Below are 54,385 nucleotides of genomic sequence, written 5' to 3' on the forward strand. Positions count from 1 at the left end.
GTCGAGCTGCCCTGGCGCACCCGCACCGCCCGCCGCTAGGGCCTGTCCGGCGCCGCAGCGGCAAAGGGCGCCGGGGGCCCGCCCCGGGCCTGGTCGGGGGCCCGCGCCGGGCCCCGGCGCCCCCCCGGCCCCCCCCCCCCACGGCCCTGTCCTGCGCAAGGGACTACCGCTCGTACGTCATCTCCGGGAAGCGCGCCGAGGGGCCGTCCAGCAGGTGGTCGTCGTGGCCGCGCAGCCAGCGGTCGAAGAAGGACGCCACGTAGGAGCGGGTGGCGAGTTCGGCGCGGTCCGGGCGGACGGTGCCGACCTCCGAGGCCAGCCCGTCGGGGTCGATCGCGCCCTGTCGGGCGAGTCGGGGCAGCAGGGACTCCGCGTCGGTGTAGGAGCCGTGCCGGGAGCCGTCCAGGGTGAGGTCGGCGTGCCAGCCGGTGCTGTGCTGCCAGAGGGCGTCCCAGCCGGGCTGCCGGTGGTAGCTGCCGGAGTCCGGGCTCCCGGTGCCCATCAGCAGGAACGGGCGGTCCAGGCCGTCCTGGGCGACGCTCGGCAGATAAACGCCGGTCCGCCCGTCCGGGCCGGGGAAGTGCATCTGGCCGTCCATGTTGATCCCGGCCGCGATCCGTGGGTCGTCGTGCATGGTCTGCAGGGCGGTGAAGCCGCCCGCCGAGTGGCCGACCATGCCGATCCGGTCGAGGTCGAGCGAGGCGGCGAGGCCGGCCGGCAGGCCCGGGAAGCGGCGCAGCCCGGCGAGTTCGTCCAGCACGAAGCGTGTGTCGTCGACCCGGGTGGCCATGGACTTGCGCAGTACGGCGCCGATGTCCAGGCCGGGCTGCCCCATCATGGCGGGGAACACCGAGGTGGCCAGGTCCCTGCCGGGGAAGGCGACTTCGGAGGCCTCGTAGGTGTGGTCGATGGTGACGACGACGTAGCCTCGCGAGGCGAGGTCCTCGACCAGGGCCGTGCCCCAGGTGCGCGGGTCGCCGAGCCCGGGCGAGTAGAGCACCACCGGGCGCGGTCCGCCGGGGCGGGCCGGGGCGTCCTGCCGGGCGTGGGTGAGGATGCCCGACCAGTCGGTGCTGCCGGGCCGCACACCGTAGTTGATCCGCCCCACGCCGGTGTCGCTGCCGAAGTGCTCCCCGGCGGCGGGCGCCATGTAGCGGGCCCGCTCCTGCCCGGCGGCCGGGCGGGCGGTCGGGTACCAGAAGCTGATCATCAGCTCGCGCTTGCGCCCGGGCTGCCAGGGGTCCTCCCGCCCGGCGTCGGTCAGGTGCAGCGAGGTGGTCGCGATCGGGTACGGCCCGGTCGGCTGCGGCAGCCACGCCGTGGCCTGCCCTCCGCCGCCGTCCACCGGCGCCGCCACCGCCCCGGGCGCGCCCGCCACCCCGAGCGCCGCCGATGCCACCAGCAGTGCCGCCGCCACGGCCCGTCCCCGCCTGCCCATTCGTCGTCTCCTCGTCGTGTTCCGTTGACGAGGGAGACGCTACGGGCGGGGCGGGGCCGAATCCGTCATACCGGGGAGCCAAGTCCCCCTGAGTACTTCGGTATGACATCCGTACGGGCGCAGGCGCGCCCTATCGCCCGAGGTGGTCGGCCAGGGCCTCGATGGTGCGCCGCCGCATCGTGTACATCGACACCGCGGAGCCGTCCGCGAAGCGCAGCCGGAACCGCGCCATGGCCTGCAGGCGCGGGCGCCGCTCCACCCCCGCCACCAGGGTGCGCGGGACGTGCCACAGCAGTCGGCCGACCTTGCGGACGTCCGGGCCCACCGTGACGAACGCGGTCCGGCGGTCGGTGACCACCAGCAGCTTGGTCGTCACCCCGCCCTCCGCCTTCGGGAAACTGCGCGCGATGGTGCCCGACTCCCCCGTCACCGCGCCGATCCGCGCCAGCGCGTTGCCGATCGCCGCCCCGGCCCCGTCCCCGATCCCCTCCGCCCCGGCGGCCGGGACCACCTTCGCGACGTCCACCAGGCGCTCGCCCGGTTCCAGCAGCGGTTGTACGGCCTGTCGGTAGCGGTTCACCAGGGTCTCGGTCATCCCGTCAGACTAGTGGCCAGGGCGGTCCGGGCCCTACCGGTACCGCTTGAGCTCCCGGCGGGCCAGCGAGCGCTTGTGGACCTCGTCCGGCCCGTCGGCGAGGCGCAGGGTGCGGTTGCCCGCCCAGAGCTGGGCCAGCGGGGTGTCCTGGCTGACTCCGGCGGCGCCGTGCGCCTGGACGGCCTTGTCGAGGATCCACTCGACGGTGCGCGGGGTGGCGATCTTGATGGCCTGGATCTCGGTGTGGGCGCCGCGGTTGCCGACGGTGTCCATCAGCCAGGCGGTCTTGAGGACGAGCAGCCGCAACTGTTCGATCCGCACCCGGGATTCGGCGATCCAGTCCTGCACCACGCCCTGCTCGGCCAGCGGACGGCCGAAGGCGACGCGCTCGTTCGCCCGGCGGCACATCAGCTCCAGGGCGCGTTCGGCGATGCCGATGGCCCGCATGCAGTGGTGGATCCGGCCGGGGCCGAGCCGGGCCTGGGCGATGGCGAAGCCGGCGCCCTCCTCGCCGATCAGGTTCCCGGCCGGGACGCGGACGTCGTCGAACAGCACCTCGGCGTGGCCGCCGTGGTCGGCGTCGTCGTAGCCGAAGACGGTCATGCCCCGCTTGACGGTCAGGCCCGGGGTGTCGCGCGGGACGATCACCATGCTCTGCTGGCGGTGCGGGTCGGCGTTCGGGTCGGTCTTGCCCATCACGATGAAGAGCTTGCAGTTCGGGTTCATCGCGCCGGTGATGTACCACTTGCGGCCGTTGATGACGTACTCGTCGCCGTCGCGCTCGATCCGGGTGGCGATGTTGGTGGCGTCCGAGGAGGCGACCTCGGGCTCGGTCATCGCGAACGCGGAGCGGATCTCGGCGTCGAGGAGGGGGCGCAGCCAGCGCTCCTTCTGCTCGGCGCTGCCGAACTGGGCGAGCAGCTCCATGTTGCCGGTGTCGGGGGCCGCGCAGTTGAGCGCGGGCGGGGCCAGCTGGATGCTGCGGCCGGTGATCTCGGCGAGCGGGGCGTACTGGAGGTTGGTGAGGCCGGCGCCGTGCTCGCCCGGGATGCTGTGCTTGTCCACGAAGAACAGGTTCCACAGGCCCTGCTTGCGGGCCTCCGCCTGGAGGTCGGCGACGACGGGCGGGACGGCCCAGGGCTCGCGGGCCGAGTCGGCGAGCTGGGCGGCCAGGACGGGCTCGGCGGGGTGGACGTGCTCGTCCATGAACGCGAGCAGCTGCTCGCGGAGCTCTTCGGTGCGGGCGTCGTAGGCGAAGTCCATCAGTTCTCCTTGAGGGTGCCGAGGCCGTGCCGGGCGAGAATCGGGGCCATCTCGCCGGCGCGCTCGAAACCGGCGCCCAGGGTGCGGCCCTGCTGGAAGCGGTAGTGGATGCCCTCGGCGACGGCGGCGAGCTTGAAGGAGGCGAAGGCCACGTACCAGTCGAGGTCGGCGGCCTGGCGGCCGGTCAACTCGGCGTAGTACGAGACGATCTCGTCGGGCTTCGGAAAGCCGGGGGCGGTCATGGCGGACGGGATGATGCCGCCGCCGACGCCGGCCAGCTCGGTGTACATCACCAGGAGGCCGATGTCGGTGAGCGGGTCGCCGAGGGTGGACATCTCCCAGTCGAGGACGGCGGTGATCGTGTCGGAGTCGTCGACCAGGACGTTGTCGAGGCGGTAGTCACCGTGGACCAGGGCGGGGGCGGGGGAGGCGGGGAGGCGCTCGGAGAGCAGGGCGTGCAGCCGGTCGAGGTCGGGGAGGTCACGGCTGCGGGACTTCTCCAGCTGCGTGGACCACCGCCGCAGCTGGCGCTCCAGGTAGCCCTCGGGCCGCCCGAAGTCGGCGAGGCCGACGGCGGCCGGGTCGATCCTGTGCAGGGCGGCGAGGGTCTCGACCAGGTGGCGCCCGAGCGCCTCGACCCGCTTCTCCCCGAGGGCGGCCAGCGTCTCCCGGTCCCGGTGGGCCAGGCCCGAGACGTGCTCCATGAGGTACCAGGGGGCGCCGAGCGCGTCGGTGCCGTGGTCGATCAGCAGCATGCGCGGCACGGGAACGTCCGTGTCACGGAGGGCGGACATGACGCGGTACTCGCGCCCCATGTCGTGCGCGGTCGCGAGCACGTGCCCCAGCGGCGGCCGGCGCAGCACCCAGCGGCGGGAATCGTCGCTGAGGATGTACGTGAGGTTGGACCGGCCCCCCTCGATGAGCGCGGCCCGAAGCGGCCCCTGGAGGGTGTCGGGCAGCTCCCGATCCAGGTGGGAACGCAGGCGTCCCAGGTCCAGGCCGGGCGGATCGGCGGGAGTCTCGGACATCGGGCGGCTCCTCGGGACTGCAGCGGCGGATTCGATGACTAAGCGCTTGCTTAGCATTCAGCGCGAGAACGCCCCTGTCAATGCCGCGAGCCCCCGGACAGTCCGGGGGCTCGCGGGGAAGGCGGGCGGGATCAGATGTCGCCGAACTCGCCGGAGACGGTCGCAGCGACGAAGGACTTCCACGCCGCGGCAGGAAAGACGAGCACGGGCCCCTCCGGATCTTTCGAGTCACGCACCGGCATCACCCCTCGGAAGCCGGGAGCCACCTCGACACAGTTGCCACCTTGCTGGCTAAAGCTCGACTTCACCCACCGGGCGACCGTCAAGTTGATGTCGGTCATTCGATCCCCTTCCGAGTAGCGCGCATCCATGCGAGAGTCGCCGCCTCGGCCAGCGCTCCCACCTGGAGCCGATCGTAGTGTTTCCTCCAGGTGGCAAGCCTTTCAATATCCCGTTCGAGGTGGCTCCGCCCCTCGGACTCCGAGTACCCAAGGAAGGACTCATCAGGGAGCGTGAGGAGAACCATCGGCAAGGCGAACGGCCTCTCCTCCCCCAGCTCGAAGGGTGCAACTTGAAGGATGACGTTCTTCACGGCATACATCGCCTCCAGGGCGGCAAGTTGCGCTCGCATCACATCCGCGCCCCCAATAGGACGCCGTAGGCAGCTCTCATCAAGGACAGCGTGGATGAGCGGCGGCCGCTTGCGCCGAACCAGGTCCTGCCTGGCCAGGAGAAACGCCACTCGCTCATCCGCTTGCGCCTGGGTGATCGTGCCCCTTCGAACATCACCCGCCGCCAACGCCCTTGCGTAGGCCTCGGTCTGGAACAAGCCCGGAACGACGCCTGCTTCGTAGATCCTTATCTCCGTGGCGTTCTGCTCCTGGCTCGCGAACTCAGGGAAGCCCTCAAGCAGAGCCGAGTGCTTTGCCTGGAGCCACATGAGCAGCAACGTCCCGCCCGTCCCAAGGACTCGGTCCGCGTCACGGGCGAACTTCTCGCTCGGCGGAGTCCGTCCAGGCGGGGCAAGTTCGGCATAGGAGACATAGGACGGGTCGACCCCCACAAGCCTCGCCAGTTGGGCCTGAGTCAGCCCAGTAGCTCGCCGCGACCTGCGAAGCTGCACGCCGAACGGCGCCCACGGACTTGATGTTGGATCAAGCTCCTTGAGGTTCACCACGCCCACCAACTTGCCGAGTGTCCGCTTCAAGTTTCAGATCGAGTTCCGATGGTAGGTGGCAACAGGCCACCATGACTACACCAAGTGAGACATCCATCGCGATGCGCTACACCGGAGACAGCCATGCCCCCCACCAAGTCCTGCACCCCCGCCCCGAAGTTCCGGGTCGTCGCCTACCTCGCCAAGAACAACTCCGCCTTCCCCGAGCGCGAGTTGCGCATGTGCGAGTCCTACGCCGCCACCTTCAACTGGGACATCTCCCTCATCGTCGTCGACGACGAAGCCGACGCGAAGGGGCCCGAGCACCGGCCGATGCTCCAAGCCGCCCTACAGCGCCTCCTCGACCGCCGGGCCGGCGCGATCCTGATCCCCACCAAGGCGACCATCTCCCCCATCGACGGCGAGTTCAACGAGTTCGCCGAACGCGTCGAGAAGGCCTCCGGCTTCATCCAGATCGCGACCCGGCGATGAGCGACCGCTACGCCATCGTCCCCGCAGACCCCCCGCCCGGCGCCTCCTACCAGGTCTGGGTCGTCCGCGACCGCACCTCCAACCTCCTCGTGAAGGCCCTCCCCCCGGCCGACGAACCGCTCCGCTTCTACTCCTACGCCCAGGCCCGCGCCTGGACCCGCGCCAACTCCCCCGCCCCTCCCACCCCCTACGAGATCCGCCTGATCCCCTCCAGCAGCCCCCACTTCCTCCAACTGGACAGCTGGGGCCTCTGGGACCCGGCGAACCACACCTACCTCCGCGCCCCCGGCTCCGCCTCCCGCGTCAGGCGCTTCTACACCCGCGCCGCCGCCGAGGACTTCCGACGAGCCCTCAGCGGTCAGGCGCCCTGACCACGGAGGCCGGCGTCCAGGGCGCCCTGGCACCGCAACGATGCCTTCCGTGACGGGCGTTGCACCCCGAAGTCCCCTACCATCCCCCAATGGAACCCCTCAGATTCGCGCTCAGCCGCGCCCAGCGCCGCCGCACCGAAATACCCGCCGCGATCCTGACCGTCCTGCTCTGCGTCCTGCCCTGGCTGGCCGACTGGCGGCTCGGTACGTTCCTCTCCGCGATCTGGCTGCCTGCGCTCCTGTGCAGCGTGCCGCAGGACCTCTACGGCTCGACCGAGTTGACCCCGCACGGGATGTGCCTCCGCACCCCCTGGCGCCGCCGCGTCCTGCCCTGGTCGGAGGTCACCGACGTCACGCTGCGCGAGAGCGACGGCAAGGGCGGGCCGCGCAGGCACGTTCTGGCCCACCGCGCCGCCGGCCGTCCGATCGTCCTGCCCGGCCTGCGCGCCTACCGACGCGAGGAGGTCGAATGGCAGGACGTCCAGACCCGCTTCCACATGATCGTCGACTACCGCCGCCGGCACGGCCCCACGACCTGACCTCCGCCCTCGGCGCTCCGGTGCCAGGCCCCCTCTGCGGCGATCCGATGATCAGAAAGAGCCCGATCGGACGGTTCGCAACGCTTCCGGCTCGTGCGAGTGGCGTGACGATGCCCTGCCCGAAGCGACAGGTAGCCTACGAAGCATCAATCCTCCGCCGAGCGTGGCAAGTTTCCTCTCGTGCCGGCAATTCCTGCCCGATGAGCTGTCATGCCACCGCCCGGCACATCGACTCCGAGAGGAGATGGAAATGGCTGCGAAAAACGGTGAGGTGGCCCCCATGCACGGGCGGCTGACGAACCCTCGCTCTCGCGCCGACATCCACTTCAACGGCGGCTGGCCGTCCAACGGACTGGAAGCCGGCAAGTTCTTCCCGGCGACGCAGGTGGGGCTGTCGGACCCGGACGTGCCGACGGACGTCGTGAGCGGTCCCAAGCCGGTGCCGCCGGACGGGAAGATCGCCAGCGGCGGAAGCGAGCCGGCCGGTGCGGTGCTCGACGAGGTGCGCGACTGGCAGAAGGTCGACCTCCGCGCGGGCGTCGAGATGCCCTTCCAGTGGGGCTTCTCGGCCAAGCACCGGACGCGTCGCTACAACTACTTCGTGACCAAGGAGGATTGGGACCCGACCGCCCCGCTGACCCGCGCCCAGTTCGAGCGTGAGCCCTTCGCGACCTACAAGCCGTACGGCGACATGCCGTACGACAAGATGCCGGAGGCCCACAGCGACCCGCACCTCGACAAGCCGCACCCGGTCAAGCTGCCGAACCGCTCCGGCTACCACGTGATCCTCGGCGTGTGGGAGGTGGCCGACACGGGGCACGCCTTCTACCAGGTCATCGACGTGAACTTCACCCAGTAGCGCCGGGGAGGAGGCTGCCCGCCCGAGGGCGGGCAGCCTCCTCAGGACTTTCTCCGCGAAGCGTGCAACCTTTTCCGCCTCCCGATGCATCGATCAAACGAGTGTTCTGTTTGATCGAACTGCAGACCGGGAGAAAGGGAATCCGTGCGGACTGCTCGCGGTGCGGTCGTCCTGTTGGCCGTGGGGGTCGTCGCGTCCCTCACGCTCACCACGGGGGACTCCTTCTCCGAGGGCAGACCGAACGCCGCCGCCCCCGATCCCACCGCCCCGGAAGCGGAACCGGAGCCGGAACCCGCCGGCACCGCCGCTCCCACCCCCACCCCGACGCCGACCTGGGACGGCAAGGTCCACGTCATCGGAGACGGCTCCACCTCCTACACCGGCCCGCAGCCCAAGCAGCCCAAGCCCGAGAAGCTCAAACCGGGCGAGAAGCCCCCGCAGTTCGTCGTCTTCTCCTGGGACGGCGGCCTGGAGGGCGACGACCACCTGTTCTCCCGCTTCCGCAAGCTGGGTGCGGAGAACAACGCGCAGATGACGTACTTCCTGAGCGGCATCTACGTCCTCCCCAAGTCCAAGCGCACCCTCTACCACCCGCCCCAGCACGACCCTGGCGCCGCCTCGATCGACTACGCCACCGACGCCCACATCAAGGACACCCTGGAACAGCTGCGCCTGGCCTGGCTGGACGGCAACGAGATCGGCACCCACTTCAACGGGCACTTCTGCGGGAAGAAGGGCGGTCTCGACTGGAGCGCCGAGGAGTGGAAGAGCGAGCTGGACCAGGCCGTCTCCTTCGTCACCAACTGGAAGACCAACACCGGTGACAAGGACCTTCCGCCGCTCCCCTTCGACTACACCAAGGAACTGGTCGGCGGCCGCGCCCCCTGCCTGGAGGGGCAGAAGAACCTCCTCCCGGCCGAGAAGGCGGCGGGCTTCCGCTACGACGCCAGCTCCCCCGGCGAGTTCCAGGTCTGGCCGAGCAAGAAGGACGGCATCTGGAACTTTCCGCTCCAGATGCTGCCCTTCCCGGCGAAGGGCTCCCAGGGACTCTCGATGGACTTCAACTTCCTCGCCGGCCAGTCCGGGAACACCTCCAAGGGCGATCCGAAGAAGTTCTCCGAGTGGGAGAAGGAGACCAAGGAGAGCTACCTCGCCGGCTTCGAACGGGTCTACAACGGCAGCCGTGCCCCGCTGTTCATCGGGAACCACTTCGAGGACTGGAACGGCGGCATCTACATGCAGGCCGTCGAGGACGTGGTGAAGGACGTCTGCCACCGGGACGGCGTCCGCTGCGTCACCTTCCGCCAGGTCGCCGACTGGCTGGACGCCCAGGACCCGAAGGTCCTCGACAAGCTGCGCCAGCTCGACCCCGGCCAACCGGCCGACTGGTCCCGCCTCGTGAAGTGACGGCGGGACGGCCCGGCGGCGCGCTCCCCCTCAACCGGTGCGCCGCGCCAGGGCAAGGACGCTGAGCCCGAACATCAGCACCCCCAGCGGGAGGTGGACCGCCGGGACGTGCGCGATGCCGAGCACCACCTGCACCGAGGCCAGCACCAGGAACCCGGATGCCTGCCACACCGGCCGCAGCGGGCCGCCGCCCGGCTTCCACGCCAGCACCGCCGCCAGCACGTGGAGCATCGACGCCCCGTACATCACGCGCGCTCCGGCGCTGTGCAGCGTCTCGCCGTAGGACGAGGTCAGCAGCAGTCCGGCGGAGACCGCCTGGAGGAAGACCGTCAGGGTCTGCAGGGCGATCGCCATCCGCAGGAGCGGGAAGCTGCGCTGTGCCGTCGTCGCCTGGGTGGCCATGTCACGGTCCTCTTTTCCGCCCGCGGGCAGTGGATCGATAGGGTCTCACCAAGCCGACGACGCAGGCCCGCAAAAGGTCAGGCGCGAGGTCAGGGGAAAGGCGGTCAGCGGAAAGGCGGTCAGGGCATGGCGGCGGCTGGGGCGGAGGTCGACGGCGCGGTCGGCGAACGGCGTCAACTGATCAATGTGGCCTACCGGTTGCTCGGCTCGCTGACCGAGGCCGAGGACGCCGTCCAGGAGGCCTACGCGCGCTGGTACGCCCTGCCGCCGAGCAGGCGGCGGGCGGTCCTGTCTCCCGGCGCCTGGCTGACCACCGTCACCGGCCGCGTCTGCCTGGACCTGCTCGGCTCGGCCCGGGCCCGGCGGGAGCGCTACGTCGGCGCCTGGCTGCCCGAGCCGCTGCCCGACGGATCCGGTGCGGAGGACCTCGCCGACCAGGTGGTCCTGGACGAGTCGGTGGCGATGGCCTTCCTGGTCGTCCTGGAGTCGATGACGCCCGCCGAGCGGGTGGCCTTCGTCCTGCACGACGTCTTCCACTACCCCTTCGCCGAGATCGCCACCGTCCTCGGCCGCACCCCGGCGGCCTGCAAGCAACTGGCCTTCTCCGCCCGGCGCCGGGCGGGCGCGGCACCCGCCCCGGTACCGGCGACGGCGCAGGCCGAGACCGTCCGGCGGGTCAGGGAGGCCTGGCAGGGCAAGGACATCGCCGGCCTGGTCGCCGTCCTCGACCCGGCCGCCGTGATGACCGCCGACGGCGGCGGCCGGGTCGGCGCCGCCCTGCGTCCGGTCGAGGGCGGCGCCCGCATCGCCGAGTACATGCTCGCCATCGCCGACCGGGCCCCGGGCCTCGAACTCCTGGAGCGCTCGGTCAACGGCACCCCGGGGCTGGTCGCCCGGCGCGACGGCGTCGTCCTGACGGTGGCCTCCTTCGACGTCGCCGACGACGGCCGGGTCACCCGGATCTGGGTGGTCCGCAACCCGGAGAAGCTCCGGCCCTGGGCGCCGGAGGGCTGATCGCTACCGGACCGCCTCCTTCATGTACGAGGTCCAGATCCGGCCCGGCAGTTCGGAGTCCGGGGCGTCCGGCGCGGCGCCGCCGAGGCCCTCCAGGGAGAGCAGCTTCATGTCCTTGAGGTCCGCCCGGAAGACGGTGACCGCCGTCGACAGCTGCCCGTTGTAGCCGACGGTCCAGCCGGCCGTACGGTCAGGGGTGGTGCCGGGCTTGGCCGCCAGGCCGGGGCCGGCCTCCGCCAGTCCCTGGGCGCTGCCGCCCCGCACCGCCCCCTTGAGCGCCGTGTCCACGTCCGCCGCCACCGACGGGGGCAGCGCCTGGGCGGCGGTCGGCAGCCGCAGGTCGAGCTGGGTGCCGTTGCGGGTGATCCTGAGCACCGAGTACGGGTCGGTGTGGCGGCCGCCGGCCGCGAAGGCGGCGTAGGCGTCGGCGGCCCGGATCGCGCTCGGCCTGGAGTTGCCGACCCCGAAGGCGGGCACCAACTCGCCCATGCTGTCCGGCAGCAGGCCCAGGGCGGCCGCCGTCTGCTGCACCCGGTCCAGGCCGACGTCCATGGCGAGCTGCATCATCGGGCCGTTGACGGACTGCTCCACGGCGCTGCGCAGGGTCACCGGACCCCAGTTGCGCCTGCCGTCGTTGGCGGTCTTCACGGTCTTCCCGTCCCGCCCCCAGTACGGGCCCTCCGGGGTCATCACGTTCACCCCGTTGTTGCCGTCGTAGGTCGTGCCGGGCGTCACCTGGGTCCGGGGACCGCCCCGCTGGCGCTGCACGCCCTGGCTGAGCCCGGCGGCGTACACCAGCGGGGTGAAGGCCGAACCCATCGGCACCGTGGAGGCGTTGGCGTTGTCGAAGCCCTGTTTCAGGTAGTCCGGTCCGCCGTACAGCGCGACGATCCGCCCGTCGAGGGCCACCGACGCGGCGCCGACCTTCAGCAGCTTGTCGGCCTCCCGGCTGCCGGGGTCGATGCCCTTGGTGGCCTCCTGCACGGCCGCGGCCAGGGCGTTGACCTTCGGCTTCTCGAAGGTCGTGAAGATCTGGTGGCCGCCCAGGTCGAACTGGGCGGGCGTGATGTCGCTGTGGCTCTCCACGTAGCTCCGGGCCATGTCCACCAGGTAGCCGACCTGCCCGCTCAGCCCGGCCGCCTTCGGCTGCGGCCTGGGCTCCGGGAACACCGTGTACCGGGCGCGCTCGGCGGCGGACAGCTTGCCGACCTCCACCATCCGGTCCAGGATCCAGGACCACCGCTCCTCGGCCCGCTCGTGGTTGGCCTGGCTCAGCGCCGGATCGTACTGCCCGGCACCCTTCAACAGGGCGGCCAGCAAGGCGCCCTCGCTCGGGTTCAGCTGCGAGACGTCCTTGCCGTAGTACGCCGCCGCAGCGCGCTCGATGCCGTAGCTGCCGCGCCCGAACCAGCTGGTGTTGAGGTAGCCGGCCAGGATGTCCCGCTTGCTCATCCGCTGGTCCAGCTTGATCGCGATGACCATCTCGCTGAGCTTGCGGGAGACGTCCTGGCGCTGGTTCAGGTAGATGTTCTTCACGTACTGCTGGGTGATGGTCGAGCCGCCCTGGGTGTCGCCGCCCGAGAGCATCTCGTAGACCGCGCGGCTGATGCCCTTGAGGGAGATCCCCGGGTCCGAGTAGAAGGTCTCGTTCTCGGCGGACAGCACGGCCCACTGCACCGACTCCGGCACCTGGTCCAGCGGCACCTCCTGCCGGTTGGTGTCGCCGATCCGGGCCATCTCGGTGCCGTCCGCCCAGTAGTAGACGTTGTTCTGCTGGGTGGCGAAGGCGTTCAGGTCGTCCGGGACCTCGGTGGTCGCGTAGAACCAGGCCGCCAGCCCCGTCAGCGCCAGCACCGGGATCCCCACCACCACGAGCAGCTGCCGCCAGGACGGGAGCCAGCGGCGGACCCCGCGCCGCCCGCCGCGCGGGTAGTCGATCCACCCCGGCCCGCGCCACCGGCGGCGCCCGGCCTTCCGCTCCTCGACATCCCCGTCCTGGTGTTCACTCACAGGCCGCTCTCCGCTTCGCTCGTGGGACGGACTCCTCCACTGAGTAAGACGCCGACAGGCGGGTCGGTCGGACGGCCCAAACCGGTGTGATCATGCTCATAGCGGAATGCGGAACCCCCGCAGAACCCCTTCGGAACCCGTACGGGCCCCATACGGAACCCCTGCTGAGCCCGTATCCCGCGACCTACCGCGACAATGGCGCCATGAGGTTGATCCACACGCTGCTCGGCGTGCTGCTGCTCCTGCTCGTCGTGGGCAGCATCCTGCGCACCCTGGTCGTCCCCCGCGGTCTCTACTCGGCCCTGGTGCACCGGCTCTGGGGGGTGCTGCGCACGGTGCTGCGGCTGTGGGCCACGCCGTTCGGCAGTTACCGGGCCCAGGACCGCGCGCTGACCTGGCTGGCCCCGCTGGTGCTGCTCGGCATGCTCGGGGTGTGGCTCAGCGGGATGCTGGTCGCCTACACCCTGCTGCTGCACGGCGCCTCCGGGCTCAGCTGGGCGGTGTCCATCCGGGAGGCCGGGTCCAGCCTCTTCACCCTCGGCTACGCCAGCGGCGAGCGGCTGCAGCTGTCCGCGATCGACTTCATGGCCGCCGCCAGCGGCCCGCTGGTGATCGCCCTGCAGATCGCCTACCTGCCCACCCTGTACGCCGCCTACCAGCGGCGCGAGACCGAGGTGACCCTCCTCCAGTCCCGGGCCGGCGAGCCGGCCTGGGGCCCGGAACTGCTCGCCCGTCAGTCCCTGGTCGACACGGAGACCGCGCTTCCCCAGCTCTACCGCGACTGGGAGCGCCTCGCCGCCGACATCGGCGAGAGCCACTCCAACTACCCGGTGCTGCTGTCCTTCCGCTCCCCGCAGCCCAACCGCAGCTGGGTGGTCGGCCTGATCGCGGTGATGGACGCCGCCGCCCTGCACCTCGCCCTCTGCCCGCGCTCGGCCCCGCCGGAAGCCCGGCTGGTGATCCGGGCCGGCTTCACCGCCATGCGCGACATCGGCCGCTCACTGCGCGTCGACTTCGACGCCGACCCGGACCCGGGCACCCCGATCCGCCTCACCTACGCCGAGTACCTGGGCGCCGTCGCCATGATCACCGCCGCCGGCTTCCCCCGCGAACGCCCGGTCGAGGACGCCTGGCAGCACTTCCACGGCTGGCGCGTCAACTACGAGGCGCTGGCCTACGAGCTCGCCCGCCGCAGCGACGCCGTGCCCGCGCTGTGGACCGGCCCGCGCGACTTCCACGCCCCTGTCATCCCGCCGGCCCGGCCCACCGACCGCCGGCCGGACAGCACCCGGCCGACGCTCCCGCCGGGCTGAAAGGCTCAGGGCCGGGCGGGCAGCGGCGGGAGCGGCCAGTCGGCGGGCGGGGTGAAGTCGCGGTGGGTGCCGTCGAAGGGGAACGCCCCCGCCTCGACCAGCCCTGCCACCGCCTCGCCGCCCGCCCGGATCGCACGGGCCTGCGCCGCGCTCCAGAACGCCGGGTGCCCGGTCCTGGCGGCGAAGGACTCCTCGTCCTTCCAGCGCCACCGGCGCTCGGCGTCCACCTCCAGGTCCAGTTCCAGGTCGTGGACGTCGACGTCCCCGCCCCGGTACTCGCGGCGCTCCAGGTTCACGTACCAGTGCGAGAACCCGCTGCCGGGCCGGAAGATCCACCAGACCGCGTACGGCTCGCCGACCGGCTGGTGGATCAGCGCGCTGACCGCGTCCCACTCCCCGGCCACCAGCGGATAGCCCCCGGCCGGGTGGCTCTCCGGCGGGATGTCCCGGATGTGCCGCCCGCCGGGCAGCTCGGCCTTCCACAGCGGCGAACCGGCCGCCAGCCACAGCAGCAGCCCGTCCGGACCGCACTCGACCACCCGCATCGGCAGGCAGCTGGTCAGCTGCCCGCCGAAGTGGAAGTTCCAGCGCAGCAGCTGCCCCGGGAGGTACCCCAGGGGCGTCGCGGGCGACTTCACAGGTCCACCGGTCCGCCCTCGGCCAACGAGCGCTCGGCCCCGGCCAGGACCTCCACCACCCGCAGCCCGAAGTCCGCCGCGCAGGGGTGCGGCTCGCCCGAGACGGCCGAGGCCAGCAGGGCGTCCACCGCGCGGTGCAGGGCGGCGGTCGGGGCCTCGCCGCGCTCGGGCAGCTGCGCCACCCCGTGCTCGCCGCGCAGCTCCATCGCGACCCCACCGCCCGCCCGCGGCGCGGTCAGGCTCAGCGCCACCGTGCTGGACGCGCCGCCGACGTGCCGGACCACCAGGTGCACGGTGTCCAGCGGCCCGGCCACCGCGGTCACCTGCGTCGCGTCGCCGAGCACCGGCAGCAGCACGGACAGCGCGTGCGGGCCGACGTCCCACAGCGCGCCCTTCTCCCGGCGCCACGGCGAGACCGCGTACGGGCTGGTGCTTCCCGGCGCGAACACCGAGCCGAGCCAGTCGGAGCGGCCGGTGAACCAGCCGCCGAGCTCCGCCTGCCGCTCGATCCACGGGATCTGCTCGCCGCCGAAGCGGACGGTGAAGAACACCACCGAGGCCACCGCGTGCTCGCGCACCGCCTCCGCCACCGCCCGGGCGTCCGGAACGGTGAACGCGACCGGCTTGTCCAGCAGCAGGTGGCAGCCCGCCGCGGCGGCGCGGACGGCGAGCCCCGCCTGGACGGACGGCGGCAGCGCGACGGAGACCGCGTCCACCTCGGCCAGCAGCCGGTCGAGGTCGCCGTACCCGGGCACACCGTGTGCCGCGCCCAGCGCCTCGGCCGCCTCGGGACGGCGGCCCCAGACGCCGGTGAACTCCAGCCCGGGGTGCTCCGCCAGCACGGGTGCGTGCACCCGCTCGGCCCAGGTGCCGGTGCCCAGCAGTCCGATCCGCACGATGTCTCCGCTCCTTGTGTCGCCCTGCGCGCTTCTGTGGTTCAGCCCCGCACGCGGACCAGCGTGAACCCGTCGTAGCCCTTGCTGCCCACCGTCTGGACGGACGTCCCGGTGACCCTCGGCTCCGCGGCGATCAGCTCGTGCAGGGTGCGGGTGGCGACGACCGCCGGGTCGGTGCTGGCGGCGTCGGCGATCGCGCCGCCGCGCACCACGTTGTCGACGATGATCAGCGAGCCCGGCCCGGTCAGCTGGAGCGCCCGGCGGAAGTACTCGGGGTTGCTCGGCTTGTCGGCATCGATGAACACCAGGTCGAAGGGCTCCTCGCCCTGCTCGACCAGCGCCGCCAGCGAGTCGGCGGCCCGGCCGACCCGCACGTCGGCGACCTCCCCCAGCCCGGCGCGGGCCAGGTTGCCGCGTGCCACCTCGGCGTGCCGGGGGTCGAGCTCCAGCGAGATCAGCGTGCCGTCCGCGGGCAGCGCCCGGGCCAGCCAGATCGCGCTGTAGCCGCCGAGCGTGCCGACCTCCAGGATCCGGCGCGCCCCCTGGGTCAGCGCCAGCAGGTGCAGCAGCTTGCCCTGGTTGGGCGCCACCGCGATCCGCGGGAGCCCGGCGGCGTCGGCGGCGGCCGTGGCGGCCTCCAGCGCCGGGTCGTGCCCGACCAGCTGCTCGGAGAAGTACGCGTCCACGGCGTCCCACGTCGTCTGCTGCGTCATCGGGCCCTCCAGTGGTGCAAGATCGACAGGTTCCAGCCGATGCTACTCCGGGGGCCCGACGAGGCCGGGACAGCTATCCGTGGCCCCTGGTCACTCCGCCACGGGGGCCTTGAGCGCCTCGGCGGCCTTCGCCGCCTCCTCGGCCTCGATCTTCGCGTGGGTCTTGGCCGCCCGGCGCTTCATCAGCCAGGCCGAGGTGGCGCCCACCACGACGGCGGCCGCCAGGCCCGCCCAGGAGAACCGGGACAGCCACGGCTCGATGGCCTTGCCCACCTTGAAGACCAGCAGCGTCGTACCGCCGGCCCAGATCACGCCGCCCAGCACGTTGGCGATCAGGAACTTCCAGTACGGCATCTTCAGCGCGCCCGCCAGCGGACCGGCGAAGATGCGCAGCAGCGCGATGAACCGGCCGAAGAAGACCGCCCACATGCCCCACTTCTGGAACGAGCGCTCGGCGGTGGCCAGGTGCGAGGGACCGAAGTGCTTGGGGAACTTCCGCCCCAGCTTCTCGAAGAGCGGCTTGCCCCCCTTGCGACCGATCGAGTAGCCGATCGAGTCGCCGATGATCGCGCCCGCGATCGCGCAGGCCGCGATCCCCCACGGACTCACCACGCCCTTGACGGCCATCAGGGACGCCGTGACCAGGGCGATCTCACCGGGCAGCGGGATGCCCAGCGATTCGATCCCGATGATCAGGCCGATCAGCGCGTACACCGCAGTCGGTGGGACGCTCTCGATCCAGGCGTCGATGTGCAAGGCCAGCACCTCCGTGGCAGGTCGGGACGGCCCCGGCTCCCCGTGGAGCCGGGCACCCGTCCCGGTGGTTGTCCGATGGCGGCACCAGGCCGCTCCCCCCGGGGCGCAGCCTAACGTGCCGAACGGCCCGTCCCCCTGGCCGATCGCCCGTGGTTACGACGTGCACCCCCGCGCCAATAGTTCCAGCCTGACCAGCATTCCTTCAAGATTGGGCAAAAGACCTTGCGGCCGCGGCCGCCCTCGCCCGCTATGCCCCTGAGGGTCGCTCGGCGAAGCTCAGGACGGTGACGGAGGGGCGGCGCGCGGCCAATGGCGGGAGGGTCGTGGCGAAGGGCAGCAGGGCGCCGAGGAGCCCGCGGCCGCCGGTCGGCCGGACGTCGCGCACCGACACCACCGCCGGGTCGGCGGTGCGCAGCTTGTCCCGCTCGTCCGCGTCCATCGCCCACGGCATCGGCTGGGCCCGGTACCCGTGGGCCCGCACCTTCCCCTTCAGGGTGAGTCGGCCGAACCAGCGCGGCACGGCGTCCAGCACGAGCGAGCCGCCCGGGAACCGCTCCGCGCAGCCCGCGATCAGGGATCGCACCCGGGCCGGCGGGAGGTACATCAACAGGCCCTGGGCGCAGACCAGCACCTCGCGGTCGCGGTCCACCTCCTCGGCCCAGCCCAGTTCGGTGGCGTCGGCCGCCAGGTAGCGCTGGCGCGGGCCGGGCGGCAGCAGGTCCTCGCGCAGCGCCACCGACTCGGGCAGGTCGACGCTCAGCCAGCGGGCCCGCCCGTTGTCGACCCGCCAGTACTGGGTCTCCAGGCCGTCCCCCAGGCAGACCACGGTGCCGCGCGGCTCCCGGGCCAGGAAGTCCGCCACCTCGCGGTCGAAGCACGCCACGCGCAGCGCCTGGAGCTGGGCGCGCGCTCCGCTGGTGCCGAACCGCTCCGCGAAGGGGTAGTCGATCCGGTCGACCAGCTCGACGGCCTTGGGGTCGTGGAGCACGGCGTCCGGCCGGCGGGCCTCCAGCGCCCGGTGCCACAGCGTCCACAGGGCCGTCTCCGGCACCAGCTCCAACTCCGGCCGTTCCCCGCCGCCGCTCATACCGACTCCTCCGTGGACAACCCCGGCCCGAACCCGCCGATTCTGACACCCGGCCGACGCCCTCCTTCCTTCCGACGCGCCGGACAGTCCCCAGCGGCAAGGGTCCGCTCCCGGCTACGGCCCGGCCGTGCCGGCAGGGCTTCCGGAGGGGTCGTCGGACGCGTCCGCGGACCGGGAGGTCACGGCCCACGCCGCCTCGATCATCCGGCAGATCTCGTCCAGCGCGGCGTCCGGATCGGGCGCCTCGCGGGCCAGCGAGTAGGCGTCGATCACGAACCTCGCGATCGTCCGGCTCGCCGTCGTGCTCCGCGAGAGTTCGGGGTCGGCGGCGATGGTCGCCGCCAGCGACTCCGCGTGGCGCAGCCTCATCGACTCCTCGTACTCCCGCAGGGCGGGCGATTCGTCGATCATGCGCCAGATCGGGGCGACGCCGTCCGCCGTGCAGTGCCGGACGAGGGCCCGGATCTCGCGACGCAGCGCGGGGATCAGCGGTTCGTGCGGCGCCCGGCCGGTGACCGCCCGGGTGAGGCGCTGCTCGAAGTCGTCGTCCCGCTCGAACACCAGGGCCTCCTTGGAGGCGAAGTGGGAAAAGAGCGTGGTGACGGCGACGTCGGCCTCGGCGGCCACGTCCCGGATTCCCACCGCCTCGTAGCCGCGCTCCAGGAAGAGCCGCAGGGCGGTGTCGGCGATCTTCTGGCGGGTCGCGGCTTTCTTGCGCTCACGGCGGCCGGGCGGCTCGGTCATGTCGTTACCCTAGCAGGTGCAAAACAACAACAGTTCCAAAAACCTAACCGTTAGTGTTACGGTCCGCTGCATGAAGAAAGTGAGCTTCGCCGAGTTCGGCGGTCCGGACGTCCTGCGCCTCGTCGACGCCGAGGAGCCCCACGCGGGCCCCGGCCGGATACGCATCGCCGTACGGGCGGCGGGCGTGAACCCCGTCGACTGGAGGATCCGTGAAGGCCAGAAGCTGGGTGCCCATCCGACCGTCCTGCCCTCCGGGGTCGGGCTGGACGCCGCAGGGGTGGTGGACGAGGTCGGCGAGGGAGTCGAAGGGGTCGAGGTCGGCGACCGCGTCTTCGGCGAAGGCGCCGGCACCTATGCCCAGTTCGCCGTGCTGTCGGCCTGGGCCCGCATGCCCGAGGGCCTGACCTTCGAAGAGGCCGCCGGATACCCCTCCGTGGTGGAGACCGCGCTGCGCATCCTCCGCGAGGTCGGCGTGCAGCCCGGGCAGACGCTGCTGGTCAGCGGCGCGTCGGGCGGGGTCGGCTCGGCCGTGCTGCAGATAGCCCGCGACCGCGGCATCACGGTGATCGGCACGGCCGGGGCCGCCAACCAGGACTACCTGCGCAGCCTGGGTGCCGTGCCCACGACGTACGGCGAGGGCTGGGTCGACCGGGTGCGGCAGCTCGGCCGGGTCGACGCCGCCCTCGACCTGGCCGGCTCCGGGGTGATCCGCGAACTCGTCGAACTGACCGGGGACCCGCGGAAGGTGATCACCATCGCCGACCTCGGCGCACCCGAACTCGGCGTCCGCTTCTCCGGCGTGGCCGGGAGCGTGCCGGCGGCGCTCGCCGTGGCCGCCGACCTCATCTCGCGGGGGAAGCTCCACATCCCGGTCGAGAAGTCCTACACCCTCGCCGAGGCCGCGGCGGCCCACGTCGACAGCCGGGCAGGCCACTCCCGCGGACGCCGGGTCATCCTTCCCTGACCTCCCCGGGTACCACCACTTCCCGTCGCACGCCGCCCCCTCGGCCGCATGCCGCCCAGGCCTTCTCCCGGGCGGCATGCGGCCATTCCCCGACCGCGCACCAGGCCCCGGGGGGTGGGGCCGAGCTGCGGCCCGTGTCCACCCGCCACTCGATCAGTTCCGACGCCGACGCCTGCCCCGGGCTGCGGTCCCCTGCACCAGAAGTCGACGACGGCCCCCAACAGCAGGCCCCTCCGCACCCCAGGGGCGGCAGCAGAGCGCCCGGCTGCGCACCGACGAGTTCGACGAGTTCGACGAGTTCGACGAGCGCTTCCCGGGCCTGCTCCGCGCCGTGCCGGACACGCATGACGCCCTTGACGGCGCGGCCCGAACCGGCACGGCCTGAACCGGCACGGTCCGAACGCGCGGTGCTCGCCGTCCGCCTCAGCCGACGCTGAAGGCGCCGTCCGGCGGGGGCGGGGAGTCGGTGGCGTCCGCGTCGGTGACCGGGGCGGTCCGGCCGACCAGGGCGGCCAGCTCGTCACCCTCGGTGAGCCGCGCCGGGAAGATGTCGCCCGCCAGCAGGCGGGTCAGCTCCGCCGTCGGAAGCGGCGCCGTCGAACCCGCCAGCAGGATGTTGCCGTACCGGCGCCCGCGCAGCACCGGCGCCTCCGCGGCCAGGAACACGTACGGGAACACCGCCCGCACCGTCGCCGCCTGGGCCTTGGCGAAGGCCAGCGGCGGGCCGTCCGCCAGGTTGGCCGCGTAGCAGCCGCCGGGCCGCAGGGCGGCCGCGGCCAGCCGCAGGAACTCCACCGAGGTGAGGTGGGCCGGGGTGCGGGAGCCGTGGAAGACGTCCGCGATCACCAGGTCCTGCGAACCGGCCGGGGCGGCGGCCAGTGCGGCCCGGGCGTCGCCGACCGCCGTGCTGATGTCCGCGCCGGGGCCCTGCCAGGGCAGGTGTTCGGCGACCAGGTCGAGCAGCGGCCCGTCCACGTCCACCACCCGCTGGCGCGAGCCGGGGCGGGTCGCGGCCAGGTAGCGCGGCATGGTGAGGGCGCCGCCGCCCAGGTGCAGCACGTCCAGCGGACGGCCGGCGGGGGCGAGGGCGTCGGCGAGGTGGCCGATCCGCCGGGTGTACTCGAATTCGAGGTGGGTCGGGTCGGCCAGGTCGACGTAGGACTGCGGGGTGCCGTCGAGGGTGAGCAGCCAGCCGCCGTCGCGGTCGATGTCCGGCATCAGCTTGGCGAAGCCGAGGTCGGTGGTCCGGCCGACCGGCAGCGGCTCGTCCGCCGCCGGCCCCTCCGGCAGCGGCTCTCCCGTCGACGGCTGGTCGGTCACGCGTTCTCCTCCACCGGACGGACGTCCAGGTAGGCGGCGAGCCAGTGGTCCAGCTCGGCGAACACCTTGGTGCGGGCCGCCTCGCCGGAGAGCACCAGGTCGTGCATGCCGCCCTCGATCCGGACCACCGTGACGTGCCGGCCCAGCCTCGGGCCCTGCGCGGCGATGTCGTCGGCCCGCAGCACGGCGTCGGCGTGGTGCAGGGCGTTGTGCCAGGTGGTGGTGGAGATCGACCTGGTCGAGGCCATCAGCAGCACCGGCACGTCGATGCCCAGCCCGTGCCGCAGCTGCCGGTGCCCCTGGTGGATGGCGGCCAGCCAGCCCGCGTAGAGCGGGAAGCCCTCGGCGGGCTTGAGCCGGAGGTCGAAGTCCCACTCGCCCTTGTGGTCCCGGTGCAGGCTGTGGGTGTAGTGCGGGTTGAGCGAGGAGGGCAGGATCCGGGTCGGCTTCAGCCGCCCGATCGCCGTCACCACCGGGCCGCCGGCGGTCCGCACGGCCGCGCCGGCGGGCATCGACAGGAACGGGCTGTTCAGGAACAGCCCGTCCACCACGCCCCGCCCGGCCCGGCGACCGGCCCACAGTGCGCCGACCAGACCGCCGGTGGAGTGCCCGTTCAGCAGCAGCTGCCGGTGGCCGTCGACCTCGCGGATGATCCGGACCGCCTCGTCGATCTCCTCGTCGTACTCGGCGAGGTCCCGGACGAAGTTCGGCGACTGGTGCGGTCGCAGCGAACGACCGTACTTGCGCAGGTCCAGGGCGTAGAAGGAGAAACCGAGCGCGGCGTAGTGGTCGGCCAGGTTGGTCTGGAAGAAGTAGTCGTTGTACCCGTGGATGTACAGCACGGCCCGCTCGGCGCCCGGCACCAGCCTCCGCACGAGGGTCGCGCAGACCGCCCCCTCCCCGTCCGGACGCAGCTCCAGCTCCGCCGCCTCGTAGGGGGCACCCAGGACGTCTTCCCGAAACTCCATCTGCCGCCGCACCCGTTCCTCTGCTCCGCCCGCCGCCACGGCGGGTGATCACCCGTTCCGCACCCGACCATACCGGCCGGTAGCTCCGCGCTGCGCGGCACCGTCCCCGGAGGGCCGCCTACGCCGCCTGTCGTGCCCCTGACCAGGGTAGCCGCGCGCGCCTCCCGGCCGCTTCCCGTGCGCCTGCTGTGCGCCGGTGGTCGTGTGGAACGCTGCCCGGACGGACACGGCGAGTTGGGAGAACAGATGGATCCGTCGCTCTACCGGTCGGCTGCCGAGGCGATCGCGGCCCCGCCGGAGACCTTGGCGTACGTGGCCGGGTTCGACCGGTCGGGGCAACGGCCGGACGCCCTGCTCACCGTCGACACCGACCCGGAGTCGGCGAGCTACGGGAAGGTGCTCAGTTTCGCCGAACTGCCGACCCCCGGCGACGAGTTGCACCACTTCGGGTGGAACGCCTGCTCCAGCGCGCTGGCCCATGCCTGCCACGAGAACCCGGAGCGGCGGTACCTGCTGCTGCCCGGGCTGCGGTCGTCGCGGCTGCACGTGATGGACACCCGCCCGGACCCGGTCCGGCCCCGGCTGGTGAAGACGGTGGAGGCCGATGAGCTTGCGGCGAAGGCGGGTTACTCGCGCCCGCACACCCTGCACTGCGGCCCGGACGGCGTCTTCCTGTCCTGCCTCGGGGCGGGGGACGGCGGCGACGGGCCCGGCGGGGTGGCACTGCTCGACCACACCACCTTCGACGTGCTGCGCCCCTGGGAGACCGAGCGCGGGCCGCAGCACTTCGCCTACGACGTCTGGTGGCACCTCGGGACCAACGTCGGGGTGACCAGCGAGTGGGGCTCGCCGTGGATGGTCGAGGACGGCGTGCTGCCCGAGCAGCTGCTCGGCCGCAAGTACGGGCCCGCACTGCACTTCTGGGAGCTGGGCACCGGGCGGCACCTCCAGCGGGTCGACCTCGGAGACCAGTACCAGATGGTGCTGGAGCTGCGCCCGGCACACGATCCGCAGGCGGAGTGGGGGTTCGCCGGCGTGGTGGTGAACGTCGAGGACCTCTCCTCCTCGGTGTGGCTCTGGTACCGGGAGGGCCCCGCGTTCACCGCGCGCAAGGTGATCGAGATCCCGGCCGAGCCCGCCTCGGCCGAGGAACTGCCGCCGGCGTTGCGGCCGTTCGGGGCGGTGCCGCCACTGGTGACGGACATCAACCTCTCGGTGGACGACCGCTGGCTGTACGTGTCGGCCTGGGGCACCGGCGAGCTGTTCCAGTACGACGTCTCGGACCCGTTCCACCCCCGGCTCGCCTCCTCGGTTCGCCTGGGCGGAGTCGCCGCCCGGACGCCGCACCCGGCCGAGCCGGGGCGGCCGCTGAACGGGGCGCCGCAGATGGTGGAGATCAGCCGCGACGGGAAGCGGCTCTACCTCACCAACTCCCTCTACGGCGCCTGGGACGACCAGTTCTACCCGGACGGCATCGACCCCTGGCTGGTCAAGCTGGACGCCGACCCGGTCGCCGGCGGGCTCAGCATCGACGAGCGCTTCTTCCCGCACGGCGCCGAGTTCCGGGGGCTGCGCGTCCACCAGACCCACCTGGCGGGCGGGGACGCCTCCTCGGACTCCTACTGCTACCGGTAGGAGGAGGCCGGGAGGCTATCGGGAGAGCACCTGGTCGTACCGGACCCGCGCCAACGGCAGGCCCGCCGCCAGCAGTTCGGTCCGCACCGAGGCGACCATCCCGGCCGGCCCGCTGACGCAGGCCAGGTGCTCGCGCCAGTCCCCGGCGGCGGCCACGGTGTCCGCGAGGCGGCCGGACGTCACCGGGGTGAGCGCCAACCAGGGTTTGTGCAGGCCGAGTTCGGTGAGCGCCTGCCAGTCGTAGAGATCGGTCCGGTCGCGGGCGCCGACGAAGAGGTGGACACGGCGGCCCGGCGGGCGGTGGAGTGCCTGCTGTTCGACGATCGCCTTCATCGGGGCGAGCCCGGTGCCGCCCGCGACCAGCAGCAGGTCGCGAGCCGGGTCGCGGTCGTACCCGTCGCCGTCGCCGTACCCGTCGCCGTCGCCGTACCCGTCGCCGTCGCCGTACCCGTCGCCGTCGGGCAGCAGGCCGCCGCGCGGCGGACCGAGGCGCAGCCGGTCGCCGACGGCGGTGTGCCCGACCAGCGCCGCGCTGACGCCGCCGGGGCCGACGCGGCGGACGTGGAACTCCAGCTCGTTGTCGCCGCGCGGGGCGCAGCCCATCGAGTACTGCCGCCAGGTGTGCGGCAGCACGGGGTGTTCGACGGTGCCGTACTGGCCGGCCCGGTAGGGGTACGGCTCGCCGGTGCGCACCCGCAGGACGGCGAGGTCGGGGCGGCGGCGCTCGTGGCCGGTCACCACGGCGTGCCAGTACGGGGGTTCGGTGACCGCGGACTCGGCGCCGGCGACCATCGCGCCGACGGCGAACCGCAGCATCCGCAGCCAGGCGGCTTCGAGGCCTTCGGTCCAGTGCTCGCCGGCCCGGTGGCGGATCGCGGCGCACAGCGCTTCCTCGAAGGCCTCGTAGTGGACCGGCCGGACGCCCAGTTTCCGGTGGTCACGGCCGAGTCGGCGGAGCATCCGGGCCAGTTCGGCGGGCCGGTGGAGGTGGTCGACCAGGTGCTGGAGGACGCGTTCCAGGTGGGACTGCTGGAACTCCATCGAGGCGGGGAAGAGGGCGCGCAGGTAGGGGCGGCGGCGGAACATGACCGCGTAGAGGTGGTCGATCAGCTCCGGGAGCGGGGCGACCAGGTCGAGGTCGCGCCGGACCAGGTGCTGGTCCCCGGCGCCGTCGTAGTCGTCGTGGCCGCCGGAACCGGGCCCGGCGGAGCCGGGCGCGGCGCCGGAGGAGGCCTCCGACGGCGAGGCGGGGGTGAGGAGTTGGCGCCGCAGTCGCATCGCGTGGTGGCGGGCGATCAGGCGGTCGTACTCGGCGGTGGCGGCTGCGGCCTTGCTGCTGTTGTCCATGACCGGCCCAGTCAACTGCCGCCCGCCGCGCGGGAGAAGGGGGGGGGGGGCCCGGGCGGGCCACGGCGGCCCCCCCCCCCCCCGCGGGGGCGGGGGGCCGCCGCCGTTTCCGGTCACCCGCGGTGATCGTCCGGCGGTCGTCCGTGGCAGCGCCGGACTCGGCGAGCTGGCGGCGACGGACTCTGCCAGGCTGGGAGGGTAGCTACCTCGACCGAGGAGGCCCGCAGCCATGTCAGCGCAGAAGCCCGGGGCGTCCGGACGGCGGGCCCGCGTCGCCGCGCTCCGGGCGGCGGAGGTCCGGCACGCGCGGGCCCGGCGGTGGCTGGTGGGCGGCCTGATCGGCCTGCTCGTGCTCGTCGTGATCGGCGGGATCGCCGTGGTGATCGCCACCAACCAGGGCTCCACCGCCCCCAGCGGCGTCCCGGCGCATCCGCGGACCACCGCCGAGGGCCGTACCACTCCGCCGCCCTGGGACGCGCCCGCCGACGTCGCCGCCGCCGTCAAGGCGGCCGGCCTGCCGATGCTCGGCGCCGAGGGCACGGCCCTGCACCTCCACACCCACCTCGACGTCTACGCCGACGGACGGGCCGTGACGGTGCCCGCGCTGGTCGGCATCGACGAGAGCGCCCAGAAGATCAGCCCGCTGCACACCCACGACACCACCGGCGTCGTCCACGTCGAGTCGCCGGTGAACGCGGACTTCACCCTGGGCCAGTTCCTGACCGAATGGCAGGTCTCCGCCTCCGCCGACCACCTCGGCGGGCTGCGCACCGACGCGACCCACACCCTGACCGCGTACGTGAACGGCAAGGCGGTGAGCGGGGACCCGGCGGCGATCCCGCTCAACGCCCACGACGAGATCGCCCTGGTCTACGGCACGGCCGCCGAGAACGCCGCCGTCCCCGTGCCGAGCAGCTACAACTGGCCGGCCGGGCTCTGACCGCGGGCGGGTGCCCACCGCGCCCCGCCCCGGGGGCCGGGCGAACGCCGGACCCGCCCGCGGCCGCCCCCGGCTCAGGCCAGCTCGCGCATCCGCCGGACCGGGCTGGCCAGCAGGATCGCCGGGCTCGCCACGCTGACGATCGCGACCAGCAGCAGTGCCGTGCGCGGTCCCCAGGCCGCGGCGGCGGCGCCGGCGGCGAGGGCGCCGACCGGGATGGCGCCCCAGGAGACGAAGCGGACCGTGGCCATCACCCGGGAGAGCAGCTCCGGCGGGGTCCGGGTCTGCCGGTGGGTGCGGGTCACGATGCTGGTGACCACGACCCCGGCCGAGAAACCGGCGTTGCCGAGCGCGAAGACCAGCGTCCCCCAGCCGGATCCGGCCGCCGGGAGCAGCAGGGCGAAGACGGTGGCGACCGCCGCCGCCCACCGCAGCGCGGGGCCGCCGCCGAAGCGGGACACCAAGCGCGGCGTGGCGGCCGCGCCGAGCAGGCTGCCGAGGCCGCCGGTCGCCATCAGGGCGCCCACGGCGGCGGCCGGGGCGTCGAGGGTGCGGACCAGGAAGACCGGGGTGAGCGTCATCAGCCCGCCGCAGACGAAGTTCACGGCGGTGGCGTCGGCGACGCAGGGCCGGATCACCGGATGCCTGGCGACGAACCGCCAGCCCTCGCGGATCTGCTCGCGCATCCCGGCGCCGCCGGTCGGCCGCGCGGCGGGCCGCCCGGCCTGCGGGAGGCTGCCGAGCAGTGCCGCCGAGGCCAGGTAGCTGACCGAGTCCAGCAGCATCGAGGCCGCGCCGCCGACGAGCTGCACCAGCACGCCGCCCAGCGAGGGCCCGGCCAGGTCGGTGGCCGCGGTGCTGCCGGAGACCAGGCTGTTGCGGGCGGTCAGCTGCTCCTTGGGGACGACGGTGGGTAGGAAGGTGGAGTTGCCGACGTCGAAGAGGACGCTCGCGAAGCCGACCACCAGCGCCACCACGACGAGCTGCGGCAGGCCGAGCACCCCGAGGGCGGCCGCCAACGGGACGGAGGCGACGGCGGCCGCGCGGACCAGGTCCATCGCGACCTGGGTGCCGCGCAGCGGCAGGCGCTGGACCAGGACGCCGGCCGGCAGTCCGATCAGCAGCCAGGCGACGTACGCGGCGCCGGTGATCAGTCCGACCTCGAAGGCCGAGGCGTGCAGGGTGACCACCGCGATCAGCGGCAGCGCCACCGTGGTCACCTGGTCGCCGAGCCGGCTGACCGTCGAGGCCGTCCAGTAGCGCCAGAAAGCCGCCGCCCCGCCGCCCCCGCGCCGTTTTCCGGGCGGCACCGAGCCCGCTCTTGCCGCCGTGTCCGCTGTCCGCGTCGTCACGTCCACCCCTTCGCCACCGGTCCGTACCGAGTGAGTTCCTTTTGGGAACTCACTATAATGGGTGATCATGCGGCACACGGAAGCGGCTGACCCCGACTGCGCGATCTCCCAGGCCCTGGCGGTGGTCGGGGACACCTGGACGCTGCTCCTGATCAGGGACGTCGCCGGTGGCACCCACCAGTTCGACGCCCTGCAGAACGGGCTCGGCATCAGCCGCAAGGTGCTCACCGAACGCCTCAGGGCGCTGGTCGCCGACGGCGTACTGGAGAAGCGGCTCTACCACCCCCACCCGCCGCGCTACGAGTACCACCTGACGGGCCGGGGCCGCGGCCTGCTGCCCGTGCTGGTCGCCCTCCAGGACTGGGGCGGGCGCTACCTCCTGGGGGACGGCACGCTCACCGGCACCAGCACCCCCGACTCGGCCGAGACGCGCCGGCTGCTGGCGCTCACCGGCCACCGGCTGCCCGCCCTGGAACTCGACGCCGCCGCCGGCGGACGCGCCGACCCGGTCGCCGCGGACCGCGCCTGGACGGTGCTCTACTGCTACCCGGGCGCCTACGCCCCGGGCGGCCTGGACTACCCGCCCGGCTGGGGAGAGGTACCGGGCGCGCCCGGCTGCACCCTGGAGTCCTGCACCTACCGCGACCGGATGGGCGACTTCGCCGCCCGCGACACCGCCGTCCACGGCGTCAGCACCCAACGCCCCGACCAGCTGGCCGCGTTCGCCGGCCACGCGCGGATCCCGTTCCCGCTGCTCTCCGACGCCGGACTCGAACTCGCCGCCGCCCTGCGGCTGCCCACCTTCCGCGCCGCCGGCGTCGAGCGCCTCAAGCGGCTCACCCTGGTCCTCGACGCCGACCGCACCGTCCGCGGCGCGCTCTACCCGGTCCTCGACCCGGCGGGCTCCGTCGAGGACGTCCTCGCCCTGCTCGACGGCCTGCGGGGCGAGTGACGACGGCCGCGCCCGCCCGGCCCGTCCTGTTCATCACCCTCGGCGCGGGCGCGCGGACCTGTTGGTCCGTCACCTGCCGCCGTTCCGGCGGCTCAGCGGCGGCCCCGCCCGCGCAGGGAGCGGCGGGCCGCGCCGAAGGTGAGGGCGGCCCAGAGGACGGCCACGGCGCCGGTGACGTAAACCCCGGCGCTGCGGAAGGACAGGTCGTCGTCCAGGGTGGCCGGCGGCGCCCAGCCGTCCGGGTCGGCCAGCACCGTCGTGGTCCGGCCGACGGAGCCGCCCGAGCAGCCGGTGCCGCCGATGGTGCCGTGCGGCAGCGGGTGGCCGTCCTCGCGCCGGATGCCGCAGGTCCAGCTCACCTTGCCCATCCGGTCCTTGCCGCTGTGCGCGGAGGTGATCACGACCCGGGTGTCCACCCCGCGGTGGGCGAGCAGCTGGGCGCGCAGCGAGGCGGTCGGGATCACCAGCAGCAGCACGCCCAGGAAGACGGCCGGCCAGATCACCCACCCGGTGCTGCGGACCATCATCAGTCCGACCACGGCCGCCATCAGCACCAGCACCGCGAGGACGGTGCAGGGGACCTGGTAGTCCGGATCGGTGGCGAGCGCAAGCAGACCGATGATCAGCAGCGGCGCGAGCAGCCCGACCAGGAGCGCCGTGCGGCGCACCGTGCGCGGTCCGAGCTGGACGTCCTTGCCCGGGCGGCGCCGGCGGACCGGCTTGGGCGACCGGCCGGCGCCCGCGGCGAGCGGTCTCTTCTGCTTCTTGTTCGGACGACTGGCCATGCTGCCCCCGTTTTGCGGTGTTCCCGTTCGTGCTCGCGCCAGTGTGACGGCAGCCCCGGAGCCGGGGAAGACCGGGGTACGGCCGGCCGGGCCGGGCCGCAACGAGGTTCGACGGGTGCACAGCTCGCCCTGGACGCTCAGCAGCTGGGGCAGGAGCTACACGTACACCGACCTCTCCGACCACCGCCCGCTCCTGGCGCACCGACCGGTGGGGGTGTGGGGCGCATCACAGATCCGGAGGCCGTTCGGACTCCTACGATCGTGATCGCGGACGTCCGCCACGAGCCCGGCGTCCGCCGCACCACCGCGATCCGGCCCGAGGAGAAGCGCACCTTGACCACCCCCACCGCCGCGCCCGACAGCTACTACCAGCGCACCGGCGAGCACGGCTACAAGCCGACCGCCCACGCGCAGGGCGCCTGGCACCCCGACGAGCAGCACTTCAGCCCGGTGGGCGGCCTGATCGCCCACGCGATCGACCGCCACCGGGCGGACCGCCCCGCCGACGGGCTCGCTCTGGCCCGGATCAGCTACGACATACTCGGCCTGATCGCGCTGGACGAGCTGGAGATCACGGTGGAGACCCTCCGCCCCGGCCGCACCATCGAACTGGTGGAGGCGGTGGCCTCGGTCAACGGCCGGGCGGTGGTCCGGGCCCGGGCGTGGTTCCTGGCCGAGCAGGACACCAGTGCCGTCGCCGGCACCCACGACGAACGCCTGCCCGCGCCGGAGGAGTTCGAGCCGTGGGCGATGGGCGACCAGTGGGGCGGCGGATACATCGCCTCGGTCGAGGTCCGCCGCCGCTCCACCGCCCCCGGCCGCGCCGCCGCCTGGCTGTCCACCCCGCTGGAGATCGTCGCGGGGGAGCGGAGCAGCCCGCACGCCGCCTTCATCGCCCTGGTCGACACCGCCAACGGCATCGCCGTCCGGGAGCAGCCCACCGAGTGGATGTTCCCCAACACCGATCTGACCATCCACTTCCACCGCCGCCCCGACGGCCGCTGGACCGGCCTGGACACCGCCGTCAGCTTCGGCCCCTCCGGCCACGGTGTCACCAGCACCGTGCTGCACGACGTCCACGGGCCGGTCGGCCGGGCTGAGCAGATCCTCACCGTCCGCCCGATGCCCGGCAGTTGATTGACGCCCACCGGCAGGCCGACGGCGCCACCCCGGGCCCGGGGTGGCGCCGTCGCCGGGCTCAGCCCGGCAGCGAGTCCATGAAGGAGCTCACCGAGAACACGGCCTTGCCCGGCCCGGCCGGCCCGTAACCGGGCGGGGAGGACAGACCGAACTCCTCCAGGGCGGCCCGGTAGGTTTGCAGCAGCCGGACGTGGTACTCCAGCGGCGCGCCCTGCGGATTGGCCTTGCCCAGCGGGGTGGTGGGCTCGGGGCACCAGGTGGTGAAGCGCGGCACCACGCCGTGGGACATGAAGAAGCGCAGCCCCTCCCGGGTGGAGGCGATCGCCTCGTCGACCGTGGCGAAGCCGAAGGGTTCGGCCATCTCCACGCCCGCCACGAAGTTGGGGATCACGTTCTCCGCGCCGAACACCTCGGTGGAGTCGAGGATCCGGCGGTGCCACTCGTCCCGGCCGACGTAGCGCTCCTTGCCGGGGCAGTAGAGCTCGAACAGCCGCTTGTCCCACACCTCGAAGTTGGGGTGGTAGATCTTCACGCCGTAGTCGCGGAAGCGCTGGACGTCGTCTCGCGGCAGCGCCTGTGCCACCACCTTGCCGATCCAGCGGTCGGGGAAGCGCTCCTCGATGGCCTTGGCGTACTGGCCGTAGAAGTCCGCCTCGTCCCGCCCGCCCACCTGCGAGGTGATCGCCCCGCCGGTGAGGGTGTACGCCCGGGAGGCCCGGGCGGTGTCGTGCCGGTCGATGATCTCCAGCGCCTCCAGCACCTCCTCGACCGGCTTGACCCCCGTGTACGGGCGGCCGGCGGCCTTGTGCTGGCGCCAGTTGTGGTTGATGTCGCAGTACTGGCACTCCTCCTTGGCGCCGAAGTACTGGCAGACGCGGAACACCGTGAGGTAGATCAGGTAACCCCACTGGATGGTCGGCGCGACCTCCATCACCGACTTCCCGTTGGCGAGCGTGTGCCGGTAGTAGTCGGGCATCGGCGGCAGGCCCACGTCGGCGATCCGCGCGCTGTCCAGGTAGAGGCCGAGCGAGCCGTCCTCGCCCGCGCGCACCCGGTACGGCGAGTCCGGGTTGACCCGCACCGACACCACCGTGCGGCGCAGCCCGTACGGCCCGCCGGTCAGCACGATCTCCTCCGGCGGCCGGTTCAGCGCGGCCGCGCCGAGTTCGGGCAGGGTGCGGTGGTCGAAGGAGAAGATGAAGTACGACTTCGGCTTGACCTCGCCACCCCCGTCGGCGCCGGTGCTGCCGCTGAGGGCGGACTCGTCGAAGGCCATCCCGCCGCGCAGCAGGTCCTCCTTGATCACCGCCTCCCGGGGCACGTCGGGGAAGCGCTCCATGAGGTCCTCGACGACTGCGGTCCGGCTGCGGGCCTGGCTCTCCATGCGCTGCTCTTCCTTCCTGGCCCCGTTCCTCTCACGGCGCTGCGCCCATTTTCCTCCCCCTTACGCAGCCGGCGCGGACAGGCCCGTCCGGTGGGAGCGGTGGAGCACGACGCCGGCGGGCGGACCGGGACGCGGATGGGGCTCAGTGCATTGACGCGGCGCCGGAACGGGGAGGGGTGACCGGTTCGGGACGGGCGCCGAACAGCGGGATTGATCGATGCATGACTCGGGCGCGGGCAAACCCCGTCAGCATGAACGTTCACCCTATCGGGTGTAGAAGATCGCCCGTTGCGATCCGGAACGGGCTTACGCGCCTACGGTTGGGAACCGAGCGAGACGGGCCCGCGGCGTGGAGTTCCCCATCGCGTCGGGCGGGATGACGACCCGTCACACCATGCGATCCCTCTCGGAGGAGGCTCCATGCCCCTGCGCACCAGAACGGGTACCCCACCCGGGCCGGCCCCCGCCCCGGCGGTGGGCCCATGAGCTCCCCGGCGATCGAACGGATCCTCCGCGGTCCCACCGGACTGGGCACCTCCGGGCTGCAGTTGAGGCCTCAGGCGCCGGACGTCCCGGCCTCCGAGGTCCCCGCGACGGAGGCCGCCGCCGAGACCGCGGTGGTCGAGACCGTGGCGCTGGAGGCCGTCGTGGCCAAGGCGGCGACGCTCGGGGCGACGGCCCCGGACGTCCAGCCGTCGTCCCTGCCCGTTCCCTCGCTCCCCGTTCCCCCGCTCCCCGTTCCCTCGCTCCCCGTGCCGTCCCTCCCCGCCGTGCCGGTGGCGCCCCGGGCCACGGCGGGGCCGAGCGGCGGGAAGCCGAAGCTCGGCGACCCGATCCCCGGCCTGTACCACCACCCGGTCGCCGAGCCCGACCCGGTCCGGGTGGAGGCGCTCAGCGTCAAGCTCAAGGCCTGGGCGGTCGACGAGATCGAGCTCTACCCGCCGGAGTGGGAGAAGGACTTCGAGGGGTTCTCCGTCGGGCGCTACATGGTGGCCTGCCACCCCGACGCGCCGAGCGTCGACCACCTGATGCTCGCGGCCCGCCTGATGGTCGCCGAGAACGCGGTGGACGACTGCTACTGCGAGGACCTCGGCGGCTCGCCGATCGGCCTGGGCAGCCGTCTGCTGCTCGCCCACACCGCGCTGGACCCGCTGCACACCACTCCGGAGTACCACCCGGCCTGGGAGGCCTCGCTCTCCGAGGACGCCCCCCGGCGCTCGTACCGCTCGGCGATGGACTACTTCGTCCGCGCCGCCACGCCCTCCCAGGCGGACCGCTTCCGGCACGACATGGCGCGGCTGCACATGGGGTACCTGGCCGAGGCCGCCTGGGCCGAGACCGACCACGTCCCGGAGGTGTGGGAGTACCTGGCGATGCGCCAGTTCAACAACTTCCGCCCCTGCCCGACGATCACCGACACCGTCGGCGGCTACGAGCTGCCCGTCGAGCTGCACGCGCTGCCCGCCGTGCAGCGGGTGATCGCCCTGGCCGGCAACGCCACCACGATCGTCAACGACCTGTACTCGTACACCAAGGAGCTCTCCGGCCCCGGGCTCCACCTGAACCTGCCGGTGGTGATCTCCGAGCGCGAGGGAGTCTCCCGCAAGGAGGGCTACCTGAAGGCGGTCGAGGTACACAACGAGCTGATGCGCGCCTTCGAGGCCGAGTCGGCCGCGCTGGCGCTCGCCTGCCCGGTGCCGACCCTGGCCCGGTTCCTGCGCGGGGTGGCCGCGTGGCTCGACGGCAACCACTACTGGCACCAGACCAACACCCACCGTTACAGCCTGCCGGACTTCTGGTAACCACCGGGCCCGGAAGCCCCTGATTCCTCGATGTACCGATAACCAACCGTGAGAACCCTGGAGTTGACCCCCATGTCCCTGACCGACGACATCACCACCCCCAGCAGTGCCATCCCCGGCCCGGCGACTCCGTACCAAGGCGACATCGCGCGCTACTGGGACCACGAGGCACGCCCGGTCAACCTGCGCCTGGGCGACGTCGACGGCCTCTACCACCACCACTACGGCATCGGCGAGATCGACCGGCAGGCGATCGGCGACCCGGCGGACAGCGAGCGCGAGAAGAAGGTCATCGCCGAGCTGCACCGCCTGGAGTCCGCCCAGGCGGACGTCCTGCTCGACCACCTCGGCGACATCGGGGCCGGGGCCACGCTGCTCGACGCGGGCTGCGGACGTGGCGGCTCGATGGTCATGGCCCACCAGCGTTTCGGCTGCCGGGTCGAGGGCCTGACCCTCTCCGCCCAGCAGGCGGACTTCGGCAACAAGCGCGCCGCCGAACTCGGCATCGGTGGGTTCGTCCGCTCCCGGGTCGCCAACATGCTGGACATGCCCCTGGAGAACGGTTCGATCGCCGGTTCCTGGAACAACGAGTCCAGCATGTACGTCGACCTGCACGACCTGTTCGCCGAGCACTCGCGGGTGCTGGCGGTCGGTGGCCGGTACGTGACCATCACCGGCTGCTGGAACCCGAAGTACGGCCAGCCGTCGAAGTGGGTCTCGCAGATCAACGCGCACTTCGAGTGCAACATCCACTCCCGCCGCGAGTACCTGCGGGCGATGGCCGACAACCGCCTGGTGCCGCAGGCCGTCATCGACCTGACCCCGGACACCCTGCCCTACTGGGAGCTGCGGAACACCACTTCGCTGGTCACCGGGATCGAGGAGGCGTTCATCGAGTCCTACAAGGACGGTTCCTTCCAGTACGTGCTGATCGCGGCCGACCGGGTCTGACCGGAGCAGCCGGAGCCAGGCCGGGTCCGACCGGACGCCGGACCGACGGGCGGCCTCCCCGCAGCCACGCGGGGGCCGCCCGCCGGCCGTCACACGGCGCCGGTGCCCGTCACGCGGTGCCGGGGCGGGTGAAGGTGAGGTGGGTGACGCCGCTCGGGCCGGTCACCACCTCGGTGTCGAAGCGCTCCTCCAGCCCTTCGAGCCCGTCCCAGAGCGACTCGCCCCGCCCGAGCACGATCGGCACCACGACCACGTGCAGGTGGTCGATCAGGTCGGCTTCCAGGAACGCCCGGACGGTGCGGGGGCCGCCGCCGATCCGGACGTCCTTGCCGTCGGCCGCCTCCCGGGCCTGCCGCAGGGCCTCCTCGGGGGTGGCGTCGATGAAGTGGAAGACCGTCCCGCCCTCCATCTCCAGGCTGGGGCGCGGGTGGTGGGTCAGCACGAAGACCGGGGTGTGGAACGGCGGGTTCGCCCCCCACCAGCCCTGCCAGTCCTCGTCCTGCCAGGGCCCCCGCTGCGGGCCGAACTTGTTGCGGCCCATGATCTCCGCGCCGATGCCGTCGCCCCAGGTGCGGGCCATCGCGTCGTCCAGCCCGGTGCCGCCGCCCTCCTGGCCGTGCATCCGCCGGAAGGTGCGGGTGCCGAAGAACCACCTGTGCAGCCGGTCGGCGGCGTGCCCGAAGGGGCTCTCCAGGCTCTGGCCCTCTCCGGTGCCGTAACCGTCGAGGGAGATCGAGAAGTTGTGGACCCTGACCAGGGACATGGTGCTGCCTCCGCTGCTCTTCGGTGTCTGCGGCTGCTCCCGGCCGTCCGCCACTCCTCCGCTTCCGGCCGTCCGCTCGCGGGCCACGCTAGCGCCCGGGTCCGACGATCCTGACGTTCCGTCACCGGCAGGGCGTGGCGGCCGTCGAAAGGGGAGGGCCGGGGCAGGGGTGGAGAAGACGTCACGCTATTGTCGTGCCTTCTTCACGAGGTGCACGCCCCGCCGGGCGATGCTGCCTCCGGCGGCGCGCACGGGCGGCCGCCACGACCGACCCCGGGGGGGAACGATTCCGATGACCGCACGCCGCACGATCTCAGGCCGTACGACCGCCGGCCGCATCTCCTCAGGCCGCATCTCCCCGGGCAGCACGACTTCCGGCCGTGCCCTGGCCGGCCTCCTGGCCGCGGGCCTGCTCGCCGGTGCCGCCGCCCTGGTGCCGACCGCGGCCCCGGCGGCCGCCGACACCGGCACGGGTGACCTGCCGTTCGGCTCCGCCACCACCGTCGGCCTGCACAACACCTACGACCCGGCCGCCTACCCGTACCTGGCCCAGAGCCTGGACACCGGCACCGGCATGATCGAGCTCGACCTCTGGACCGACGTCATCACCAAGGAGTGGAAGGTCAGCCACTCCAACCCGCTCGGCAACTCCAACAACTGCACCGCCGCCGACACCCCGGGCCAGCTCTACGGTGGCGGCACCAACAAGAACCTGGAGCACTGCCTCGACGACATCCGGGTCTGGCTCGGCGCCCACCCGGCCGCCGGACCGCTGGTGGTCAAGCTGGAACTCAAGGGCGGCTTCGCGGCCAACATGGGGATGGGCGCCGACCAGCTTGACGCGCTGATCGCCGCGCACCTCGGCGACGCGGTGCTTCGCCCGGCCGACCTGCTGGCCAAGCCCGGCGGCGGCTCGTACGCCACCGTCGACGAGGCGGTGCGGGCGGGCAACTGGCCGAGCCGCTCCGCCCTCGCCGGGCGGGTGCTGCTCTACGCGATACCGGGGACGGTCGAGGAGAGCAACCCCTTCGACACCCTGCACACCGACGTAGAGTACGGGCGGCACCTGCGCGACCTCGCCGCGGCCGGGCGGATCGGCCAGGCCCAGCTGTTCCCGGCCGTGCACGGCGCCGTGGCCGGTGACCCGCGGAGCAAGTACACCGGCGCGGACGCCGGGATCCGCCCCTGGTTCGTGGTCTTCGACGGCGACGCCGCCACCTACCTCAACGGCATCGACACCGCCTGGTACGACCGGTCGCACTACCTGGTGGTGATGACGGACGCCCAGAACGTCGCGCCGCAGATCAGCGCCACCGACCCGACCGCCGACCAGGCCCGGGCCCGGACCGAGCAGCTGGCCCGGGCGCACGCCAGCATCGTGTCCAGCGACTGGCGCAAGCTCCCGACGGTGCAGTCCCTGGTGCTGCCCCGCGGCTGACGCTCCGCGGTGACCGGGCCGGACCGGGCCGGGCCGGACCGGACCGGGGCCGACCGGGTTCAGCGGCGAGGGACCTCGCCGAGCCGGTCGATGTGGGCGAGGACGGCCCCGGCGCCGTCCTCGCCCGCGACGAGCCCGGCGACCTCGGCCGCCCGTCGCCGGACCGGCTCGGCCAGCGCGGCCGTGATCGCGGAGGCGAGGCGTCCGGCGGTGAGCTCCGCGAACGGCACGGTCTCCGGCGCGACCCCCAGCCGGTGCAGCCGAGCCGCCCAGAACGGCTGGTCGATCATCACGGGCACCGGCACGGCGGGGACCCCGGCGCGCAGCGCGGCACCGGTGGTGCCGGCCCCGGCGTGGTGGACGACGGCGGCCGTGCGGGGGAACAGCCAGTCATGGGGGAGGTCGCCGACGGAGAGGATGCCGTCACCCGCCACGGTCAGCCCGGCCCAGCCCGCCTGGACCACCGCACGCACACCCGCCCGCCGCACCGCCGCCGTCACCAGCTCGCCGAGCCGCTCGCCCTCCTCCGGTGCCATGCTGCCGAAACCGATGAACACCGGGGCCGGACCGGCCTGCAGGAAGTCGACCAGTTCGGCCGGCGGCTGCCAGCCCAGCGGTCGGGCGGGCCACCAGAAGCCCCCCACCTCCACGTGGGCCGGCCAGTCCGCCGGGCGCGGTTCCAGCAGCGGGCTGTAGCCGTGGACGACCGGGCGGGTGTGCCCGAGCGCTTCCGGCGGAGCCGTGCCGGGCAGACCGAGGCGCTCGCGGATCCGCGCCACGGCGCCCGAGAACAGCCGGGCCGCACCGCGGAGCCGCTCCCGGCCGGCGGCGAGGTTGCCCGCCGGTCCGAGATCACCGGTGTCGGTGGGGCCGGGCAGCGGGAACCGCGCGGTGGCGAAGGCGGGCGTGAGGTAGGTGCCGAGGACGGGCACGCCGAGGGCCTCGCCCGCCGTGAGGGCGAGCGGTGACGGGGCGAAGGCGGTGAGCAGCAGGTCGGCTCCGCCCGCCACGGCGTCCGCCACGCCGTCGGCGAGCCCGTCCACGAACGCGGTCGTCACTGCCCGGGTCTCCTCGGGCGAGGACGCCCGCGACCGGGCGAGGACGAACTCCTTCGGGTCCCCCGGGAGCGGCCGGTATTCCAGGCCGCAGGACTCGATCAGCGTGGCGAAGGCCGGGTGGGCGAGCAGCGAGACCCGGTGCCCGGCGTCCACCAGCCGCCGGCCCAGGCCGGTGAACGGTGCGACGTCCCCGCGGGAGCCGGTGGTGAGGATCAGGATGCGCATGGGTCGATTCTGCCGCCGGCCCGGCCCGTACCCGCCTTGTGGCGGCGGCCGGTTGGGCCGGCCCCGGCCGGGGAGCGGGCACCGTGCCGCCGGGGTCCGGTCCGCGACCTCACCCCCCCGGCGGCTCCTCGGCCCCCAGTACACGCTGCTGCTCCACACGGGGCCGGGCACGCCTCCGGCACGGGGATGCGAAGGCTTCGGCACCGTGCCGCCGCGGCGGCCCATCCGCGGCGGCCCATCCGCGGGGCACCTCGGGGTGACCGCGCGCTGCCGCCCTGCCGGTTGAAGTCATCGACGGATACGGCGAGTTGACCGGAGATGAAGACTGCGAACGGGGCTTCCGGGGAGCTCCGGGGCTCGCCATCCTGGTTGGCGTGACCCGAACTCTACGCGCGTGGAAGCCCCGTGCAGCCGCCGTCGCCGTCCTCGCCCTGGCCACCCTCGCGCCCGTCGCCGTCGCCACCGAGGCGCGGGCCGCGGTGAGCGGCAGGGTGTGCGTGTCCGCCCTGCCGTCCCAGGCCCGCACCACCCTCGGCCTGATCGCCAAGGGCGGGCCGTTCCCGTACCGCCAGGACGGCGTGGTCTTCACCAACAAGGAGGGCGTGCTGCCGGCCCAGCGCTCCGGCTACTACCACGAGTACACCGTGGTGACCCCCGGTGCGCCGACCCGCGGCACCCGCCGGATCGTCACCGGCCAGCGGTACCAGGAGGACTACTACACCGGTGACCACTACGCGACCTTCCGTCTGATCGACTTCGGCTGCTGACCGCACCCGTAGCCCTCCGGGCCCCGGCCGCCGGAACCCACGGCGTGCCGGGGCCCGCTCCCGTGTCGGGGCCCGCTCCCGTGCCACCCCGGCCGCTGACCTCCCGCAACCCCCCGGCCGCCGCCGCCCCCGTGCCGTCTCGGCTACCGTCCGGTCGAGCACCGACGGTATCGTGGCAGGCCGCGGAGGGGGGAAGCAGATGGTGATGGCGGCGGCGGGCGACGGAACGGGCGGGCCGGAGCAGCCGGGGGAGCGCGCCTCGGCCATCTCCCGCCGACTGGACCGGCTGATGGCCCGTGAGGCGGCGAGGTCCGGCGGACGCCCCCCGGCCTACCGCGAACTCGCCGACCGGATCAACCGCCTGGCCGGCCGGGACGTCATCTCCCGCGACACCGTCCGCAACCTCCACCTCGGCCTGAACCAGAAGGGCCAGGCCTGCAACCCGACCGTGGACACGCTCGACTGGCTGGGCCGGGGCTTCGGGATCGGCGCCGGCGCGAGCTACTTCCTGGACGACGCCAAGGCCGCCGTGGTCGACGAGCAGCTCGAACAGCTGGAGCGGATCGCCGAATTGAGGCAGGCACTGGGCAACGACGGGGTGGTCAACCTGGTCAAACGGGCCTCGGCGCTCTCCGACGGCAGCCTGCGGGTGCTGCTCTCGCTCGCCGACAACCTCCGCAAGCTCGAACAGGACGCCGCAGGGCAGGGCCCCGCGGGTCAGGACGACCGGCACACCGCCCCCGCCGACGGAAGATGACGGGCGCGCCGTGCCACCCCCGGACCCGCACCCGCAAAACGCCCCCGCCCCTAAGGAACACCCCCGCCTTGGCCTTCCCCCGCGGCCTGCGCCGACGCTGCGAACAGCGGCTCTCCGGTCTGAGCCTGCCCGTCCCCTTCACCGTCGAGGGCTTCCGCGCCGCGTTGGAACGCGACCGGGGCCGGCGCATCGTCATGGAGCCGCTGCCCGCGCTCGGCCCGGACCTCCCCTGCGGCCTGTGGATCGCGCTGCCCAGCATCGACGTCGTCTACTACGAGGAGCGCACCAGCCCGGCGCACCAGGACCTGATCAAACTGCACGAACTCGGCCACGTCCTGTGCGGCCACACCGGCACCCTCGAACTCTCCCGGCTGGCCGCGCTGCTGCCCGACCTGACGCCCGAACTGATCGCCCAGCTGATGGGCGCGGGCCGGACGAGCTACCACACCGCCGACGAGCAGGAGGCCGAGATGATCGCCCTGCTGCTGGCCGACCTGGTCGGCTCCACCAGCGACCCGAGCCCCGCCTCCGACCGCCTCGCCGTGAGCCTGCTGCATCCGATCCGCCAGCCCCGGTGGAGGAAGCCCTGATGCGCCCGCTGTTCACCTGGCTGATGCCCACGCTGATCTGGGCCGTCGTGCTCTGGCGGGCGCCCTCGGCCTTCACCACCCGGGCCAACCGCGCGCTGTGGGCGGCCTTCACCGCGATCGCCCTCGGGCTCAGCTGCCGTCCGGCGTTCATCGAGCGGACGCTCGGCGACGTCACCGGAATCCGGGACGTCACCCAGCTGCTCAAGCACCTCGCCGGGGTCGCCGCGGCGTACTTCCTGCTGGAGTACGTCCAGGCGGTACGGCACCGCCCGGAACGGCCGGTCGCCGCCCGCGCCCGGCTGCTGCTCACGGTGGCCGCGAGCCTCGTCCTGACCCTGCTGTTCGTCTTCGCGCTCCCGCACGACGCCGACGGAGCGTTCGGCATCGACGCCCACTACGGCGAACCCGGGGTCAAGGTCTACCTGTGCGTGTTCGACACCGTCTTCGCGCTGGCCAGCGCACGGGCGATGGTGCTGTTCTGGTCGAACCGGGAGGCCGTCCCGCCCGGCGCGCTTCGGGCCGGGGTGACCTGCCTGGCCGCGTCCGGAGCCACCGGCCTGGCGTACGCGCTCTACCGCTACCACTTCATCCTCACCAGCGGCGACACGACCGAGTTCGACGCCGACGGCAGGCCGGTGCCGCTACAGGACGCGGTCGGCGAGGTGCTGCCGGCGCTCATGCTGGTGCTGCTCGTCCTCGGCGTCACCCTCCCGCCGGCCCGGACGCTGATGGGCTACCTGCGCGACCAGTACGCGCTGTGGCGGCTGCACCCGCTCTGGGCGGACGTGGTGGCCGCCGTCCCGCAGGTGGTGCTCGGCACCCCGAGCAGCCGGCTGCGCGACCTGCTGACCGTCCGCGACCGCTCGGTCGAACTCGCCCACCGGGCCTTCGCCATCCGGGACGCCGTGCTGGTGCTGCGCGAGGACACCCCGGTACCCGAGGCCGCCCCAACACCCGAGACCGCCCCGGCACCCGGGGGCGGTTCGACGGCTGTCGCGGACGAGGACCTCGCCCGGGCCGAGGCCCGCTGGCTGCGCACGGCCGTCCGGCACCGGGCCCGGAGCCTCCCGGCCCCCGCCACGCCCGCGGCCCTGGCCGCCACCACCGGCGGCCGCACCCCGCGCGAGGAGGTCGCCTGGATGCTCACCGTGGCCGCAGCCTACCGACAACTCTGCACGGACGAAGGCGACTGACGGACCGCCGCTTCGGCGGAGGGACGTCACCCGGCGACCGCAGGCGTCGCCCGGTCCGGCCCGGGAGGTGCCGTTTTCCCTCCGCGGCGATTATGATCGTCGCGCGGTGGGGGAGCCCGCCGCTACCAACCTGGGGGCGGGGATGTGCGGTTCGGGAAGCGGACGCGGCGGACGCCGGTCCCGTGACACCGGTTGGAGCTAGCGGGCCGCAAGCGCCCGAAGAGGATGCGGCCCCGGGGAACCCGGGCCGACCGGCGGGGCGCTCCCGACCTACGGGGGTGGGCGGGAGCGCCAGCCGTCGGTTCAGTCGAGGGGTGGCGCTCCTGGCGGCAACGGCCCCGGGGCGACGCCCGGCCCGACACCGGTCCGCGACGATCAGGATCGCCGCGAACCGGGCCCGCATCGACGGCCGACGCACCATCGCCGCGGGCTCACTCGCCGGGCGGCCGTCGCTGCCGCGCTCAGCCGGCGCCGGAGCGGTCGTTCGCGGCGGAGTCCGAGCGGCCGGCACGGAGCAGCCGTTGGCCGAGGTCGATCAGGGCGCGGGCGGCGGCGTACTCGTCGCCGATCTCGGGGACGGGCGGGTCGCCGGGGTTGCGGCGGGCGGTGGTGCGGGTCTCCAGGGTGTTGTCGCCGGTGTCGAGGACGGCATGGACCTTGGTGGTGTCGCCCTCCTCGAAGAGGTCGATCCGCAGGCTCCACCGCTTGGTGCGCGTCGGTGTCGTGGTGTGCGCGGTCATCGTCGGGTCTCCCGGTCGGGGCGGGTGCGGTTCGTGTGAGCCGGTCGGACGGCGGTCTCGCGAAGAGCGCTGCGCGACACCGGGATCAGGAGGTCGACGAGGCGCTCCACGACGTCGCGCAGCAGGTCGTCGACGGTCAGGACGCCGACCGGGCGGCCGCCGTCGAGGACGGGAAGCCGCCGGACCCCGGCGCCGCGGAAGGTGCGGTAGGCGGTGTCGAGGTCGTCGTCGGCGTCCACGGTGACGACGCAGGTGGTCATGAGGTCCGTGACCGGCTGTGCCGGACGGGGACCGTGGGCGAGCCCGCGAACGGTGAGGTCGCGGTCCGTCAGGATGCCCCGCAGTCGGCCCTGGTCGGTGACGAGCACGCAGCCGACCGCCTGCTGCTCCATGACCACGGCGGCCTGGAAGGCCGTCGTGGTGGGGCCGACGGTGACCGGCGGCGAGGTCATCAGGTCCTCGGCCTTCATGACGGGCCCGCCCTTCGGGCGCCGTCCAGGGAGACCTCGACCACCGGCGGGTGGTCCAGGGTGTTTCTCACGGTGCAGTGGCGTACGACCGCGAGCAGGCCTGCCTCCCGTTCGGGCGGCAGGCCGGGGGCGGTGACCTCGATGGACACCGCGGCGATCCGGGCCGGCCGGTCCTGGGCCATGGTGTAGTCCGCGGTGACGTGGAGGCCGTCGCGGCTGAGGCCGTGCCGGCCGAGGTACCCGGCGGCGTAGTGAGCGGTGCAGGAGGCGAGGGCGGAGGCGCACAGCTCGACCGGGGTCGGCGCGGAGTCCGCGCCGCCCGCCTCGACGGGCTGGTCGACGGTCAGGGCGTGCGAGCGGACGCCGATGGCGTACAGGTCTCCCGCCACCGGATCGACCTCGATCCGCCCCGGTCGCGCAGGCCGGGGGCGGTCGACCGCGGCGGCCTGGCGGAGCAGCATCCCGGCCAGCTGCCGGGCCTCGGCGGGCGTGAGCGAGACCCAGACCTGGTCGGTGTCGTACGGCTCGCAGAGCGTGTCGAGGACGATTCGGCCGGTGTCCGGCAGGACCTCCGGGGTGAAGCGGGAGACCGCGAGGGTCCGCCCGCTGGCGGTGCGCATCAGCTGCTGGGTGGTGGTGCGGGGCTCGTCGGTCAGCACGGCGGTGCCTCCGGAGTTTCCGGCCCGGCGGGGTGACCGGGCCTCTGCAGTCCAGCAGACCGCCGCCGGGTGCGGGGCGGCAGGGCCGTTCGGCCCTCCGGTCGGCCCCATCGGCCGGACCGGCGGGGGCGTCCGGGGCGGGCCCAGGGCCGTTGGGCCCTCGCCCGGCACGCCGACGTGGCGGATGCTCGAATCACCGGCGCTCCCCGCCGGGAGCAGGGAGTGAACCACCATGACCACCGAAACCGCCCTCACCGCCGCCGACCTGCACCTGCTGGCCGAGGCCGGCGGCCTCGCGCCCTCGCTGCACAACAGCCAGCCCTGGCGCTTCCGCCCCACCCCCGACCTGCTGGGCCTGGAGGTCCACGCCGACCCGACCCGCGCCGTCCCGGCCGCCGACCCCGACGGACGGGCGCTGGACGTCTCGATCGGCGCCGCCCTGTTCAACCTGCGGGTGGCCGCCGCGCACCTCGGCCGCGAGGCCGTCGTCCGCCTCCTCCCCGCCGGGGAAGGCGCCCAGCCGCGAGCCGTGCTCGACCTCTCCGCACCCGCCCGTACGCCGCAGCCCTTCGGCGCCGACCTCTACCCGGCCCTGGCGGCGCGCCACTCCAGCCGACAGCCGTTCATCAACCGGGACGTCCCCGAGGCGCTCGTCGCCGACCTCATCACGGCAGCCCGGGACGAAGGCGTCACCCTCACCGTGCTGGAGGAGGACGCCGTGCGCCGGGTGCTGGCACTGACCTCCGAGGCCGAGGCCCGCATCGCCGGCGACGTCGCCCGCGAGGCCGAGACCCGCCGCTGGCTGCGCCTCGAACCCTCCTGGGACGGCATCCCGCTCGCCGCCCTCGGCTCGCACGACCGCGACGCCCGCGTCCCGATGCGCGGCTTCGCCGGCCACCCGCCTCGCCACGCGACCCCGGCCGCACGCTTCGAGGCGCTGCCCCAGCTCGCCACCCTCACCACCCACTTCGATCACCAGGCCGACTGGCTGCGCACCGGGCAGGCGCTGGAACGCGTCTGGCTGCTCGCCACCGTCCACGGCCTGCGCGCGTCCGTACTGCACCAGGCCGTCGAGATCCCCGACACCCGCTGGCGCCTGCGCGACCCCGCCGGCGGCCCCGCCCACGTCCAGCTGGTGCTCCGGCTCGGCTACGGCCCGCCCGGCGCCGCCAGCCCGCGCCACCGGGTGGAGGACGTCCTCGACCCGCCGGCGGGGTAGTGGCCGCCCGTGCCGGGTTTCCGTGCCGGAAACCCGGCACGCACGCCGACCGCCGCACCGGCCGCGAGAAGGCCGGTCAGTCCGAACCGGTGGCGAAGGTGCGTGACACCCCGTTCAGCGCCACGGTTCCCCGCCCACTCCGGAGTCGACGACCGGAGGGCCGTCCGGGCGGATGACGCGACCGCTGATCCCGGTGGGCCGGATCCGCATCCAGGTGTCCCGGGTGCCGCCGGCCCAGGGGCCGGGGTCGGAGTGCCGCTCGAACCAGCGCACGGCCTCCTCGTCGGAGACGACCGAGACGGTGCCGTTCACCAGAACGCTCCAGCCGGTGGCGAACACCTCGTCCAACTGATCGGCTTCGAAGGCGACTTCGCTGTCCGCGGCGCGGGCGAGGGTGCCGTCCGGTTCGGTGCGGTAGAGGATGGTGGCGTCCAGTACCCGGTAGTTGACGGGCAGCGCCACCAGCCCGCGGGGCGCGGTCAGTACGACCCTGCCGACGCCGCCGTGGCTGAGCCTGGTCCAGCAGGCCGCCGGGTCCAACTCCTCGATCCGTACTCGGGAGTCGGCGAGGCCCCGGCCGGGCGGTAGCTCGCGCCCGCCGCCGAGCAGGTCGGTGACGGTGGTGTCGAGCGCGTCGGCGAGCCGGGTGAGGGTGGTGACGCCGACCGGGACGGGATGGGTCTCCAGGTACGCGACGAATCCGGCGTCCAGGCCGCCGCGTTCGGCCACCAGCTCGCGGGTGAGACCGAGTCGGGCGCGGCGCTGGGCCACCCGGCGGCCGAGGTCGCCGGGGTCGGCCGTGACGGCACGTTCATTGGTGTTCTCCATGACGACCTCCGTGGTCAGGCCGGGGCGCAGTTCGGGACGATCACCAGCGGAACGGTGCAGCGGTGCACCAGGGCGCGGCCGGTGGAGCCGAACAGCAGGCCGCGGAATCCGCCCAGGCCCCTGCTGCCGATGACCAGGCAGCGGGCGCGGGTCGCGACGGCGGCGAGCATCGGGGCGGGAGAGCCGGTGAGGACCTCACGCCGGATCCGGAGGTCCGGGTACTTCTCCTGCCAGCCGGCCAGCACCTCGGAGAGGTCTACCAGGGACTCCTCGACGGGGTCGGGCCGGCCCGCTTCGGCCGGGCGCCGGACCTCCACGGCCAGTACCCCGGCGCCGCCGATCGAGGCCTCCTCGAAGGCGAAGCCGACCGCGGCCCGGGAGCATTCCGAGCCGTCCACCCCGACCACCACCGGCCCGGGGCCGGAGACGCCGTCGGCGGGTTCGGGGACGAGGGCGAGCGGGCAGCCCAGGTGGCCGGCCAGCGAGGCGCCCCTGGACCCGATCGGCAGCGCGGAGTGCGCCTCGCTCGACCGGCGGATGCCGAGCACGAGCTGCGCGGCCTCGTCGGCGGCCTCGCGCAGCACGCGCACCGGTCGCCCCTCGGTCAGTGCGGCCGCGATCTCCAGTCCGGGGTGCCGCTCGGTGGCCAGCAGCCGGGCGGTGTCCAGCACGGCTTCCCCGGCGGCCCGCAGGCCGATCGCCCAGGGGCGGTCCACCACGTCGGTGGCCCGGTCGACCGGCCACTCCTGCGCGTGCAGCAGCCGCAGCGGGAGGTGGCGAGCGGCCGCTTCGTCCGCCGCCCAGCGCACGGCCCAGTGGCTCGCCTCGGAGCGGTCGACGCCCACGACCACGGGACGGAGGGTTTCGAAGCCGTTCATCGCAGACTCCTTCGTCGGCTCCGGCCGGCGCCGTCACCGGCCCACTGCGGAACCTCGACCACCCTCATCGTCGGCCACCGCCGCCCCCGCGCGGCAGGGCCGGTCGGGCCAGGACGGCGGCCGGGCGGGCCCCTGCCGGTCCGGGTGTCCGCATGCGGCGCCGCAGGCCGCCGGTGACGGCCCCGGAAGTCCGACCGTCCCACCGAGCGGGAGCCGGATCACCCGGGTGAGGCCTTGGACTCGGGCGGCACGACGATGACGGGCAGGTGGGCGTGGTGGATGACTTCGGTGCTGGTCGAGCCGAGCGCGAGCCGGCCCCACAGGCCGGCGCCGCGGCTGCCCACCACCAGCATCGCGGCGTCCTGGCTCGCCTCCAGCAGCACGTGGGCGGGACGGCCGCGCTCGCAGCAGACCTCGACCTCCACGTACGGCTCGCCCACCAGCTGGCGCAGCTCCTCGACCGAGTCGGTCACCTCGCGGGCGACGGCGTCGTGCAGGTGCGGCAGCGGTTCGCCGCCCGAATCGCGCCAGCCTGTCATGGCCCGGCTCGACGGCTGGGTGCGTCCGCCGCCGAACGCGCAGACGGCCCGCACGCCGACCCCGCGCAGCTGCGCCTCGCGCAGAGCGAAGAGCACGGCCCGGCGGGACGGCTCCGAGCCGTCCGTCCCGACCACGATCGGAGCGGCGGGAGCTGGTGCGGGGGTGGTGCTCACGGTGACCTCCAGGAGTGAGTCAGCCCGTTGCCTCCCATGATCCCCCGACCCTCGCGCGGCGGCACGTCCGTCCCCGCCTCGGCCCGGGCCACCGCGTGCTTCACCGCGGCGAAGCTGTCCGGGGTGACGGAGATCGAGTCGATCCCGGCCTGGACCAGGAACCGGGTGAAGTCCGGGTCGTTGCTGGGGCGTTGGCCGCAGAGACCGACATGGCGGCCGGCCGCGTGGGCGGTCGCGATCAGCGACTCGATGCTGCGCGTGACGGCCGGGTCGCTCTCGTCGAAGAGGTGGGCCAGCAGAGCGGAGTCGCGGTCGACACCCAGGGTGAGCTGGGTCAGGTCGTTGCTGCCGATCGAGAAGCCGTCGAAGCGTTCGGCGAACTGCTCGGCGAGCAGGACGTTGGCCGGGATCTCCGCCATGACGTACACCCGTAGGCCGTTGGCACCTCGGGCGAGCCCGTTGTCGGCCATCACGGCGAGGACCCGGTCGGCCTCCCGCGGGGTGCGGCAGAACGGGATCATCACGACCACGTTGGTCAGCCCGAGTTCGTCCCGGGCCCGGCGCAGTGCCCGGCACTCCAGGGCGAAGCCCTCGACGTAGCCGGGGTCGTAGTAGCGGCTCGCGCCGCGCCACCCGATCATCGGGTTGGCCTCGGTCGGTTCGAAGGGCGCGCCGCCGACCAGCCGGGCGTACTCGTTGGTCTTGAAGTCGCTGGTGCGCACCACCACCGGGTCGGGCCAGCGGGAGGCGGCGATCCGGGCGACGCCCTGGGCCAGCCGTTCGACGAAGTAGTCGGTGCGGTCCGGACAGCCGTACGTCAGCTCGTCCACCAGCCGCCGGTCCTCGGCGGACAGCCGCTCGGGGTGGACCAGCGCCATCGGGTGGACGCGTACCTGGTGGGCGACCACGAACTCGGTGCGGGCCAGGCCCACGCCGTCCGCCGGCAGCCGCCACCAGCGGAAGGCCGCGCCGGGGTCGGCGAGGTTGAGCATCACCTTGGTCCGGGTGGCCGGCAGCGCCCCGAGGTCGATCTCGGTCGCCTCGTAGCCGACCCGGCCCGCGTAGACGTGTCCCTCCGCGCCCTCGGCGCAGGAGACCGTGACCTCCCGCCCGTCGGCCAGCACGGCGGTCGCCGAACCGGTGCCGACCACCGCCGGCACACCCAGCTCCCGGCTGACGATCGCGGCGTGCGAGGTGCGCCCGCCGTGGTCGGTGACGATCGCGGCGGCCCGCTTCATCAGCGGCTCCCAGTCCGGGTCGGTGATCTCCGTGACCAGGACGGCGCCCTGAGGGAAGCGTTCCAGCCCGACCGGCTCGGCGAGCGCGCACACCGGCCCGGCGCCGACCGCCTCGCCGACCGCGATGCCGTCCACCAGCCGCTCGCCCGTACCGGTCAGCCGGAAGCGGCGCAGCACCTCGCCGTGCCGGCGGGACTGCACGGTCTCCGGCCGGGCCTGGACGAGGAACAGCTGCCCGCTGATGCCGTCCTTGGCCCACTCCAGGTCCATCGGGCAGCCGTAGTGCTCCTCGACCGCCACCGCCCACTCGGCGAGGGTGCGGACGTCGCCCTGGCCGAGCACCGGGCGGGCCCGCTCGTCCTCGTCGGTGTCGACGGTCGTGGTCGAGCCGTCCTCGCCGTACACGGCCTTGCGGCGCTTCGCGCCCAGCTGCACCTGGACCACGGGGTCGAGGCGGTGGTCCTTGAGCACCGGCTTGAACACGGTGTACTCGTCCGGATCCACCTGACCGCTCACCACCGTCTCGCCCAACCCCCACGCGGCGCTGATGACGACCACCCCCGGGAAGCCGGTCTCGGTGTCCAGGGTGAAGGCCACACCCGCGCCCGCGAGGTCGGAGCGCACCATCGTCTGCACGCCGACCGACAGGGCGAGGGCGAGGTGGTCGAAGCCCATCCGCTCGCGGTAGTCGATCGCCCGGTCGGTGAACAGCGAGGCGTAGCAGCGCCGGCACGCGTCCAGCAGGGCCTCGGCGCCCCGGACGTTGAGGAAGGTCTCCTGCTGACCGGCGAAGCTCGCCTCCGGCAGGTCCTCCGCGGTGGCGCTGCTGCGCACCGCGACGTCGGGGTCCGTGCGCCCGGCGTCGCGGGCGAGGCGCCCGTACGCCGTCAGGACGTCCTGGGCGAGCGCGGTGGGCAGGGGAGTGTCCAGTACGGCCGAGCGGATGGCGGCGCCGGCCTCGGACAGCGGGGCGCCCCCGTGCAGCCGGTCGACCTGCTCGGCGATCCGTTCGCGCAGGCCACCGGTGTCGAGCAGTTCGCGGTAGGCGTCGGCGGTGGTGGCGAAGCCGTCCGGGACCCGCACTCCGGCGGGGCCGAGGCCGGTGATCAGCTCGCCGAGCGAGGCGTTCTTGCCGCCGACCAGGCCGACGTCCTCCCGGCCGAGGTCGCGGAAGCGGATGACACGGCGCATGGCTGCCTCCAGGCGCGCTCGCGGTGACCCGGCGCCGGACGCGCCGGGGGCTCCGTCCCTGTCACTGTCCGCCGGGGCGCGCGGTCGGGCCCAGGGGCGTACGCCTCCGCAGGCTGGTCCGGTCGGTCGTCCCGGCAGGGCCGACCGGCCCCGTCGGGCGGGTACGGGACGCGGCCGCACCCGCGGACCGTCCCGGCCGGCCGGTCGGGCGACGGCTGGTGGGCGAACTGGCCGAAGGAGGAGAAGCCGATCGCCCCGCGCAGGTCCGCGACGGCGGCCAGGACGGTCGTGCGCCGGTGGCGGCTGCCATCACGTCCTCCCTCGGACGTCGGCCGTCACGCCCGCGGCAGCCGCAGCGGGCTGTGCGCGTCCTCCACCTCCGCCAGCAGTGCGAGGTGGTCCCGGTACTCGGACCGGTCGATCAGCCCGGCCAGCAGTGCGGCCGTGACCAGCCGTTCGGCCTCCTCCCAGGTGACCATCGGCCGCGTGGCGGAGCACTCGGCGCGCTCGGTGCGGGCGGGCCGGTGGTGCCGGGCGGAGATCCGCCCGAGGGCCCTGAGCAGTGCCGCCAACATGGCGGTCACCTCCTGTCGCATTCCCCGATGACGAGCCTTCCCGGCGGCCGAGGTCCGGAACAGCGGCTGAACGCCCTCGGCGGTGGGGCCGGTCGGGCCCGTGGGCCGCGTCCGACCGGGTCCGACCTCCGGCGCGGGGGAACGCCGGGCGATCGGGTCCGGGCCCGAGCACGGGTCAGACCAGCCGCGCGCCCCAGGCGCGGGCGCGGTCGAGTTCGCCGGTGCGCAGCGGGCCGTCGTTGTGCTCCACGATGAAGCCCTCGGGTTCGGCGACCACGTCGTAGTGGTGGCTGGAGAGCCGGCGGGCGATGCCGTTGGCGGCGCCACCGGCCCTGGGCATGTCGACCCTGGTGTCGAACGCGGCGGCGTAGGTGCCGGACTCGGTCTGCGGCAGGTCGTGGAACCAGGCCCGCAGACCCGGCCCCTCGGCGGTCTCCCGTGCCTCGGCCGCGGCCGCCTTCCGCTCCTCCTCGTGCGCCCCGGCGGCGGCGGCCATCCGCCGGCTGAGCCCGGAGGACATGCCGTGCATGTGGGTCGGTCCGCCGACCACCAGCAGGTCCGCGGAGCGGGTGGTCTCCGTGTCCGCCTCGGCCACCGGCAGGCAGTCCACGGCAGCCCCGGGGTCGGCCTGGTGGACGCCCTCGGCTATCGCCTCGGCGATCTCGCGGGTGTTGCCGTACATGCTCTCGTACACGATCACGGTGTGCATGGTCTCCACCTTTCGTCACCCCCAGGCTCACCCCGGGACAGCCCGTGCGGCGGGGGCCGAACGGCCCGGACCGGACGGCCGGACGGACCTGCGCCGGGCGTCGCCGGGCAGCCCGGGGACGTGCGCACCGTGGCGGGCCTGTGCCCTACCAGCCCCTGCCGGTGACGGACCGCGTGTGGTGACCGCGGCGTCTCGTCAACCAGCGCCCGGTGGAGCCGGTGTCACGACACGCTCCGACCCGCGACGGCGGGGCACCGACGGCCGCGCGGAGGTTCAGTGGCGCGATCCGGGAACGGTGACGACCGGGCAGTGGGCGCGGTGGAGCAGGCCGTGGGGAACGGAGCCGAGGCGCATGCCGCTGAAGCCGCCGCTGCCACGGCGGCCGACGACCACGGCGAGGGCGTGCTCGGAGGCGAGGCCGAGCTCCTCGACCGGGTGGCCGTGCACCAGCTCGTGGGTGACCCTCACATCGGGGTAGCGGTCGTGCCGGCCGGCGGTGCACTCGAAGAGCAGCCGTCGGAGGAGCTGGACGGTGGTGTGCTCGTCGAGGTTGCCCACCGGCGGGCGGTGCCAGACCCACAGGACGCGCAGGGCGGCCCGCCGCTCGGCGGCCAGATCGAAGGCGAAGTCGATGGCGGCCTCCGAGGAGGGGCTGCCGTCCACACCGAGCACGACGTACGGCGGGTCCTGGCTGGTGTGTTCGGGGTCGCGTACGACGGCCACCGGACAGTGCGCCTGGGCACTCACCGGGACGGCCACCGAGTAGGCGCTCAGTGCCTCCGCGGCCCGGCCGAGCCGACGGGAACCGAGCACGACGAGTTCGGCCCGGCGGGACTCCCGGCACAGCGCCGGGGCCGGGACGTCCTCGGAGATGTCGGTGGTCAGTGCGAGGGCCGGGTGCCGGTCCCAGGCCACGGCGGCAGCCCGGTCGATCGCCTTCTCGGCGCGCTCGACCAGGGCCTTGTGGTAGTGGCCCTGGTCGAAGGGGCGGAACTCGCGGAACACCGACGGTACGGCGTGCACCAGCCGCAGCGGCAGGCCGCGCCGGGCGGCCTCGTCGGCGGCCCAGGCCGCGGTCATTCCGCCGGTGTCGCGCGCATCGACGCCGAGGACGACGGAACGGGCCCCGCTGTGGTGGATCTCGGACGTCATGGTTCCTCCTCGGGTACGCGGACCGGGCCCCGCTCTCACGCTAGGCAGGCCCGGGTTCCCGTCGTGAGGGCCGACCGGCCCAGGGCTCCGCGCCCGTCGGTCCGTCCGCTGCGCCCCCGACCGGCCCGCGGGCAGGCTGAAGGAAACGTGGCCGGTGCGCTCTCGTCCTCCAGCAGGCAGGTACGACGGGGCGTCGGCACCTCGTGGAGGTCGGTGACCAGGGCGTTCGGCATGCTCTCAGATCCCTCGCTTGCGGAGCCGGGCCGCCGCGAACCCGACGAGCCCGGCGACGGCGGGCGCGGCGAGGTCGCCCCAGGACAGCGGAACGGTGTCCAGAACGTCGCGCAGGAACGGCACGTAGAGGGCGGCCGCCCCGAGCGCGGCCGAGGCGAGGACGGCCACCGGCAGGAACGGGTTCGCGCGGGTCACCAGGCGTTCGCGCAGACCCAGCACGACGCCGAGCTGGGCGGCCAGCAGGGCGATGAACAGCACGCTCTGCCAGGGGCGTCCGCTGCCGTGGGACCGGAGCGCCGCACCGAGCGCCGAGGCCGCGACCACCAGTCCGAGCAGCAGCACCCGCTGCCAGACCCCGGCGCCCAGGATGTGCTGGCCCGGCGGTCGTGGGGGCCGTTCCATCGCGCTGGCGGAGAGCGGCTCCGCACCCGTGGCGACGCCGGTCAGGCCGTGGGTGAGCAGGTTGATCCAGAGGATCTGGCCGGCCCGCAGTGGCAGGGCCAGGCCGAACAGCGGACCGGCCAGCATCACCAGGATCTCGGCCGCGCCGCCGGCCAGCCCGTACACCAGGAAGCGGCGGATGTTGTCGTAGACCCGGCGTCCCTCCGCCACCGCGGTCACCACGGTGGCGAGTTCGTCGTCGGCGAGGACCAGGTCGGCGGCCTGCCGGGCGACTTCGGTGCCGCGCCGGCCCATGGCGACGCCGATGTCCGCCTGGCGGAGGGCCGGCCCGTCGTTGACGCCGTCGCCGGTCATCGCGGTGACGGCGCCGCGGGTGCGCCAGGCCTGGACGATGTCGAGCTTCTGCCGGGGGTCGGTGCGGGCGAACACCCGAACCCGGGTGAGGTCGCCGACCTGGGCCTGTGCCTCTCCGCTCACCACCGCCTCCGGCCCGGCGGACGCCTCCAGCAGTCCGACCCGCACGGCCAGGGCCCGGGCGGTGGCCGGATGGTCGCCGGTGACCAGGACGGGCAGGACGCCGGCTCGGCGGCAGGCGGCCAGCGTGGCGGCTGCGGCGGGCTTGGGCGGGTCGGCGAGCGCGGCCAGACCGAGCAGTCGCAGTCCGTGCTCGGCCTCCTCGGGCGGTTCGGGGAGGTGGTCGAGGCGCCGATCGGCCAGGGCGAGCACCCGGTAGCCCTCGGCGGCGAGAGCGGCGGCCGCGTTGCGGGCGCGGTCCAGCAGCTCCGGGGGCTCGGCCAGGACCGCGGGATCGAGCACGGCCTCCGGCGCGCCCTTGAGACAGGCCAGCAGCTTGCCGTCGGCGCTTCGGTGAACGGTGGTCATCCGCTTGCGGAGGCTGTCGAAAGGCGCCTCGGCGGCCCGGGGGCAGGCCTCGCGGAGCCGTACGTGGTCGAGGCCGGCCTTGTCGGCCGCCGTCAGCAGGGCGGCCTCGGTGGGATCGCCGAGCGCTGCCCACTGACCGTCTCCCTCCGTCGGCGGCCGTAGCGCGGCGTCATTGCACAGCGCGGCCGCGGTGAGCAGGCTTCGCACCTCGGCCCCGGCACTTCCGTCGAAGTCCGCGGCTCCTCCGTAGGGGTCCGCGGGTCTCCCGTGGAGTCCGATCCCACCGGCCGGTCCGTACCCGGCACCGGTCACGACGGCCGTCGCGTGCGGCGTCCAGAGCCGCTCGACCACCATCCGGCCCTCGGTGAGGGTGCCGGTCTTGTCCGTCGCCAGCACCGAGACCGAGCCGAGCGTCTCGACGGCGGGCAGCCGCCGGACGACGGCGTGCCGGGCCGCCATCCGGCGCGCGCCCAAGGCCAGGGCCAGCGTGACGACCGCGGGCAGCGACTCCGGCACGGCGGCGACCGCCAGGCTGATCGCCGTCACCCCCATCTCGCCGGGCGGCTGGTGCCGCAGCAGTCCCAGGACGAAGACCACCGCGCACAGCCCGACCGCCACGGCGGCCAGCACCCGCCCGAGCCCGGCCAGCCTCCGCTGGAGCGGGGTGGGTTCGGGCCGGGGCCGCAGCAGCGTGGCGATCCGGCCCAGCGCGCTGTCGGCTCCGGTGGCGGTGACCACGGCGAGCGCCCGGCCCCGCAGCACGACCGTCCCCGCCAGGACCGTGTCGTCCCCCGCTGCCCCGGCTCCGGCCCTCCTGGCCACCGGCACGGACTCCCCGGTCAGCATCGACTCGTCGAGCAGCAGGGCCGCCGCCTCGACAAGCCGCGCGTCGGCCGGGACGATGTCGCCCTCGGCGAGCGCCACGACGTCGCCCGGGACGATCCCGGCCGAGGGCACCTTGCGTTGCCCGCCGTCGCGCAGCACCCGCGCGGCGGGCGCTGAGAGCCGGGACAGGGCGGCGACGGCGTTCTCCGCCCGGACCTCCTGGACCACCCCCACGGCCGTGTTGACCACGATCACCAGCGCGATGACCACCGCGTCCGGGTGGTCCCCGATGGCCAGCGTCAGGGCGACGGCCGCGAGCAGCACGGTGATCAGCGGATCGCGGAGCTGAGCGCCCACCCGGGCCCACAGCGGCACCCGCCGGTCGGCCGTGACCTCGTTGGGGCCGTGTTCGGCGAGCCGACGGGCGGCCTCGGCGGCGCTCAGACCGCGCGCCGGGGCACGGGCGGCGACGGCCATGGCCCGGGCCGGTCAGCCCGCGAAGAGGTGCGGGTGGGGCGGGACCGTCACGTCCTCGTGCCGGTAGTGGTGGATCCGGGCGTCGGGTCCGGGGACGTACTCGGTCACCCGGCCGTCGTCGGCCCAGCGCACGTCGTACGG

Annotated in this window: 54 protein-coding genes and 1 pseudogene (1 of these 55 cut by a window edge); 21 read left to right on the forward strand and 34 right to left on the reverse strand. The window is 73.7% G+C overall.

Annotation, left to right across the window (positions count from 1 at the left end):
* Positions 1 to 163: 163 nt before the first annotated feature.
* The 6 genes from ACFV1W_RS12150 to ACFV1W_RS12175 all read right to left on the reverse strand — a co-directional run bounded on the left by ACFV1W_RS12150 (position 164) and on the right by ACFV1W_RS12175 (position 5,501).
* A complete protein-coding gene (locus ACFV1W_RS12150; RefSeq protein WP_380415568.1) occupies positions 164 to 1,438 on the reverse strand; it encodes an alpha/beta hydrolase family protein in 1,275 nt (424 codons plus the stop codon).
* A 130-nt stretch (positions 1,439 to 1,568) separates the two neighbouring features.
* The gene (locus ACFV1W_RS12155; RefSeq protein WP_380415570.1) at positions 1,569 to 2,033 is read right to left on the reverse strand and encodes a hypothetical protein; all 465 of its coding nucleotides are present in this window, start codon (positions 2,031 to 2,033) and stop codon (positions 1,569 to 1,571) included.
* Between the two features lie 33 nt (positions 2,034 to 2,066).
* Entirely contained in the window at positions 2,067 to 3,296 is a 1,230-nt protein-coding gene (locus ACFV1W_RS12160) for an acyl-CoA dehydrogenase family protein (protein WP_380415572.1), read from the reverse strand.
* Positions 3,296 to 4,324 (reverse strand): phosphotransferase family protein, encoded by a 1,029-nt coding sequence (locus ACFV1W_RS12165; RefSeq protein ID WP_380415573.1) that lies wholly within the window; start codon positions 4,322 to 4,324, stop codon positions 3,296 to 3,298. Before ACFV1W_RS12165 ends, ACFV1W_RS12160 begins: the two co-directional genes overlap by 1 nt.
* A 131-nt stretch (positions 4,325 to 4,455) precedes the next feature.
* Positions 4,456 to 4,665, reverse strand: coding sequence for a DUF397 domain-containing protein (locus ACFV1W_RS12170; RefSeq protein WP_380415574.1), 210 nt, complete (start codon positions 4,663 to 4,665; stop codon positions 4,456 to 4,458).
* Entirely contained in the window at positions 4,662 to 5,501 is an 840-nt protein-coding gene (locus ACFV1W_RS12175; protein ID WP_380415575.1) for a helix-turn-helix domain-containing protein, read from the reverse strand. Before ACFV1W_RS12175 ends, ACFV1W_RS12170 begins: the two co-directional genes overlap by 4 nt.
* Before the next feature lie 123 nt (positions 5,502 to 5,624).
* Between ACFV1W_RS12175 and ACFV1W_RS12180 the strand changes: the two genes are divergently transcribed.
* The 5 genes from ACFV1W_RS12180 (at position 5,625) to ACFV1W_RS12200 (ending at position 9,148) form a co-directional block, all read left to right on the forward strand.
* The gene (locus tag ACFV1W_RS12180) at positions 5,625 to 5,972 is read left to right on the forward strand and encodes a hypothetical protein (protein WP_380415577.1); all 348 of its coding nucleotides are present in this window, start codon (positions 5,625 to 5,627) and stop codon (positions 5,970 to 5,972) included.
* Positions 5,969 to 6,343 (forward strand): hypothetical protein, encoded by a 375-nt coding sequence (locus tag ACFV1W_RS12185; RefSeq protein ID WP_380415578.1) that lies wholly within the window; start codon positions 5,969 to 5,971, stop codon positions 6,341 to 6,343. Before ACFV1W_RS12180 ends, ACFV1W_RS12185 begins: the two co-directional genes overlap by 4 nt.
* A gap of 89 nt (positions 6,344 to 6,432) precedes the next feature.
* A complete protein-coding gene (locus tag ACFV1W_RS12190) occupies positions 6,433 to 6,882 on the forward strand; it encodes a hypothetical protein (RefSeq protein WP_380415579.1) in 450 nt (149 codons plus the stop codon).
* A 250-nt stretch (positions 6,883 to 7,132) separates the two neighbouring features.
* Positions 7,133 to 7,741, forward strand: a complete 609-nt coding sequence (locus ACFV1W_RS12195) for a lytic polysaccharide monooxygenase auxiliary activity family 9 protein (protein ID WP_380415580.1) — start codon at positions 7,133 to 7,135, stop codon at positions 7,739 to 7,741.
* A 144-nt stretch (positions 7,742 to 7,885) separates the two neighbouring features.
* Positions 7,886 to 9,148 (forward strand): hypothetical protein, encoded by a 1,263-nt coding sequence (locus tag ACFV1W_RS12200; protein WP_380415582.1) that lies wholly within the window; start codon positions 7,886 to 7,888, stop codon positions 9,146 to 9,148.
* 30 nt (positions 9,149 to 9,178) lie between these two features.
* Here the strand turns inward: ACFV1W_RS12200 and ACFV1W_RS12205 are convergent, their stop codons facing one another.
* The gene (locus tag ACFV1W_RS12205; protein ID WP_380415584.1) at positions 9,179 to 9,550 is read right to left on the reverse strand and encodes a hypothetical protein; all 372 of its coding nucleotides are present in this window, start codon (positions 9,548 to 9,550) and stop codon (positions 9,179 to 9,181) included.
* A gap of 126 nt (positions 9,551 to 9,676) precedes the next feature.
* Between ACFV1W_RS12205 and sigJ the strand changes: the two genes are divergently transcribed.
* Positions 9,677 to 10,564 carry an RNA polymerase sigma factor SigJ gene (gene sigJ / locus ACFV1W_RS12210; RefSeq protein ID WP_380415585.1) on the forward strand — a complete coding sequence of 296 codons (888 nt, stop codon included), beginning with the start codon at positions 9,677 to 9,679 and terminating at the stop codon, positions 10,562 to 10,564.
* A 3-nt stretch (positions 10,565 to 10,567) separates the two neighbouring features.
* Here sigJ and ACFV1W_RS12215 read toward each other — a convergent pair whose 3' ends face one another.
* Positions 10,568 to 12,574 (reverse strand): transglycosylase domain-containing protein, encoded by a 2,007-nt coding sequence (locus ACFV1W_RS12215; protein ID WP_380415587.1) that lies wholly within the window; start codon positions 12,572 to 12,574, stop codon positions 10,568 to 10,570.
* 203 nt (positions 12,575 to 12,777) lie between these two features.
* Here ACFV1W_RS12215 and ACFV1W_RS12220 point away from each other — a divergent pair, with 203 nt between their 5' ends.
* Positions 12,778 to 13,887, forward strand: coding sequence for a hypothetical protein (locus ACFV1W_RS12220; protein WP_380415588.1), 1,110 nt, complete (start codon positions 12,778 to 12,780; stop codon positions 13,885 to 13,887).
* A 5-nt stretch (positions 13,888 to 13,892) separates the two neighbouring features.
* Here ACFV1W_RS12220 and ACFV1W_RS12225 read toward each other — a convergent pair whose 3' ends face one another.
* The 6 genes from ACFV1W_RS12225 to ACFV1W_RS12250 all read right to left on the reverse strand — a co-directional run bounded on the left by ACFV1W_RS12225 (position 13,893) and on the right by ACFV1W_RS12250 (position 18,721).
* A complete protein-coding gene (locus ACFV1W_RS12225; RefSeq protein ID WP_380415589.1) occupies positions 13,893 to 14,525 on the reverse strand; it encodes a DUF402 domain-containing protein in 633 nt (210 codons plus the stop codon).
* Positions 14,522 to 15,421, reverse strand: coding sequence for a Gfo/Idh/MocA family protein (locus ACFV1W_RS12230; RefSeq protein WP_380415590.1), 900 nt, complete (start codon positions 15,419 to 15,421; stop codon positions 14,522 to 14,524). The genes ACFV1W_RS12225 and ACFV1W_RS12230 overlap by 4 nt, the downstream gene beginning before the upstream one ends.
* Before the next feature lie 41 nt (positions 15,422 to 15,462).
* A complete protein-coding gene (locus ACFV1W_RS12235) occupies positions 15,463 to 16,134 on the reverse strand; it encodes an O-methyltransferase (protein WP_380415592.1) in 672 nt (223 codons plus the stop codon).
* A 90-nt stretch (positions 16,135 to 16,224) separates the two neighbouring features.
* On the reverse strand, positions 16,225 to 16,890 hold the full coding sequence (locus ACFV1W_RS12240) for a DedA family protein (protein WP_380415594.1): 666 nt from the start codon (positions 16,888 to 16,890) through the stop codon (positions 16,225 to 16,227).
* A 247-nt stretch (positions 16,891 to 17,137) separates the two neighbouring features.
* Positions 17,138 to 17,977 carry a class I SAM-dependent methyltransferase gene (locus tag ACFV1W_RS12245; protein ID WP_380415595.1) on the reverse strand — a complete coding sequence of 280 codons (840 nt, stop codon included), beginning with the start codon at positions 17,975 to 17,977 and terminating at the stop codon, positions 17,138 to 17,140.
* Between the two features lie 114 nt (positions 17,978 to 18,091).
* Positions 18,092 to 18,721: a TetR/AcrR family transcriptional regulator gene (locus ACFV1W_RS12250; RefSeq protein WP_380415596.1), complete on the reverse strand. Its 630-nt coding sequence runs from the start codon at positions 18,719 to 18,721 to the stop codon at positions 18,092 to 18,094.
* Between the two features lie 70 nt (positions 18,722 to 18,791).
* On the opposite strand from ACFV1W_RS12250, the gene ACFV1W_RS12255 reads away from it, so the two are divergent.
* Positions 18,792 to 19,685: an NADP-dependent oxidoreductase gene (locus ACFV1W_RS12255; RefSeq protein WP_380415598.1), complete on the forward strand. Its 894-nt coding sequence runs from the start codon at positions 18,792 to 18,794 to the stop codon at positions 19,683 to 19,685.
* Between the two features lie 423 nt (positions 19,686 to 20,108).
* On the opposite strand, the gene ACFV1W_RS12260 is transcribed toward ACFV1W_RS12255, so the two are convergent.
* Both ACFV1W_RS12260 and ACFV1W_RS12265 read right to left on the reverse strand, forming a co-directional pair.
* Positions 20,109 to 20,903 (reverse strand): spermidine synthase, encoded by a 795-nt coding sequence (locus ACFV1W_RS12260; protein WP_380415737.1) that lies wholly within the window; start codon positions 20,901 to 20,903, stop codon positions 20,109 to 20,111.
* Positions 20,904 to 21,001: 98 nt separating this feature from the next.
* Complete coding sequence (locus ACFV1W_RS12265) at positions 21,002 to 21,973, reverse strand: alpha/beta hydrolase (protein ID WP_380415600.1); 972 nt, start codon at positions 21,971 to 21,973, stop codon at positions 21,002 to 21,004.
* Between the two features lie 246 nt (positions 21,974 to 22,219).
* On the opposite strand from ACFV1W_RS12265, the gene ACFV1W_RS12270 reads away from it, so the two are divergent.
* The gene (locus ACFV1W_RS12270; RefSeq protein WP_380415601.1) at positions 22,220 to 23,608 is read left to right on the forward strand and encodes a selenium-binding protein SBP56-related protein; all 1,389 of its coding nucleotides are present in this window, start codon (positions 22,220 to 22,222) and stop codon (positions 23,606 to 23,608) included.
* Positions 23,609 to 23,623: 15 nt separating this feature from the next.
* Here the strand turns inward: ACFV1W_RS12270 and ACFV1W_RS12275 are convergent, their stop codons facing one another.
* Positions 23,624 to 24,955, reverse strand: coding sequence for a globin domain-containing protein (locus ACFV1W_RS12275; protein ID WP_380415603.1), 1,332 nt, complete (start codon positions 24,953 to 24,955; stop codon positions 23,624 to 23,626).
* Between the two features lie 229 nt (positions 24,956 to 25,184).
* Here ACFV1W_RS12275 and ACFV1W_RS12280 point away from each other — a divergent pair, with 229 nt between their 5' ends.
* Positions 25,185 to 25,895: a hypothetical protein gene (locus tag ACFV1W_RS12280; RefSeq protein ID WP_380415605.1), complete on the forward strand. Its 711-nt coding sequence runs from the start codon at positions 25,185 to 25,187 to the stop codon at positions 25,893 to 25,895.
* Between the two features lie 74 nt (positions 25,896 to 25,969).
* Here ACFV1W_RS12280 and ACFV1W_RS12285 read toward each other — a convergent pair whose 3' ends face one another.
* Positions 25,970 to 27,247 carry an MFS transporter gene (locus tag ACFV1W_RS12285; protein WP_380415607.1) on the reverse strand — a complete coding sequence of 426 codons (1,278 nt, stop codon included), beginning with the start codon at positions 27,245 to 27,247 and terminating at the stop codon, positions 25,970 to 25,972.
* A gap of 67 nt (positions 27,248 to 27,314) precedes the next feature.
* On the opposite strand from ACFV1W_RS12285, the gene ACFV1W_RS12290 reads away from it, so the two are divergent.
* Complete coding sequence (locus tag ACFV1W_RS12290) at positions 27,315 to 28,199, forward strand: winged helix-turn-helix transcriptional regulator (protein ID WP_380415609.1); 885 nt, start codon at positions 27,315 to 27,317, stop codon at positions 28,197 to 28,199.
* 92 nt (positions 28,200 to 28,291) lie between these two features.
* On the opposite strand, the gene ACFV1W_RS12295 is transcribed toward ACFV1W_RS12290, so the two are convergent.
* Positions 28,292 to 28,984 (reverse strand): hypothetical protein, encoded by a 693-nt coding sequence (locus ACFV1W_RS12295; protein ID WP_380415611.1) that lies wholly within the window; start codon positions 28,982 to 28,984, stop codon positions 28,292 to 28,294.
* Positions 28,985 to 29,060: 76 nt separating this feature from the next.
* Between ACFV1W_RS12295 and ACFV1W_RS12300 the strand changes: the two are divergent.
* Together ACFV1W_RS12300 and ACFV1W_RS12305 are read left to right on the forward strand one after the other, a co-directional pair.
* A pseudogene (locus ACFV1W_RS12300) lies at positions 29,061 to 29,249 on the forward strand (hypothetical protein); the annotation flags it as partial.
* Positions 29,250 to 29,317: 68 nt separating this feature from the next.
* Positions 29,318 to 30,121, forward strand: a complete 804-nt coding sequence (locus tag ACFV1W_RS12305) for a thioesterase family protein (RefSeq protein ID WP_380415739.1) — start codon at positions 29,318 to 29,320, stop codon at positions 30,119 to 30,121.
* Positions 30,122 to 30,182: 61 nt separating this feature from the next.
* Here the strand turns inward: ACFV1W_RS12305 and ACFV1W_RS12310 are convergent, their stop codons facing one another.
* Positions 30,183 to 31,508 carry a radical SAM protein gene (locus ACFV1W_RS12310; RefSeq protein ID WP_380415613.1) on the reverse strand — a complete coding sequence of 442 codons (1,326 nt, stop codon included), beginning with the start codon at positions 31,506 to 31,508 and terminating at the stop codon, positions 30,183 to 30,185.
* A gap of 482 nt (positions 31,509 to 31,990) precedes the next feature.
* Between ACFV1W_RS12310 and ACFV1W_RS12315 the strand changes: the two genes are divergently transcribed.
* A complete protein-coding gene (locus tag ACFV1W_RS12315; protein WP_380415615.1) occupies positions 31,991 to 33,310 on the forward strand; it encodes a family 2 encapsulin nanocompartment cargo protein terpene cyclase in 1,320 nt (439 codons plus the stop codon).
* Between the two features lie 72 nt (positions 33,311 to 33,382).
* Positions 33,383 to 34,261 carry a geranyl diphosphate 2-C-methyltransferase gene (locus ACFV1W_RS12320; protein ID WP_380415617.1) on the forward strand — a complete coding sequence of 293 codons (879 nt, stop codon included), beginning with the start codon at positions 33,383 to 33,385 and terminating at the stop codon, positions 34,259 to 34,261.
* 109 nt (positions 34,262 to 34,370) lie between these two features.
* On the opposite strand, the gene ACFV1W_RS12325 is transcribed toward ACFV1W_RS12320, so the two are convergent.
* Positions 34,371 to 35,024, reverse strand: a complete 654-nt coding sequence (locus ACFV1W_RS12325) for a dihydrofolate reductase family protein (protein ID WP_380415619.1) — start codon at positions 35,022 to 35,024, stop codon at positions 34,371 to 34,373.
* 292 nt (positions 35,025 to 35,316) lie between these two features.
* On the opposite strand from ACFV1W_RS12325, the gene ACFV1W_RS12330 reads away from it, so the two are divergent.
* Positions 35,317 to 36,462 carry a phosphatidylinositol-specific phospholipase C domain-containing protein gene (locus ACFV1W_RS12330; protein ID WP_380415621.1) on the forward strand — a complete coding sequence of 382 codons (1,146 nt, stop codon included), beginning with the start codon at positions 35,317 to 35,319 and terminating at the stop codon, positions 36,460 to 36,462.
* A 59-nt stretch (positions 36,463 to 36,521) separates the two neighbouring features.
* On the opposite strand, the gene ACFV1W_RS12335 is transcribed toward ACFV1W_RS12330, so the two are convergent.
* On the reverse strand, positions 36,522 to 37,745 hold the full coding sequence (locus ACFV1W_RS12335) for a glycosyltransferase (protein WP_380415623.1): 1,224 nt from the start codon (positions 37,743 to 37,745) through the stop codon (positions 36,522 to 36,524).
* 374 nt (positions 37,746 to 38,119) lie between these two features.
* Between ACFV1W_RS12335 and ACFV1W_RS12340 the strand changes: the two genes are divergently transcribed.
* The 4 genes from ACFV1W_RS12340 (at position 38,120) to ACFV1W_RS12355 (ending at position 41,052) form a co-directional block, all read left to right on the forward strand.
* Positions 38,120 to 38,512 (forward strand): ribonuclease domain-containing protein, encoded by a 393-nt coding sequence (locus ACFV1W_RS12340; RefSeq protein ID WP_380415625.1) that lies wholly within the window; start codon positions 38,120 to 38,122, stop codon positions 38,510 to 38,512.
* 172 nt (positions 38,513 to 38,684) lie between these two features.
* Entirely contained in the window at positions 38,685 to 39,269 is a 585-nt protein-coding gene (locus tag ACFV1W_RS12345) for a hypothetical protein (protein WP_380415626.1), read from the forward strand.
* 68 nt (positions 39,270 to 39,337) lie between these two features.
* Entirely contained in the window at positions 39,338 to 39,859 is a 522-nt protein-coding gene (locus tag ACFV1W_RS12350) for a hypothetical protein (RefSeq protein ID WP_380415628.1), read from the forward strand.
* Positions 39,859 to 41,052 carry an MAB_1171c family putative transporter gene (locus tag ACFV1W_RS12355; protein WP_380415630.1) on the forward strand — a complete coding sequence of 398 codons (1,194 nt, stop codon included), beginning with the start codon at positions 39,859 to 39,861 and terminating at the stop codon, positions 41,050 to 41,052. The genes ACFV1W_RS12350 and ACFV1W_RS12355 overlap by 1 nt, the downstream gene beginning before the upstream one ends.
* A 461-nt stretch (positions 41,053 to 41,513) precedes the next feature.
* Here ACFV1W_RS12355 and ACFV1W_RS12360 read toward each other — a convergent pair whose 3' ends face one another.
* The 3 genes from ACFV1W_RS12360 to ACFV1W_RS12370 are packed head-to-tail and all read right to left on the reverse strand — an operon-like array spanning position 41,514 to position 42,921.
* Entirely contained in the window at positions 41,514 to 41,792 is a 279-nt protein-coding gene (locus ACFV1W_RS12360) for a dsRBD fold-containing protein (protein WP_380415632.1), read from the reverse strand.
* Positions 41,789 to 42,262 (reverse strand): CBS domain-containing protein, encoded by a 474-nt coding sequence (locus tag ACFV1W_RS12365; RefSeq protein WP_380415634.1) that lies wholly within the window; start codon positions 42,260 to 42,262, stop codon positions 41,789 to 41,791. The genes ACFV1W_RS12360 and ACFV1W_RS12365 overlap by 4 nt, the downstream gene beginning before the upstream one ends.
* A complete protein-coding gene (locus ACFV1W_RS12370; RefSeq protein ID WP_380415636.1) occupies positions 42,259 to 42,921 on the reverse strand; it encodes an OsmC family protein in 663 nt (220 codons plus the stop codon). Before ACFV1W_RS12370 ends, ACFV1W_RS12365 begins: the two co-directional genes overlap by 4 nt.
* A 232-nt stretch (positions 42,922 to 43,153) precedes the next feature.
* On the opposite strand from ACFV1W_RS12370, the gene ACFV1W_RS12375 reads away from it, so the two are divergent.
* Positions 43,154 to 44,140, forward strand: coding sequence for an Acg family FMN-binding oxidoreductase (locus tag ACFV1W_RS12375; protein WP_380415638.1), 987 nt, complete (start codon positions 43,154 to 43,156; stop codon positions 44,138 to 44,140).
* Positions 44,141 to 44,254: 114 nt separating this feature from the next.
* Here the strand turns inward: ACFV1W_RS12375 and ACFV1W_RS12380 are convergent, their stop codons facing one another.
* From ACFV1W_RS12380 to ACFV1W_RS12420, 9 genes are all read right to left on the reverse strand, one after another.
* Positions 44,255 to 44,968 (reverse strand): helix-turn-helix domain-containing protein, encoded by a 714-nt coding sequence (locus ACFV1W_RS12380; RefSeq protein WP_380415640.1) that lies wholly within the window; start codon positions 44,966 to 44,968, stop codon positions 44,255 to 44,257.
* A gap of 14 nt (positions 44,969 to 44,982) precedes the next feature.
* Positions 44,983 to 45,846 carry a universal stress protein gene (locus ACFV1W_RS12385; protein WP_380415642.1) on the reverse strand — a complete coding sequence of 288 codons (864 nt, stop codon included), beginning with the start codon at positions 45,844 to 45,846 and terminating at the stop codon, positions 44,983 to 44,985.
* Between the two features lie 218 nt (positions 45,847 to 46,064).
* Positions 46,065 to 46,559, reverse strand: coding sequence for a universal stress protein (locus tag ACFV1W_RS12390; RefSeq protein WP_380415644.1), 495 nt, complete (start codon positions 46,557 to 46,559; stop codon positions 46,065 to 46,067).
* Positions 46,556 to 48,988, reverse strand: coding sequence for a phosphoenolpyruvate synthase (ppsA, locus tag ACFV1W_RS12395; RefSeq protein WP_380415646.1), 2,433 nt, complete (start codon positions 48,986 to 48,988; stop codon positions 46,556 to 46,558). The genes ACFV1W_RS12390 and ppsA overlap by 4 nt, the downstream gene beginning before the upstream one ends.
* A gap of 335 nt (positions 48,989 to 49,323) precedes the next feature.
* Positions 49,324 to 49,572, reverse strand: a complete 249-nt coding sequence (locus ACFV1W_RS12400) for a hypothetical protein (RefSeq protein ID WP_380415648.1) — start codon at positions 49,570 to 49,572, stop codon at positions 49,324 to 49,326.
* 166 nt (positions 49,573 to 49,738) lie between these two features.
* Complete coding sequence (locus tag ACFV1W_RS12405; RefSeq protein ID WP_380415649.1) at positions 49,739 to 50,272, reverse strand: flavodoxin family protein; 534 nt, start codon at positions 50,270 to 50,272, stop codon at positions 49,739 to 49,741.
* Between the two features lie 273 nt (positions 50,273 to 50,545).
* A complete protein-coding gene (locus ACFV1W_RS12410) occupies positions 50,546 to 51,424 on the reverse strand; it encodes a universal stress protein (RefSeq protein ID WP_380415651.1) in 879 nt (292 codons plus the stop codon).
* 237 nt (positions 51,425 to 51,661) lie between these two features.
* Positions 51,662 to 54,244, reverse strand: a complete 2,583-nt coding sequence (locus tag ACFV1W_RS12415; protein ID WP_380415653.1) for a cation-translocating P-type ATPase — start codon at positions 54,242 to 54,244, stop codon at positions 51,662 to 51,664.
* Positions 54,245 to 54,256: 12 nt separating this feature from the next.
* A protein-coding gene (locus tag ACFV1W_RS12420) for a DUF1918 domain-containing protein (RefSeq protein ID WP_380415654.1) crosses the window boundary here: on the reverse strand, positions 54,257 to 54,385 show its 3' portion. Its footprint extends 105 nt past the window's final position; 129 of the gene's 234 nt are visible here — the last part of the coding sequence; its start codon lies beyond the right edge, outside the window; the stop codon is at positions 54,257 to 54,259.

The organism is Kitasatospora sp. NPDC059648, from assembly GCF_042734825.1.
Classification (GTDB): Bacteria; Actinomycetota; Actinomycetes; order Streptomycetales; family Streptomycetaceae; genus Kitasatospora.

What these genes read in the sequence shown, in the direction of transcription:
- ACFV1W_RS12150 (WP_380415568.1), bottom strand. Translation starts at nt 1,438, where the DNA reads ATGGGCAGGCGGGGACGGGCCGTGGCGGCGGCACTGCTGGTGGCATCG.
- ACFV1W_RS12155 (WP_380415570.1), bottom strand. Translation starts at nt 2,033, where the DNA reads ATGACCGAGACCCTGGTGAACCGCTACCGACAGGCCGTACAACCGCTG.
- ACFV1W_RS12160 (WP_380415572.1), bottom strand. Translation starts at nt 3,296, where the DNA reads ATGGACTTCGCCTACGACGCCCGCACCGAAGAGCTCCGCGAGCAGCTG.
- ACFV1W_RS12165 (WP_380415573.1), bottom strand. Translation starts at nt 4,324, where the DNA reads ATGTCCGAGACTCCCGCCGATCCGCCCGGCCTGGACCTGGGACGCCTG.
- ACFV1W_RS12170 (WP_380415574.1), bottom strand. Translation starts at nt 4,665, where the DNA reads ATGACCGACATCAACTTGACGGTCGCCCGGTGGGTGAAGTCGAGCTTT.
- ACFV1W_RS12180 (WP_380415577.1), top strand. Translation starts at nt 5,625, where the DNA reads ATGCCCCCCACCAAGTCCTGCACCCCCGCCCCGAAGTTCCGGGTCGTC.
- ACFV1W_RS12185 (WP_380415578.1), top strand. Translation starts at nt 5,969, where the DNA reads ATGAGCGACCGCTACGCCATCGTCCCCGCAGACCCCCCGCCCGGCGCC.
- ACFV1W_RS12190 (WP_380415579.1), top strand. Translation starts at nt 6,433, where the DNA reads ATGGAACCCCTCAGATTCGCGCTCAGCCGCGCCCAGCGCCGCCGCACC.
- ACFV1W_RS12195 (WP_380415580.1), top strand. Translation starts at nt 7,133, where the DNA reads ATGGCTGCGAAAAACGGTGAGGTGGCCCCCATGCACGGGCGGCTGACG.
- ACFV1W_RS12205 (WP_380415584.1), bottom strand. Translation starts at nt 9,550, where the DNA reads ATGGCCACCCAGGCGACGACGGCACAGCGCAGCTTCCCGCTCCTGCGG.
- sigJ (WP_380415585.1), top strand. Translation starts at nt 9,677, where the DNA reads ATGGCGGCGGCTGGGGCGGAGGTCGACGGCGCGGTCGGCGAACGGCGT.
- ACFV1W_RS12220 (WP_380415588.1), top strand. Translation starts at nt 12,778, where the DNA reads ATGAGGTTGATCCACACGCTGCTCGGCGTGCTGCTGCTCCTGCTCGTC.
- ACFV1W_RS12235 (WP_380415592.1), bottom strand. Translation starts at nt 16,134, where the DNA reads ATGACGCAGCAGACGACGTGGGACGCCGTGGACGCGTACTTCTCCGAG.
- ACFV1W_RS12245 (WP_380415595.1), bottom strand. Translation starts at nt 17,977, where the DNA reads ATGAGCGGCGGCGGGGAACGGCCGGAGTTGGAGCTGGTGCCGGAGACG.
- ACFV1W_RS12250 (WP_380415596.1), bottom strand. Translation starts at nt 18,721, where the DNA reads ATGACCGAGCCGCCCGGCCGCCGTGAGCGCAAGAAAGCCGCGACCCGC.
- ACFV1W_RS12255 (WP_380415598.1), top strand. Translation starts at nt 18,792, where the DNA reads ATGAAGAAAGTGAGCTTCGCCGAGTTCGGCGGTCCGGACGTCCTGCGC.
- ACFV1W_RS12260 (WP_380415737.1), bottom strand. Translation starts at nt 20,903, where the DNA reads ATGCCGGACATCGACCGCGACGGCGGCTGGCTGCTCACCCTCGACGGC.
- ACFV1W_RS12265 (WP_380415600.1), bottom strand. Translation starts at nt 21,973, where the DNA reads ATGGAGTTTCGGGAAGACGTCCTGGGTGCCCCCTACGAGGCGGCGGAG.
- ACFV1W_RS12270 (WP_380415601.1), top strand. Translation starts at nt 22,220, where the DNA reads ATGGATCCGTCGCTCTACCGGTCGGCTGCCGAGGCGATCGCGGCCCCG.
- ACFV1W_RS12275 (WP_380415603.1), bottom strand. Translation starts at nt 24,955, where the DNA reads ATGGACAACAGCAGCAAGGCCGCAGCCGCCACCGCCGAGTACGACCGC.
- ACFV1W_RS12280 (WP_380415605.1), top strand. Translation starts at nt 25,185, where the DNA reads ATGTCAGCGCAGAAGCCCGGGGCGTCCGGACGGCGGGCCCGCGTCGCC.
- ACFV1W_RS12290 (WP_380415609.1), top strand. Translation starts at nt 27,315, where the DNA reads ATGCGGCACACGGAAGCGGCTGACCCCGACTGCGCGATCTCCCAGGCC.
- ACFV1W_RS12295 (WP_380415611.1), bottom strand. Translation starts at nt 28,984, where the DNA reads ATGGCCAGTCGTCCGAACAAGAAGCAGAAGAGACCGCTCGCCGCGGGC.
- ACFV1W_RS12310 (WP_380415613.1), bottom strand. Translation starts at nt 31,508, where the DNA reads ATGGAGAGCCAGGCCCGCAGCCGGACCGCAGTCGTCGAGGACCTCATG.
- ACFV1W_RS12315 (WP_380415615.1), top strand. Translation starts at nt 31,991, where the DNA reads ATGAGCTCCCCGGCGATCGAACGGATCCTCCGCGGTCCCACCGGACTG.
- ACFV1W_RS12320 (WP_380415617.1), top strand. Translation starts at nt 33,383, where the DNA reads ATGTCCCTGACCGACGACATCACCACCCCCAGCAGTGCCATCCCCGGC.
- ACFV1W_RS12325 (WP_380415619.1), bottom strand. Translation starts at nt 35,024, where the DNA reads ATGTCCCTGGTCAGGGTCCACAACTTCTCGATCTCCCTCGACGGTTAC.
- ACFV1W_RS12330 (WP_380415621.1), top strand. Translation starts at nt 35,317, where the DNA reads ATGACCGCACGCCGCACGATCTCAGGCCGTACGACCGCCGGCCGCATC.
- ACFV1W_RS12335 (WP_380415623.1), bottom strand. Translation starts at nt 37,745, where the DNA reads ATGCGCATCCTGATCCTCACCACCGGCTCCCGCGGGGACGTCGCACCG.
- ACFV1W_RS12355 (WP_380415630.1), top strand. Translation starts at nt 39,859, where the DNA reads ATGCGCCCGCTGTTCACCTGGCTGATGCCCACGCTGATCTGGGCCGTC.
- ACFV1W_RS12360 (WP_380415632.1), bottom strand. Translation starts at nt 41,792, where the DNA reads ATGACCGCGCACACCACGACACCGACGCGCACCAAGCGGTGGAGCCTG.
- ACFV1W_RS12365 (WP_380415634.1), bottom strand. Translation starts at nt 42,262, where the DNA reads ATGAAGGCCGAGGACCTGATGACCTCGCCGCCGGTCACCGTCGGCCCC.
- ACFV1W_RS12375 (WP_380415638.1), top strand. Translation starts at nt 43,154, where the DNA reads ATGACCACCGAAACCGCCCTCACCGCCGCCGACCTGCACCTGCTGGCC.
- ACFV1W_RS12380 (WP_380415640.1), bottom strand. Translation starts at nt 44,968, where the DNA reads ATGGAGAACACCAATGAACGTGCCGTCACGGCCGACCCCGGCGACCTC.
- ACFV1W_RS12385 (WP_380415642.1), bottom strand. Translation starts at nt 45,846, where the DNA reads ATGAACGGCTTCGAAACCCTCCGTCCCGTGGTCGTGGGCGTCGACCGC.
- ppsA (WP_380415646.1), bottom strand. Translation starts at nt 48,988, where the DNA reads ATGCGCCGTGTCATCCGCTTCCGCGACCTCGGCCGGGAGGACGTCGGC.
- ACFV1W_RS12405 (WP_380415649.1), bottom strand. Translation starts at nt 50,272, where the DNA reads ATGCACACCGTGATCGTGTACGAGAGCATGTACGGCAACACCCGCGAG.
- ACFV1W_RS12410 (WP_380415651.1), bottom strand. Translation starts at nt 51,424, where the DNA reads ATGACGTCCGAGATCCACCACAGCGGGGCCCGTTCCGTCGTCCTCGGC.
- ACFV1W_RS12415 (WP_380415653.1), bottom strand. Translation starts at nt 54,244, where the DNA reads ATGGCCGTCGCCGCCCGTGCCCCGGCGCGCGGTCTGAGCGCCGCCGAG.